The organism is Shewanella sp. NIFS-20-20 (genome assembly GCF_019209865.1).
Lineage (GTDB): Bacteria > Pseudomonadota > Gammaproteobacteria > Enterobacterales > Shewanellaceae > Shewanella.
Genome location: NZ_JAHUTT010000006.1, coordinates 1 through 57,671 on the forward strand (window position 1 = coordinate 1; position 57,671 = coordinate 57,671).

The 57,671-nt window shown below is 48.8% G+C and carries 52 protein-coding genes (1 of these 52 running past the window's edge); 25 read left to right on the top strand and 27 right to left on the bottom strand.

Translation table 11 applies throughout. From position 1 onward, the window contains the following. Positions 1-169: 169 nt before the first annotated feature. From KU855_RS03020 to KU855_RS03055, 8 genes are all read right to left on the bottom strand, one after another. A complete protein-coding gene (locus KU855_RS03020) occupies positions 170-1,105 on the bottom strand; it encodes a Dyp-type peroxidase (protein WP_218528876.1) in 936 nt (311 codons plus the stop codon). Positions 1,106-1,212: 107 nt separating this feature from the next. Then, positions 1,213-2,895 carry a gamma-glutamyltransferase gene (gene ggt / locus KU855_RS03025; RefSeq protein WP_218528877.1) on the bottom strand — a complete coding sequence of 561 codons (1,683 nt, stop codon included), beginning with the start codon at positions 2,893-2,895 and terminating at the stop codon, positions 1,213-1,215. Between the two features lie 142 nt (positions 2,896-3,037). Beyond that, complete coding sequence (locus KU855_RS03030; RefSeq protein ID WP_218528878.1) at positions 3,038-4,111, bottom strand: ABC transporter ATP-binding protein; 1,074 nt, start codon at positions 4,109-4,111, stop codon at positions 3,038-3,040. After that, positions 4,108-5,736 (bottom strand): iron ABC transporter permease, encoded by a 1,629-nt coding sequence (locus KU855_RS03035; protein ID WP_218528879.1) that lies wholly within the window; start codon positions 5,734-5,736, stop codon positions 4,108-4,110. Before KU855_RS03035 ends, KU855_RS03030 begins: the two co-directional genes overlap by 4 nt. 51 nt (positions 5,737-5,787) lie before the next feature. Further along, positions 5,788-6,771: a Fe(3+) ABC transporter substrate-binding protein gene (locus KU855_RS03040; protein ID WP_371316317.1), complete on the bottom strand. Its 984-nt coding sequence runs from the start codon at positions 6,769-6,771 to the stop codon at positions 5,788-5,790. A gap of 213 nt (positions 6,772-6,984) precedes the next feature. Continuing rightward, on the bottom strand, positions 6,985-7,584 hold the full coding sequence (locus tag KU855_RS03045) for a glutathione S-transferase N-terminal domain-containing protein (RefSeq protein WP_218528881.1): 600 nt from the start codon (positions 7,582-7,584) through the stop codon (positions 6,985-6,987). 4 nt (positions 7,585-7,588) lie between these two features. Next, entirely contained in the window at positions 7,589-8,329 is a 741-nt protein-coding gene (locus KU855_RS03050) for a ferredoxin--NADP reductase (protein WP_218528973.1), read from the bottom strand. 87 nt (positions 8,330-8,416) lie between these two features. Beyond that, on the bottom strand, positions 8,417-8,965 hold the full coding sequence (locus tag KU855_RS03055) for a DUF5610 domain-containing protein (protein ID WP_218528882.1): 549 nt from the start codon (positions 8,963-8,965) through the stop codon (positions 8,417-8,419). Between the two features lie 282 nt (positions 8,966-9,247). Here KU855_RS03055 and KU855_RS03060 point away from each other — a divergent pair, with 282 nt between their 5' ends. Further along, entirely contained in the window at positions 9,248-9,442 is a 195-nt protein-coding gene (locus KU855_RS03060; RefSeq protein ID WP_256260851.1) for a hypothetical protein, read from the top strand. Between the two features lie 64 nt (positions 9,443-9,506). Here the strand turns inward: KU855_RS03060 and KU855_RS03065 are convergent, their stop codons facing one another. Beyond that, positions 9,507-11,303, bottom strand: a complete 1,797-nt coding sequence (locus KU855_RS03065) for an ABC transporter ATP-binding protein/permease (protein WP_218528883.1) — start codon at positions 11,301-11,303, stop codon at positions 9,507-9,509. A 182-nt stretch (positions 11,304-11,485) separates the two neighbouring features. On the opposite strand from KU855_RS03065, the gene KU855_RS03070 reads away from it, so the two are divergent. Then, positions 11,486-11,659 carry a hypothetical protein gene (locus KU855_RS03070; RefSeq protein ID WP_218528884.1) on the top strand — a complete coding sequence of 58 codons (174 nt, stop codon included), beginning with the start codon at positions 11,486-11,488 and terminating at the stop codon, positions 11,657-11,659. 40 nt (positions 11,660-11,699) lie between these two features. Here KU855_RS03070 and aroG read toward each other — a convergent pair whose 3' ends face one another. The 5 genes from aroG to KU855_RS03095 all read right to left on the bottom strand — a co-directional run bounded on the left by aroG (position 11,700) and on the right by KU855_RS03095 (position 16,181). Then, complete coding sequence (aroG, locus tag KU855_RS03075) at positions 11,700-12,764, bottom strand: 3-deoxy-7-phosphoheptulonate synthase AroG (RefSeq protein ID WP_218528885.1); 1,065 nt, start codon at positions 12,762-12,764, stop codon at positions 11,700-11,702. 166 nt (positions 12,765-12,930) lie between these two features. Beyond that, positions 12,931-14,085, bottom strand: a complete 1,155-nt coding sequence (locus KU855_RS03080) for a tetratricopeptide repeat protein (RefSeq protein WP_218528886.1) — start codon at positions 14,083-14,085, stop codon at positions 12,931-12,933. A 48-nt stretch (positions 14,086-14,133) separates the two neighbouring features. Next, entirely contained in the window at positions 14,134-14,481 is a 348-nt protein-coding gene (locus KU855_RS03085; RefSeq protein WP_218528887.1) for a hypothetical protein, read from the bottom strand. A 100-nt stretch (positions 14,482-14,581) separates the two neighbouring features. Further along, positions 14,582-15,832, bottom strand: coding sequence for an ammonium transporter (locus KU855_RS03090; protein WP_218528975.1), 1,251 nt, complete (start codon positions 15,830-15,832; stop codon positions 14,582-14,584). Between the two features lie 10 nt (positions 15,833-15,842). After that, positions 15,843-16,181, bottom strand: a complete 339-nt coding sequence (locus tag KU855_RS03095; RefSeq protein ID WP_218528888.1) for a P-II family nitrogen regulator — start codon at positions 16,179-16,181, stop codon at positions 15,843-15,845. A gap of 207 nt (positions 16,182-16,388) precedes the next feature. Between KU855_RS03095 and KU855_RS03100 the strand changes: the two genes are divergently transcribed. After that, complete coding sequence (locus tag KU855_RS03100) at positions 16,389-16,931, top strand: isochorismatase family protein (protein WP_218528889.1); 543 nt, start codon at positions 16,389-16,391, stop codon at positions 16,929-16,931. A 53-nt stretch (positions 16,932-16,984) separates the two neighbouring features. Here the strand turns inward: KU855_RS03100 and nrfA are convergent, their stop codons facing one another. Beyond that, positions 16,985-18,379 (bottom strand): ammonia-forming nitrite reductase cytochrome c552 subunit, encoded by a 1,395-nt coding sequence (gene nrfA, locus KU855_RS03105; protein ID WP_218528890.1) that lies wholly within the window; start codon positions 18,377-18,379, stop codon positions 16,985-16,987. 176 nt (positions 18,380-18,555) lie between these two features. On the opposite strand from nrfA, the gene narQ reads away from it, so the two are divergent. Together narQ and KU855_RS03115 are read left to right on the top strand one after the other, a co-directional pair. Further along, positions 18,556-20,370, top strand: coding sequence for a nitrate/nitrite two-component system sensor histidine kinase NarQ (gene narQ / locus KU855_RS03110; RefSeq protein WP_371316316.1), 1,815 nt, complete (start codon positions 18,556-18,558; stop codon positions 20,368-20,370). After that, positions 20,370-20,996 carry a response regulator gene (locus KU855_RS03115; RefSeq protein ID WP_218528891.1) on the top strand — a complete coding sequence of 209 codons (627 nt, stop codon included), beginning with the start codon at positions 20,370-20,372 and terminating at the stop codon, positions 20,994-20,996. Before narQ ends, KU855_RS03115 begins: the two co-directional genes overlap by 1 nt. Before the next feature lie 107 nt (positions 20,997-21,103). Here the strand turns inward: KU855_RS03115 and KU855_RS03120 are convergent, their stop codons facing one another. From KU855_RS03120 to KU855_RS03135, 4 genes are all read right to left on the bottom strand, one after another. Continuing rightward, positions 21,104-22,702 (bottom strand): AMP-binding protein, encoded by a 1,599-nt coding sequence (locus KU855_RS03120; RefSeq protein WP_218528892.1) that lies wholly within the window; start codon positions 22,700-22,702, stop codon positions 21,104-21,106. A gap of 504 nt (positions 22,703-23,206) precedes the next feature. After that, the gene (locus KU855_RS03125) at positions 23,207-23,962 is read right to left on the bottom strand and encodes a phosphoadenylyl-sulfate reductase (protein WP_256260852.1); all 756 of its coding nucleotides are present in this window, start codon (positions 23,960-23,962) and stop codon (positions 23,207-23,209) included. After that, the gene (gene cysI, locus KU855_RS03130) at positions 23,955-25,655 is read right to left on the bottom strand and encodes an assimilatory sulfite reductase (NADPH) hemoprotein subunit (protein WP_218528894.1); all 1,701 of its coding nucleotides are present in this window, start codon (positions 25,653-25,655) and stop codon (positions 23,955-23,957) included. The genes KU855_RS03125 and cysI overlap by 8 nt, the downstream gene beginning before the upstream one ends. Positions 25,656-25,666: 11 nt before the next feature. Continuing rightward, positions 25,667-27,457, bottom strand: a complete 1,791-nt coding sequence (locus KU855_RS03135; protein ID WP_218528895.1) for an assimilatory sulfite reductase (NADPH) flavoprotein subunit — start codon at positions 27,455-27,457, stop codon at positions 25,667-25,669. Between the two features lie 262 nt (positions 27,458-27,719). Here KU855_RS03135 and KU855_RS03140 point away from each other — a divergent pair, with 262 nt between their 5' ends. From KU855_RS03140 to KU855_RS03150, 3 genes are read left to right on the top strand one after another with little or no spacing between them, the layout of a single operon-like run. Further along, positions 27,720-28,877 carry a Re/Si-specific NAD(P)(+) transhydrogenase subunit alpha gene (locus tag KU855_RS03140; protein WP_218528896.1) on the top strand — a complete coding sequence of 386 codons (1,158 nt, stop codon included), beginning with the start codon at positions 27,720-27,722 and terminating at the stop codon, positions 28,875-28,877. A 1-nt stretch (position 28,878) separates the two neighbouring features. Beyond that, entirely contained in the window at positions 28,879-29,154 is a 276-nt protein-coding gene (locus KU855_RS03145; RefSeq protein ID WP_218528897.1) for an NAD(P) transhydrogenase subunit alpha, read from the top strand. A gap of 5 nt (positions 29,155-29,159) precedes the next feature. Next, a complete protein-coding gene (locus KU855_RS03150; RefSeq protein ID WP_218528898.1) occupies positions 29,160-30,542 on the top strand; it encodes an NAD(P)(+) transhydrogenase (Re/Si-specific) subunit beta in 1,383 nt (460 codons plus the stop codon). A 53-nt stretch (positions 30,543-30,595) separates the two neighbouring features. Here the strand turns inward: KU855_RS03150 and KU855_RS03155 are convergent, their stop codons facing one another. Together KU855_RS03155 and hldE are read right to left on the bottom strand one after the other, a co-directional pair. Next, positions 30,596-31,489, bottom strand: a complete 894-nt coding sequence (locus KU855_RS03155; protein WP_218528899.1) for a hypothetical protein — start codon at positions 31,487-31,489, stop codon at positions 30,596-30,598. Between the two features lie 100 nt (positions 31,490-31,589). Beyond that, on the bottom strand, positions 31,590-33,017 hold the full coding sequence (hldE, locus tag KU855_RS03160; protein ID WP_218528900.1) for a bifunctional D-glycero-beta-D-manno-heptose-7-phosphate kinase/D-glycero-beta-D-manno-heptose 1-phosphate adenylyltransferase HldE: 1,428 nt from the start codon (positions 33,015-33,017) through the stop codon (positions 31,590-31,592). A gap of 103 nt (positions 33,018-33,120) precedes the next feature. On the opposite strand from hldE, the gene lpxL reads away from it, so the two are divergent. From lpxL to KU855_RS03175, 3 genes are all read left to right on the top strand, one after another. After that, complete coding sequence (gene lpxL / locus KU855_RS03165) at positions 33,121-34,059, top strand: LpxL/LpxP family Kdo(2)-lipid IV(A) lauroyl/palmitoleoyl acyltransferase (RefSeq protein WP_218528901.1); 939 nt, start codon at positions 33,121-33,123, stop codon at positions 34,057-34,059. Positions 34,060-34,074: 15 nt separating this feature from the next. Beyond that, positions 34,075-34,989 (top strand): L,D-transpeptidase family protein, encoded by a 915-nt coding sequence (locus KU855_RS03170; RefSeq protein ID WP_218528902.1) that lies wholly within the window; start codon positions 34,075-34,077, stop codon positions 34,987-34,989. Between the two features lie 272 nt (positions 34,990-35,261). Then, positions 35,262-37,973, top strand: coding sequence for a beta-N-acetylhexosaminidase (locus tag KU855_RS03175; RefSeq protein WP_218528903.1), 2,712 nt, complete (start codon positions 35,262-35,264; stop codon positions 37,971-37,973). Between the two features lie 208 nt (positions 37,974-38,181). Here KU855_RS03175 and KU855_RS03180 read toward each other — a convergent pair whose 3' ends face one another. Together KU855_RS03180 and KU855_RS03185 are read right to left on the bottom strand one after the other, a co-directional pair. Next, positions 38,182-39,132 (bottom strand): hypothetical protein, encoded by a 951-nt coding sequence (locus KU855_RS03180; RefSeq protein WP_218528904.1) that lies wholly within the window; start codon positions 39,130-39,132, stop codon positions 38,182-38,184. Between the two features lie 337 nt (positions 39,133-39,469). Further along, positions 39,470-40,150, bottom strand: a complete 681-nt coding sequence (locus KU855_RS03185) for a haloacid dehalogenase type II (RefSeq protein ID WP_218528905.1) — start codon at positions 40,148-40,150, stop codon at positions 39,470-39,472. A 172-nt stretch (positions 40,151-40,322) separates the two neighbouring features. Here KU855_RS03185 and KU855_RS03190 point away from each other — a divergent pair, with 172 nt between their 5' ends. Then, the gene (locus KU855_RS03190; RefSeq protein WP_218528906.1) at positions 40,323-40,790 is read left to right on the top strand and encodes a CreA family protein; all 468 of its coding nucleotides are present in this window, start codon (positions 40,323-40,325) and stop codon (positions 40,788-40,790) included. Between the two features lie 71 nt (positions 40,791-40,861). Here the strand turns inward: KU855_RS03190 and KU855_RS03195 are convergent, their stop codons facing one another. After that, entirely contained in the window at positions 40,862-41,143 is a 282-nt protein-coding gene (locus tag KU855_RS03195; RefSeq protein WP_218528907.1) for a DUF3081 family protein, read from the bottom strand. A 77-nt stretch (positions 41,144-41,220) separates the two neighbouring features. Then, entirely contained in the window at positions 41,221-42,177 is a 957-nt protein-coding gene (locus KU855_RS03200; RefSeq protein WP_218528908.1) for a LysR family transcriptional regulator, read from the bottom strand. A 146-nt stretch (positions 42,178-42,323) separates the two neighbouring features. Between KU855_RS03200 and KU855_RS03205 the strand changes: the two genes are divergently transcribed. After that, positions 42,324-43,292, top strand: a complete 969-nt coding sequence (locus KU855_RS03205; RefSeq protein WP_218528909.1) for a sodium-dependent bicarbonate transport family permease — start codon at positions 42,324-42,326, stop codon at positions 43,290-43,292. Here KU855_RS03205 and glnE read toward each other — a convergent pair. After that, positions 43,245-46,133 (bottom strand): bifunctional [glutamate--ammonia ligase]-adenylyl-L-tyrosine phosphorylase/[glutamate--ammonia-ligase] adenylyltransferase, encoded by a 2,889-nt coding sequence (gene glnE, locus KU855_RS03210; RefSeq protein WP_218528910.1) that lies wholly within the window; start codon positions 46,131-46,133, stop codon positions 43,245-43,247. The two genes, KU855_RS03205 and glnE, sit on opposite strands and share 48 nt — an antisense overlap. Before the next feature lie 232 nt (positions 46,134-46,365). Between glnE and KU855_RS03215 the strand changes: the two genes are divergently transcribed. From KU855_RS03215 to KU855_RS03250, 8 genes are all read left to right on the top strand, one after another. Beyond that, positions 46,366-47,301, top strand: coding sequence for a hypothetical protein (locus KU855_RS03215; RefSeq protein ID WP_218528911.1), 936 nt, complete (start codon positions 46,366-46,368; stop codon positions 47,299-47,301). 12 nt (positions 47,302-47,313) lie between these two features. Beyond that, on the top strand, positions 47,314-48,213 hold the full coding sequence (locus tag KU855_RS03220; protein WP_218528912.1) for a DUF350 domain-containing protein: 900 nt from the start codon (positions 47,314-47,316) through the stop codon (positions 48,211-48,213). Positions 48,214-48,219: 6 nt separating this feature from the next. Beyond that, complete coding sequence (locus tag KU855_RS03225; RefSeq protein WP_218528913.1) at positions 48,220-49,941, top strand: polyamine aminopropyltransferase; 1,722 nt, start codon at positions 48,220-48,222, stop codon at positions 49,939-49,941. A 90-nt stretch (positions 49,942-50,031) separates the two neighbouring features. Next, positions 50,032-50,445, top strand: coding sequence for a YjfI family protein (locus tag KU855_RS03230; RefSeq protein WP_218528914.1), 414 nt, complete (start codon positions 50,032-50,034; stop codon positions 50,443-50,445). Positions 50,446-50,455: 10 nt separating this feature from the next. Then, a complete protein-coding gene (locus KU855_RS03235; protein WP_218528915.1) occupies positions 50,456-51,142 on the top strand; it encodes a PspA/IM30 family protein in 687 nt (228 codons plus the stop codon). Between the two features lie 46 nt (positions 51,143-51,188). Beyond that, a complete protein-coding gene (locus KU855_RS03240; RefSeq protein WP_218528916.1) occupies positions 51,189-51,836 on the top strand; it encodes a hypothetical protein in 648 nt (215 codons plus the stop codon). After that, positions 51,833-52,168: a hypothetical protein gene (locus KU855_RS03245; RefSeq protein WP_218528917.1), complete on the top strand. Its 336-nt coding sequence runs from the start codon at positions 51,833-51,835 to the stop codon at positions 52,166-52,168. The genes KU855_RS03240 and KU855_RS03245 overlap by 4 nt, the downstream gene beginning before the upstream one ends. 48 nt (positions 52,169-52,216) lie before the next feature. Then, the gene (locus tag KU855_RS03250) at positions 52,217-53,089 is read left to right on the top strand and encodes an ion transporter (protein ID WP_218528918.1); all 873 of its coding nucleotides are present in this window, start codon (positions 52,217-52,219) and stop codon (positions 53,087-53,089) included. Between the two features lie 21 nt (positions 53,090-53,110). On the opposite strand, the gene KU855_RS03255 is transcribed toward KU855_RS03250, so the two are convergent. Continuing rightward, positions 53,111-54,217 (bottom strand): inorganic triphosphatase, encoded by a 1,107-nt coding sequence (locus tag KU855_RS03255; RefSeq protein ID WP_256260853.1) that lies wholly within the window; start codon positions 54,215-54,217, stop codon positions 53,111-53,113. A gap of 207 nt (positions 54,218-54,424) precedes the next feature. On the opposite strand from KU855_RS03255, the gene KU855_RS03260 reads away from it, so the two are divergent. From KU855_RS03260 to putA, 4 genes are all read left to right on the top strand, one after another. After that, positions 54,425-55,105 (top strand): TIGR00153 family protein, encoded by a 681-nt coding sequence (locus KU855_RS03260; RefSeq protein WP_218528919.1) that lies wholly within the window; start codon positions 54,425-54,427, stop codon positions 55,103-55,105. Between the two features lie 24 nt (positions 55,106-55,129). After that, positions 55,130-56,401: an inorganic phosphate transporter gene (locus tag KU855_RS03265; protein WP_218528920.1), complete on the top strand. Its 1,272-nt coding sequence runs from the start codon at positions 55,130-55,132 to the stop codon at positions 56,399-56,401. Between the two features lie 115 nt (positions 56,402-56,516). Next, a complete protein-coding gene (locus KU855_RS03270) occupies positions 56,517-57,095 on the top strand; it encodes a TIGR04211 family SH3 domain-containing protein (RefSeq protein WP_218528921.1) in 579 nt (192 codons plus the stop codon). Between the two features lie 251 nt (positions 57,096-57,346). After that, positions 57,347-57,671, top strand: the 5' end (the start) of a protein-coding gene (gene putA / locus KU855_RS03275) for a bifunctional proline dehydrogenase/L-glutamate gamma-semialdehyde dehydrogenase PutA (protein ID WP_218528922.1). The gene runs 2,852 nt beyond the window's last position; only the first 325 of its 3,177 coding nucleotides appear in the window; it begins with the start codon at positions 57,347-57,349; its stop codon lies off the right edge, out of view.

Below are 57,671 nucleotides of genomic sequence, written 5' to 3' on the forward strand. Positions count from 1 at the left end.
GACGATTGATATGAGTACGCGCCAAAGCTTCTGAAAGTTGCATAAAAAAATCCGATGACAAGGGGTCATCGGATTTTGATCCTTTCAGTGAGATCGTCAAGCGATCTGTCTTAACTGATCGGCATTACCCACTGGGTGCGTTTTTTGTTAATGCCAGCGCCCGGTAAGATCAGTCAGCGTCTCGTAACAACAGATCTAACGAGGGAGCAAAAAACGACGATCCCGTGACCGCACGAGTAAAGTGCAATAAATGGTCGTGATGCCCCTGTTCATCGCCATGGATCATACTGCGCAGCATTAATTCAAAATGACTCGGCTCACGGCACACAGAAATAAACATCAAGCCTTGGTGCTTCATCGAACCATAAGGCATGCTTTGACGTAATATTTCAAGGCTATTGCCTTGGGCATCTTTTAAGTTGACCCGCTTAATATGGCTGGTTAATGGTTTGTCTTCGCTAGCGTATTCAATATTATCCTGCTTGGTTCGACCAATAATATCTTCTTGCTTCTTTAGCGCCAGGCGTTGCCATTTTGGCAACATATGCGCATATTTTTGCACATGAATATAGCTGCCGCCTTTAAAGGCTTTATCTTCATCGCCCACTAACGCGACGGCCTGTCGGTGCTGACCTTTCGGGTTTTCAGTGCCATCAACAAAACCGGTTAGATCTCGGCTATCTTGATACCTAAAGCCCCGCTCTTCATCCACCAACTCGACCAAGCCATCGAGCATTTGACAGCATTCATTGCCAATTTGATGCAAGATATCGTAGCGATCGCAACGCAAGTGCACAAAGACATCATATTCCAATGCCGGCGCCTCAGTATGGGCGGCGGTCATGGCGGGAAATGCCTGTAACTTAGCTGGGCGCGAGTTAGGATATAAGGTATCCCAGTAATTGGCACCGATGGCAATAAAGCCATTAAAGGCACAATCGCTATGGGTATCAGCACTTTCAAATATATGCTGGGCGACTGAGGCTAAGGTGCTTCTTAACGCTTTTTCTGCACCATCATTGGCACTCAACATCAAATAGATGCTATGAAGGTTACCTTCAGCACATATCCCAAGTTGCTCACGAGGCATAAGCTGGTTATCCATAATCATTGCATTCCTATCAAAGTCATTTTTCCATATTATCAATAACTTTGACTATGCACGCAGTATAAAGATCAAAACAACTAAGAGAAGTGTGAGCCTGACCACACTCAGTATCCCGCTGCCTGACCATCCTTACGGCTTTCTGAGGCCGCCATATACGCCTTTGACACTGGGTGAATCGCAATCGCTTGATAACCGCCAAATACCCCAGTGTCATCCCTGAGTTGATGACCTTTGGCTTGCAGCGCTCGTCGAGTGGCAAAGGGGAATCCCGATTCGAGGCTAACCACCCCGCCATCTGACATCTGCTCCCCCGTCGGCTGACTCGATCCTGAGTGTACAATCCGCGGCGCATCTCCAGCTTCTTGAATATTCATGCCAAAATCTATCATGTTAATCACAATTTGCGCATGCATTTGTGGTTGAGTCGCCCCGCCCATCACCCCAAAACTCATAAAAGGAGCGCCATCTTTAGTAATAAACGCAGGAATAATAGTATGAAACGGACGTTTGCCAGGGGCATAACTGTTCGCTCTGCCCGGCGTTAAATCAAACAATTGACCACGGTCTTGTAACACAAATCCCAGCCCTGTCGGAGTCATACCTGAGCCCATTCCGCGATAATTACTTTGGATTAAGGACACCATATTGCCTTCACTGTCGGCCGTGGTCAGATAGACAGTATCGCCATGTTCCAGCCCCGGATGACCGGCATCGACAGATTTGGCCGCCTTATTTGGCTGAATAAGACGACTGCGGGCTTGGTTATAGTGCGCCGAAATTAATTCGCTCACAGGCACCTTGGCGAAATCCATGTCAGCATAAAATTTAGCCCTATCGGCGAATGCCAGCTTTTTGGCTTCCACAAATAGGTGCACATATTCGGGGCTTGTTTGGCCTAAGCCTGCGATATCAAAAGGCTCTAAGGTTTTCAAAATTTGCAGGGCGGCAATGCCTTGGCCGTTAGGTGGCAGTTCCCACACATCATAGCCCCGGTAATTGGCCGAGACTGGGGTCACCCACTCACTGCGATGATTGGCGAGGTCTGCTAACGATAAATAGCCACCATGTTGCTGTAGATAGGACACAATACCCTTGGCGATTTCCCCTTGATAAAAGCTGTCACGGCCCTGTTGCGCTAATAACTTGTAGGTCGATGCTAAGTCGGGGTTACTAAACATCTCCCCCTCTGCCGGCATCTGACCATTAACCATATATGTTTCGCTAAAACCGGGATACTTCGAGAGTTTAGGCGCACTTAGCGCTAAATAATGGGCCACCACTTGGCTGACAGGGAATCCCTTGTCGGCATAGTGAATGGCGGGGGCTAAAATGTCTGTCATTGGCAGTTGGCCAAAGCGCTGATGCAAGCTAAACCAAGCATCGACAGCTCCGGGGACGCTAATAGGTAACACGCCATAGGGCGGGATCTGACGGATCCCGAGCCGCTCGAACTCTGCAGCCGTGAGCGCCATCGGACTTCGCCCTGAGCCATTAAGTCCATACAAACGCTTATCTTTAGCGCTCCACACCATGGCATATAAATCGCCACCGATACCGGCACCGGTCGGTTCAACAAGTCCAAGCATGGCATTGGCGGCAATGGCGGCATCGATGGCATTACCGCCTCGACGCATCACATCTAAGGCGGCTTGGGTGGCAAGTGGCTGACTGGTGGCCGCCATTGCGTCACTGGCGTAGATCACTGAACGAGTGGCAAAGGAGGCGCCACTAATTCTATCGACTGCGGTAGCGGCAGCTGACCACAGCGTCAGTAGCGCCACCAGCATAGCGCGCCTGCAATTTAATCGACAATGTGTCTGCATAACACCCCCGCTGTTCAAAATAACACCAGAGATACTATGACGCCAAGTGATTAATAAATCACGAATTGATTGTTATAAATAACAAAAAATATCGAAAAGCCAGACATTATTGCGAAGGAAATATGATTAAGGGATGACGAAGCACCTCAATGTCGACCCGCGCCCCCAGTTCAAACGGCTGTGTGGATCTCACCTGCCACTGCAACTCACCCAGCGCCACTAAGTAATCACAACCATAGCCTAAAAACTGCCGCTGGATCACTTGCCCGGCGCCTTGTTCATTCGCCGTCAAACGCAATGACTCAGGGCGCACAAGCAACTGCCCTTGTGTGCCAATGGCTTGAGCCAAAGGCTCGCTGCTGACGACAACTCCTAAAGGAGAATCAACCTGATGCTCTGTCATCACAGTGACATGGGCGTAATTCGCTTGGCCAAGATAATTGGCCACATAAGGCGATGATGGCCGCGCGTACAGCGACTGAGCTGGGCCTTGTTGCAAGATACTGCCTTGCGCCAAAATAGCCAGCTGATCGGCAAAGGCAAACGCCTCCTCTTTACTGTGAGTCACAAATACTGCACTCACTTGTCTTGCCTTGAGAATATCCCTGATCTCGCTCATTAGCGCTTGGCGAACTTGTGCATCGATATTGGAAAAGGGTTCATCCAGTAACAGTAATCGTGGTTGGTAGGCTAAGGCTCTCGCAATGGCGACCCGTTGCTGCTGGCCGCCAGACAATTCATGGGGATAACGATGACCCAGCCCCTCTAACCTCACTAACGCCAACATATCATCGACGATGGCCTGATAATGAGCTTTCGGGGTGTTGCTTAAACCAAAGACGATATTGTCGGCGACATTGAGGTGAGGAAATAATGCATAATCTTGAAAAATCATCCCCATACCGCGCTGCTCAGCGGGGACAAACTGCTCAGGGCTACACAAGGTTTTGCCTGATAATATCAAGGTACCGGCACTCATCGGCTGCAAACCGGCAATGGCTCGTAACAGCGTAGATTTTCCACAACCACTGGGACCGAGCAATGCCAAAATTTGTCCCTGCTCGAGCACTAAGCTCAATTCATGTAACACCGAGACCCCTTGATAGTGACTGCTAAGCTTATCAATCATCAGCTCTACGGAAGGCGAATGGATCACTGTGGGTGGAATAAGGGCACTCATTTTTGCTCCATCGAACGATTCAAAATAAATAACGGGAGTAACCCAACTAATACAATCACAACGGCCCCTAAGGCGGCATGTTCTAGCTGTTCATCGGACACATACTGGAACACATAGGTCGCCAAATTTTCATAACCTATGGGACGCAATAATAAGGCGGCGGGAAGCTCTTTCATGCTTTCAATAAACACCAGTAACATGCCAGCCAAAATGCCTTTTTTCAGCAAGGGCAAGTGCACCTTCAAGAATAACCCTAATGGCTTAGCGCCCATGGTCAGCGCCGCCATATCAAGGCTGGGGCTTATACGCTTGTAGCTGCCTTCAACACTGCCAATGGCAATCGCGGCAAAACGAATGCAAAACGCCAACACTAGCGCAATTAAAGAGCCCGTGAGCAGTAATCCCGGTTGAGCTAAGCCTAGGTATCTCAAGCTGTCATTGATGGCAAAGTCGAGCCAAGTTAATGGGATAAGTACCGCAATGGCCAGAACCGTGCCGGGCAAGGTATAACCTAAGGTTGACACTCGCGCCGGCAAAGCATCCAACGGGCGTGGGCTAACACGACTGACAAATTGCAAGCATAATGCCAGCAAAATACATAACAGGCTGACAACGATGGCGAGCGATAAACTGTTAAGGCTATAACGCCAAAAATCACTGTGCCAGCTGACCTCGAAATAATCGATACTGTAGTGCAGCAACACCAACATAGGCACAATAAACGCGAACAACAATAGCGTCAGGCAATATGCGCTGATCAACCAGCCCTGAAGCCTTGGCAAGGTCTGTAGCGCCATACTGGCGCCTTGGCCTGATTTTTGAAATAACTGTTGTTTGCGGCGAGCAAAACGTTCACTGCCCACCAACACCAACACCAATAATAAGATCATCATCGACAACCGCGCGGCGGTGGTCATACTGCCATAACCTAACCAAGCATCATAAACGCCGGTGGTTAAGGTGGGGACAGCAAAGTAACTGACGGTGGCAAAATCGGCGGCGGTTTCCATCGCCACCAAGGACACGCCGACAGCTAAGGCAGGTCTTGCCAGAGGCAATGACACTCGCCAAAAAATTTGCCAGCTACTGGCTCCCATCACTTTGGCCGCTTGCGGCAAACTAATGGATTGTTCGGTAAAGGCGGTACGACCCAGCAAATAAATATAGGGAAATAATACTAGTGCCAACATCACTGCGGCGCCGCTTAGCGAACGCACCTGCCAAAAGCTGTAATCTTGCGGTCCTTGCCACTCAAACAACCACCTTAACCCGCGCTGAACCGGGCCAGCATAGTCGAGTAAGTCGGTGTAAATATAGGCGACGATATAGGCAGGCATAGATAAGGGCAGTAATAGCGCCCACTGCAGCCAGCTGCGGCCAGGGAATTGGCAACGGGCCACCCAAAATGCGGCAGGCAAAGCCAAGACTAATGCCCCAACCGCGACTAACCCCACCAACATCAGCGTGTTGATCACATAATCAGAGAGGACAGTATTCGCCAAATGCCGAAACACATCATGGCTCGGTGCTAAAGATTGGACCGCGAGCGCCACCAGAGGTGCGCAAATAATAAAGGCAATCACCATGGCGCTGAAAGACCAGCGCCGCGACAGGGTAAGAATCATGAATCTTCCAAATACAACAGCTAAATCAGATGATTAAGCTTTTTTGGCAGTTTACATATCAAACTTAACTTCATCCAGTAGTTTCACCGCTGCACTGTGATTGTCGGCCAATGCCTGAATAGGCAATGCATCTTCGGTAAATTGACCCCAAGATGCCACCATCTCGGACGGTTGCACTTTAGGATTGACCGGATACTCAAAATTCACTTCGGCATACTTGGTTTGCGCCTCGGCGGAAGCTAAGTATTCCATCAAGGCTTGCGCGCCAGCACGGTTAGGCGCATGTTTGGCCATGGCCATACCAGAGACATTAATATGGGCACCGCGATTGCTTTGATTGGGGAAGTTAATGGCAACGGCTTGCGCCCAAGCTTGCTGATTCGGGTCCATCATCATGCTGCCGAGGTAATAGCTATTGCCGATAGCAATATCACATAACCCTTCTTTTACCGCCTTCACTTGAGCGCGATCATTGCCTTGCGGACGCTGCGCTAAGTTGGCTTTTAGGCCTTCTAACCAAGCTTTGGTATCCGCTTCACCATGGTGAGCAAGCATCGATGCCACTAAGGCCACGTTATACGGATGCTTACCACTGCGCGTACAGATTTTACCTTTAAACTGTGGCGATGCTAAATCTTCATAATTAATATCAATCGCCCCTAAACGCGCTTTTGACGAGTAGATATTGCGCACCCGCTTGGTTAACGAAAACCATAAATCATCAGGTGAGCGAAATTGCGCTGGAATGGCGGCATCGATAATAGTGCTGTCCAGCGGCTGCACTAAGTGCTTATCCACTAACTCCATTAAGCGCGAGAAGTCAGAGGTCAGTACGAGATCCGCCGGAGATAATCGACCTTCACGCGTTAAGCGCTCGGCGATACCATCTTTGGCAAACACCACGTCCACCTCAATGCCCGTCTTAGCGGTAAAATCTTGCAATATTGGGTCAATCAGAAACGGTTGACGATAAGAATATACAGTCACACTGTCTGCTGCCAGCGCAGGAGCCGACGACATCATGACCGCAGCCATCACCACCCCAGATAGTACTCTCATTATGAACAACTCCTTGTAATCTCACTCAAGCTTAATGCGTATGTGAATGATAATAATTATCAATTGTGACTGATAGTAAACTAAACCCTTCAGCCTTGTAAACACATCTCGGCAGATTTTTATGGTCAAAAAAAGCTTCGGGCCGTTGCCGACCCGAAGCTTTTCAGTGCTGCCGTCACCGAGGCGGTGTTAACTCGGACGCGTATCTGCAAATACCGGTAACGGGCTCAATGCTTGATGCCACTTAGCAACCGCAGGCACCACTTTATGCCAGTCTAAATTTCTGTGGCGAAAATCGAGATAATCGAGCAAGCACACCAAGGCGATACGCTCGGCGTTCAGTTCGCAGGCGGCAATGATGCCGGAATGTTCAATTTGCCTGAGGCTTCGCAGCAAGCTTTGCTCATAACGACCGCGCCAAAAATCCGAAGCTAACCCTTCGGCGGCGCGCATTTGCTCCTGCCTTAACGCCACTGCGGCATCTAACATGCCGATCACTAATGCATATTGACATTGACGCTGCCACTCAGCCCCAGGCGCTGCAAATAAACTGGCATGATTAGCCGAGTGATCGATAAAGCGTGCAATCACTTCACTATCAAATAACGCACTGCCATCACTGAGCAATAAACAGGGGACCTTGCCCAAAGGATTGGCTTCTAACAGACGCTGACTATTATCAAACGGATTGACTAACTCAAGTTGCATGTCGGTGATATTTAACACGCCCGCCATCACTCGGATCATACGAGCATAGGGTGATGCCTGAGAATAAAGTAATGTCTTCATAGTATTACCAATATTTTTCCAGAGTAATATTACCGGGGACGCGACGAAGATTTTTGGTTAAGCCTCGGCTCAGTAAATAGTTATTCGCATCCGCCACCATCTCGGGGTTACCACACAGCATCACCTGAGAATCTTCTGCATTTAAGCTCACTCCCGCAGCCGCCTCAATGGCGCCAGAGGATAAGCCCTCAGGAATGCGGCAATTTAAGCCACCCGCGTAGGACTCCCGAGTCACACTGATCACTAACTTAAACTGCTGCGGGTATCGTTGTTCCAGTGCGCGTAATTGCGTTAAATATGCTAAATCTTGGACTTGCCTCACCCCATACACCAGCACAAGCTTTTCAAACTTGTGCCAAGGTTCATCGGTCAGCATCATTGAGATAAAGGGACCCACGGCGGTGCCAGTAGAGAGCAACCACAAGTGTTTGAATCCTGCAGGCACCTCTTGCAACGTCATAAAACCTGCGGCGCTGGCGGTGATGTCTATTTCATCTCCCACCGCCATCGCGCGTAAATGTGGAGAGAGCTCACCGCCCTCTACCGCCACGGCCAGTACTTCACAATAATCTTTACCCGGTGGGTTCACCAGAGAATAGGCTCTGGCAATGCGTTTATCATCGCGCACTCGGCTCAGCTTAATAAACTGGCCAGCAGTAAAGTCCGTGATCCCTGGAGTCAATTTCAGCGAAAATAATTTGTCATTCCAATCAATACGTTCAAGCACTTTTGCCGTGACCCACATACTGTTTCCCAACTCATCAATGATGTTGTCAGCATAAGACACATTTTGAGCTGACCACAAGCGCAAAATTTCATCATTCATTTATTATTATTGGTCAAACTCGCTAAGCACTCGGCTGATGTCATGCTGAATAGATTCATACGCTTGAGTCATCGCCTCAAGTTGTGCCTGATCCAAGACGCCCATTTCTTGCAGGCTCTTTTTCGCTTGGTTCATTCCCCGCTCAATGGCATTGAGTAATTGCTGACCATACTGTTGCAGTGGCTCTCCTGATGTGTCTTGCGCCGCATGATACAGCGATGAATGAGCTAACTGCTGTAATTTATCCGTGGTTGATTGCCATGATGATTGACTAACGTCCTGCGCTTGAGAATACGCGGCCATTTGGCCATGCGATTGTTGCAGTTTCCCGACTTGCTCAGCTATCGATTGCGCGACCGAGGCAAAAAATAAGGCACTGGGATCTTGCTGACTCTCTAACTGCACTGCCATGGCCACCGCAATGTCGGCCTGCAGTAACTGGCGACTGAGCAGTTTGCTGCTGGTGCGATAATCGGCAATGGTGACAGGGTCGCCAGGACTGCGACGAACCGCAGTGTCACTAACGGCGGTTGATTGGGGCAATGAAGTGTCCATAGTGCCTGCCTAAGCTAATGCCTTTATGTTCTTATCGGCCAGCCTAAAAAAATCTACACCCCCATTTACACAACACTAGCAACACAGCAAAAACACCCAAACTCAAACCAAAAAATACAAATCAAAAACAACTAGATAACTTAAATAATTAACCAGCAATTTGATTTGTATTTATACAAAAATGTTTATATCATGCCCCACGAAAGGTGCGCAAAGTCACATTGATGCGCATTTTTGCGAGCAGGAGTTATCTGCCGAATTATCAAAGGACATTGAAACCACATGAATACCGAACCCATGATTTCTGTTAATAAAACTGCTAGCGTGAGTTGCCGAAACTGCCGCCGTCTGACAGAGCTCGAAGGTCAAATGCTGTGTTTACGCCAAGGTCAGATTTTTCATTTAACCAAACTCAATAACGATGCTCATCCACTCATTTGTGACGGTTGGCAGCAACATGGCGACCAGCACGGTTAAGTGGATGATACGCTGACTGACCGCGCATCATCGCCCCTAGCGTTTTGCTTGGCTGTTCTATGACTTATTGCTTCCCCTTCCCTTGTGCTTGTTGATGCTGGATGTGCCAAAGTTTGGCGTAATACCCATTTTTGCTCAATAAGTCATAATGATGACCACTTTCGACAATCCGGCCACCGTGCATAACTAAGATAGTGTCGGCATCAACTATGGTGGATAATCGATGTGCAACCACCAAGGACGTTCGCTTGTGCGCAACCGCATTAATCGCCTGTAAGATGGCTTGTTCGGCGCCACTATCCAACGATGATGTCGCTTCATCAAACACTAACATTGGCGCGCCTTTTAAAATCGCTCTGGCAATCGCCACCCGCTGCTTCTCTCCGCCTGATAACTTCATGCCACGCTCGCCAACTTTAGTGGCCATACCTTGAGGTAAACGCTGAATAAAGTCGGCTAAATAGGCCATCTCTGCCGCCGCGCTCACCTCACGGTCGCTGGCTGTCGGTCGACCGTAACGGATATTTTCTAAAATCGTGTCATTAAACAGGACGGTATCTTGCGGCACGATAGCCAATGCTTGCCTAAGGCTTTGTTGGCTCAAGTCACGAATATCCACGCCATCGAGACTTATTCGCCCGTGGCTAACATCGTAGAAACGGAATAATAGTTTGATTAAGGTCGACTTACCCGCCCCCGAATCCCCAACCACGGCCACCTTAGTGCCAGGGGCGATATCAAAACTAATATCGCACAATATCTGTTGCTCGCCATAGCCAAAACCCACATGCTCAAAGCGAACATGACCAGGGCCGGCAATGGCGTTAATGGCATGCTCGCTATCCACTACTTTCGGCTTAAGGGCTAATAACGCAAACATACGCTCAATGTTCGCCAGTGCCCCGCGAATCTCTCGGTAGACAAACCCCAAGAAGTTCAGCGGTAAGAACAGTTGCAGCATAAAAGCATTCACCAACACAAAATCACCAATTGTCATATCGCCTACGGTCACCTGCTTGGCGGCCATATACATCATGATGGTCATGGCGGCGGCAATAATTAATGCTTGGCCGGCATTGAGCACCAATAAGGATAAACGATTATTGCGCTTGGCACGCTCCCAGCCGGCTAAGGCATTATCATATTGAGTGGATTCGTATTGCTCATTATTAAAATACTTAACTGTCTCATAATTCAGCAAGCTATCGATAGCGCGAGTATTGGTATTCGAGTCGGCAATCGCCGCATCACGGACATAGTCGGTACGCCACTCAGTCACCACCACAGAAAAGGCACCATAGGCCACCACCGCCAATAAAATTAACAAGGCAAATGGCCAACCGTATTGATCCCAAAAAATACCGATGACCACCGCAATTTCAAACAGCGTCGGCACGATATTGAAAATCATAAATCGCATCAAGAATGAGACTCCACTGGTGCCGCGTTCAATATCGCGGGACAAGCCCCCCGTCTGCCGATCGAGGTGAAAACTGAGATCTAAGCGATGCAAATGATCAAACACTGCTCGCCCTAAGCGCCTGATCGCTCTTTCGGTGACCCGACCAAACAAGGTATCGCGGATCTCTCCAATAATCACCGAAATAAATCGCAGCGCCCCATAACTCAGCACTAAGGCGAGCGGCACCATGAGGGTGCCTATTACAGGCTTATCACTTAAGGCATTGACCAAGTCTTTTAACACAAACGGCATGGCGATAGTGGCTAACTTGGCCGCGACCAGGCATGCCAGTGCTAATAATACCCGCCCTTTAAACTCCAATAAGTAGGGCCACAACAAGCTAATAACTGACCAATGTAATTTCGCAGGGCGCGGATCGGTGGAGGTGACAGAACGCATATGACCCCTTGGCATAAATGATTAATAATCGCGCAAACACAGGGAATACAACCCGTTTTTGACTAGCTTTTGATTTTACAACACACAATAATTTGATACGATTTACCTACCTAGCGTAAACTAATTTGATACAAAAATATCGCTAGATAATGCAAACAATAATAATGAGTTGAAGGAAAGCTATGTTGGACAATGCAAAAGCCATGCATCCACCCTTACCCCTGATTAAAACATGGGTATGGATGATGCTCGAATCAGGTAACCCAGAAATTGAAGATAAAGGACGCAACAATTTAATCGCTTCATTTGGCAGCCTCGCTGAAGCGAATCGTTATTTAAGCGAACACACCCAATAACTCCCCAAGCATTTACCCTCAGGGAGTGAGGGGATGCTAATTATGACTGATGAGCCGCTCGTCTCATTTGAATCCCCTGCGCTAATCTAGCTAACACCTGCTCAGTTGCTTGCCAGCCAATACAAGCATCGGTAATGCTTTGGCCGTAAGTCATCTCTTCAAGGCATGTCAGTGGCTGATTACCTTCAACTAAATTACTTTCGATCATCACCCCAACGATAGCGTCTTCGCCCGCGGCTAATTGCGCGCAGACATCTTCTGCCACCACCAATTGGCGGCGATAATCTTTTTGGCTATTGGCATGGCTGCAATCAATCATAATCTTGGCGGGCAATTGCGCTTTGACTAACTGCGTTTTGATATCTTGAACATCCGCCGCACTATAGTTAGGCGTCCGTCCTCCACGCAAAATAATATGGCAATCAGGGTTGCCCTTGGTCGATACAATCGCCGAATGACCAAACTTAGTCACCGATAAAAAGTGATGGGGGGCCGCCGCCGCACCGATGGCATCGATAGCGACTTTAATGGTGCCATCAGTCCCATTTTTAAACCCCACCGGACACGACAATCCCGAGGCCAACTCGCGATGCACTTGTGATTCGGTCGTGCGAGCGCCAATCGCACCCCAACACATGAGATCGGCCACGTATTGCGGGGTGATCATATCCAAAAACTCCCCAGCGGTCGGCATGCCACTGTGATTCAGTTGCTGCAGCAACTGCCTTGCCGTACGCAAACCATCGTTCAGCTTAAAGCTGTTATCTAGATACGGATCATTGATTAAGCCTTTCCAGCCAACCGTGGTACGAGGTTTTTCAAAATACACTCGCATCACGATATTCAAATCCGCTTGATACTGTTGGCGCAAGGCCAACAAACGCTCACCATATTCCAGCGCCGCTGCGGGATCGTGAATCGAGCATGGTCCTATCACTACGAGCAACCTATCATCATGCCCTTGTAAGGATGATGCGATCGCAGCTCGAGCCGAAAATACCGTCGCAGAGGCCGCTTCGCTAGCAGGAAATCGCTCAAGCACCGCAATCGGGGGCAGTAATTCTTTAACTTCGTTGATGCGTACATCATCATTTTGAAAGTGCATGGCTAATCTCCGTTACGGGCAGCAGATATTGGCGACCTAGATAATCTAGGCCGACCTAGCAATTTAACCAGCAGGAGATCTATTTGCAACCAAACGGGCAAACATCAATAGATATTTTCACAATCACAGTGAACTGATAAAGTTACTCGCAGTTGTTTATCAGTTTCTAACTGGCAATATTGGCCAAACTGAGTAACTTACCTTGATAAAGATGCCGCTGTTTCTCATCGGCGCTGAGGGCAAGGGCTTTTTGTAAAAACTTTTGAGCCAAACCGGCTTTGCCCTGACTGTGATAACTCTTGGCCAAACCATGATAAAACTCGGGACGATAGTCGGCTTTAGCGAGCGCTTTTTGATACCAATCAATCGCCGCGTTATAACGCCCTTCAGCAAACGCTATTTCGCCCATGTCATAGTAATAAAATGGATTAGCAATCCGAGCTAACTCAATCTTCTTATGGACTTGTGCCCATTCTTCCAGCCGCCCTTGCGAGGCCAACAATATCGATAAATTATGCAAGACACTCATGTCATCAGGCTCAAGCCTAATACCATAGCGATAGGCTTTTTCCGCCTGGGTATCTAATCCTTTTTGCCGATAAATGAGCGCCAAGGTATTCACAGCCATACTCAAATGCGGATCGTGGCGTAAACTCTGTTTGATGAGGCCATAGGCGTTAGCGGTCTGACCGTCAATCAAGGCCTCCGCCGCCAAATTATTATAAAACATGGCTAAGGCGGTAGCTTCACTGACATCGTATTCGCGATAACGACGTATCGAGCGTTCCGGCAAGAAATCCAACACCACGCCACGAGAAAAATTGACCACATTGGCATCTCGCGGCGGGTGTAAACGCACATTAATATGGCCATTGATTAAATAGAACTGCCCCTGTCTATCCCAATGCGGAAGAACTTCTACGACTTGATATGACACTGGAATAGATAAGACCTTGGCCATGCTCGACGCCAAAATCACTAATGACATGCAATTGCCTTGGCGGTTGCTATAGGTTTGCGCGGCGGTTTGGGTCAAATTGCCATTGTATGAAAAATGCCCTTGACTACTGTCGAGTTCATTGGCCAGCCAACGATGCGCCTGGAATCGACTCCCTTGAGTCCGTTGATCACTGCGAAGTTTTTGGCTTAACTCCTGGGTTACTTGGCTATTGAGGGCAAACACCTCGGCCGGGCTCGGCCCGTTATCAACCGTAGGAAACGCCTCATCGGCTAACAAACTGTGCCAAGAGGGCAATGGCGGCTGGCTAGCACACCCAGATAAACCTATGAGTATCCAAGGTAGAAGCAGCAGGTATCTCATGGCAATGTCCTCCATAGTTACTCTTATGACTATAGAGGAAAAAAGCCATTATTGAGAGCCGGAGCTTGGCGGCGAAATCCCGATATATAGCTCTCGTCCTTGGTATTGAAAAGGCCGATAGTAGTGCTGACCACATTGATAATCACGGCCGCCATGACCTTGGTGCCTTGGCTCTGGCCGAGGCGATGGCACTAAAATACAACTGACAGGCAACGCCTGTAATATGCGAATTTGCTGCTCGTTGGCTAAGGTTTGTTGCCACGCTTTTTGCTCTTTAAATGCATCCCGCACGGCAAACGCATCAAAAGGCTCACGGCTATCTCTAACGATGACAGTACCAGCCATGCCTTGAGGCGCGGCCACCAGCACTAACATTAAGGCCCATAATCTTGCCATCGCCACCACTCCCTACGTTTAACAGACATATGTTTAACAGACCAAAAAGCAGCCATTTGGCTGCCTTTTACGTTAACAAAACCCTCTGCTTGAGTGTAGGTTAATTTGCATTTCTCACCGAGACAAATTCAGGATAGGCATCGATACCACAATCGGAAACATCCATACCATTATATTCTTCTTCCTCTGTCACCCGGATCCCTAAGGTCAATTTCAGCACCAACCACACCACCAATGAGCAGCCAAACACCCAGGCAAAAATGATGCCCGCACCAAATAACTGTTTCACTAAGCTGGCATCAGGATTGGAGAGCGGGACTAACATCAAGCCTAAAATACCGGCGGAACCGTGGACAGAAATCGCGCCAACGGGATCATCAATTTTAAGGCGGTCGAGTCCCACAATCGAGAATACGACTAAACCGCCACTGACAGCACCGATGCACGCGGCCAACACTAACGAAGGTGACAGAGGATCAGCCGTTATCGCCACCAGGCCAGCTAAAGCACCATTTAAGATCATGGTTAAATCCGCCTTGCCCCACACCATCTTGCACACTAATAAGGCCGCGATAGCACCACTGGCGGCAGCAGAGTTAGTATTGACGAAGATGGTCGCCACTGCCGATGCATTTTCGACATCACTAATGGCCAGCTGAGAGCCACCGTTAAAGCCAAACCAGCCCATCCATAAAATAAACGTTCCTAAGGTCGCTAACGGTAAATTAGAGCCCGGAATAGGATTGACTTGACCATTGGCCCCGTATTTCCCCTTGCGAGCACCGAGCAATAATACCCCGGCTAATGCGGCTGAAGCCCCGGCCATATGGACGATACCACTGCCAGCAAAATCCACAAATCCTGCCTCAGCTAAAAAGCCCTTGCCCCAAGTCCAATAGCCTTCAACCGGATAGATAAAGCCGGTTAGCACCACGCAAAACGCTAAGAATGACCACAGCTTCATGCGCTCAGCCACTGCGCCAGACACGATTGACATGGCGGTGGCCACAAACACTACCTGAAAGAAAAAGTCAGACTCCAATGAATGGCCTAAGTCACCGCTATCTTCGCCAATCAAATGACCCAGTGTGGGCAGCCAACCACCGACACTATTATCGACATACATGATGTTATATCCCACCAACAAAAACATGATGCATGAAATTGAATAGAGACATAAATTCTTAGTTAAAATTTCGGTGGTATTTTTAGAGCGCACTAAACCCGCTTCTAACATGGCAAATCCAGCAGCCATCCACATGACTAACGCGCCTGAGATCAAAAAGTAAAAGGTGTCGAGCGCAAATTTAACTTGAGTAACGCTTAAGTCTAGTTGTGCTAATTCTTCCATCATATCCCCCTTATAAGGCGTCACTGTCAGTTTCACTGGTGCGGATCCGGATCACTTGCTCTAACGAGCTGACAAAGATTTTGCCATCACCAATCTTGCCGGTATGAGCGGCGGCAATGATGGCTTCAATTAAGTGATCGACATTGTCACTACGAGTCGCGACTTCCAGTTTCACTTTGGGTAAAAAATCCACTTGGTATTCAGCGCCACGATAAAGCTCAGTATGTCCTTTTTGACGACCAAAGCCTTTAACCTCAGTCACTGTCATGCCCTCGATGCCAAGGCCTGCAATCGCCTCCCGTACATCATCTAACTTAAACGGCTTAATAATTGCGGTTACCAGCTTCATCCTCATCTCCAATATGATTTTTGATTTGTGATAACCATGCATTTCAATGTTCAGGCCACATCTGCATCCATTTGATTTTTAAAGAAATAGCTTTTTCATGCCCGCAGAAAGTGCGAATATACGCACCAAATACGTGCATTTATTAATCACTTGCACCGACATCGAGCAGAGTGCACACTCACACTAAGTCACTCAAGGAGCAAGGTTATGTTAGAACGAGATAAGTGCGTGTTTGCCTTAATTGATGTTCAGGGAAAATTGGCACAAAGTGTGCGACATTCAAAAGAACTGCATCGGCAATTACATAAATTGATCAGTGCCTGGCCCTTATTTGAGCGCCCGCTACTGTGGGTCGAACAATTACCTGACAAACTCGGACAGACCAGCGAGTCACTCCAAGCTTTATTGAGCGACTATGGACCGGCGATCGCCAAGGGCCACTTCAGCGCCATGGCCAATGAGCAATTTGTACAAGCGTTAAGCGACAGTCATTGTCAGCAGGTTGTGTTGGCGGGGATCGAAACGCATATCTGTGTCTACCAAACTTGCCGAGACTTACTGCAAGCAGGCTTTGAAGTCTTTATTGTGGTGGATGCTATGTCATCACGCAGCAAACAAGATTATCTCGTGGGCATTCAAATGATGCAGGCCATGGGTGCTCAGATCCATACGGTCGAATCGTTACTGTTTGAGCTCCAACATGAAGCCAGCGGTGAACGATTTAAGCAGCTGCTTAACCTGATTAAATAAAAAAACGCCCAGCATCAGCTGGGCGTTTTTAACCTCACTCAATCAGGAGTTGATTAGTAAGTTGCTTCACGCGCCTTAGCTTCAGCATCCCACTTAGGCAACACTTGCTGCTTGAAGGCTTCTTTGTCAGCACGCATCTTGTCCATATCCATTCCCAGCACAGCTTGCGCCTTAGCTTTGGTAGAGATATCTGGGATCGCGATTGGCTGCTTCACCCCTTTGCTTGCTAACAGTTGCGCTAATTTAACCCGAGCATCCGCCGCCTTATCAACCGCCGAGCCTAATACTCGCAGTGCTTCATCTGGGGCATGAGCCGCAACACCGTGCGAAGCAATGGCGTAGTCCCAACGCCATTGGGCGTGACGGATATCTTTCAGGATCGGTGCCATTTCAGCTTCGCTAGCTCCGGCTTCCCAAGCTGCTGCCGCTTCAAAGTGAGCTTGAACTAATTGCTTTTCGGCTTTCAGTTGTAACTCTTTCACATTGTGTTGACGCTCTTTCGTCAGATTTTCCATAAAGGCCTTGTCTTGAGTATGACAAGTACCACAAGTTTCCTCATAACGATCAAACGGGTTACCCACTTTATGGTCGGTAAATTTACGGCCATTTTCAGCGGTCACTCTCGGCATGTGACAGTCGGTACAACTCACATTGTTTTTACCGTGCACACCGGCCATCCAAGTTTCATAACCTGGGTGCTGAGCTTTTAGCATGGGCGTTTTCGATAATGCATGAGTCCAGTCACTGAATTCAATCGCATCGTAATAGGCTTCCATGTCTTCAACCGAGGTGCCTTGATCCCATGGGAACTTCACCCAACCTTTTTTGTCGGCTGTGTTCTCAAAGTAGTATTCAACGTGACACTGAGCACAAACCATTGACTGCTTGTCTTTACGAGAGGCTTCATCAAATGGCATGTCGATAGCGTCTAAGCCACGCTCAGCGAAAGGACGTGATATGCGTAACTTTGGCGAACCTTTTTCATGGCAATCACTACAGCCGATAGAATTAACGATTTCAGCACCGCCACTACCTAGCTTACCTTTGAAGTAACCATCTTCACCTTGCTCTTCTATCATTCTAGGTACATCGGGGCTCTTACAGCTCCAACATGCCATTGGCATTGGACCATCGGTATCTGTCATTGGAGCGCCAGTACGCAAGGTATTGCGTACGTCGGTGACGGCATAAATATGGCCACGGGCTTTGTTGTAATCTTTCGCAAAGCCATAACCGGCCCACAGGATAACTAGATTAGGATCTTGGGCTAAGGCATCGACAATTTCTTCGCTTTCGCTGGTTTGGTGCCAAGTTTCGTACTGATTTTTAAACTTATCTTTGTAAACTTCATTACGAGGTTCGGTTTGGTCGCTTGCCATGGCGCTGGCGGCCATAAAGCAACCAGCCACGAAGGCGTTTAGCGCTCTGGTGTTACCTAATTTCATCATCTTTTGCTCCCGTGCTTTTTTAGTCCACCCTCAAGGTGTCATCTAAGGCAAAAAATAGAGGGAATTACGGAGTAAAAATATACCCCTTAGGGGGTATCCGGAGCTAAACATGCGCTGGATCAAGATCCTAATGTGTCATTGATCACATTTTTTACATTTAATTAACTTGCTTAGCAATGGCTAATATAATCAAAGAGCTAGCTCATAGATTCGCCAACGACTGCTGTGGCCAGTTTTCGCGACTTGCCGTGATTGCCGCCAATGCCTATCCTAGGGCGATATTTATAAAACCTGCGGCCTCAATGAAACAACACAGTCTGACCTCAACCATTGTCAATTTAATGATGGTGCTTATTTTGCTCTCCAGTGGCTTAGCTTGTTTTGCTATTGTCAGCTTGAGTTATAGCCTTGGCGATGCCAAAGCCATTAACGCCTCCGGCTCGTTGCGAATGCAAAGCTACCGCTTGTTATTTTATGCCAATGCCGGCAGTGACAAGGTCCAGTCAAGTATTGATGACTTTGAACAAACCTTACACTCGAAAGAATTACAACAATTAATCGACTGGTCATCGACCAAAGCCCTCGGTGACCAATATGGGTTAGTCATCGACAAGTGGCAAAAAATGAAGCACTTTGCCGCCAATGAGGATTCCAGAAAATACAGTCAATCCTTGCGCAACTTTGTCGACAGCATTGATTTGCTGGTGCTTGAAATGGAGCACCATGCCGAATTTAAACTCAAGGTTTTGGCCATTAGCCAAGTGGTCGGTCTTGGCATGATGTTATTATTGGCCCTATTGGCGGTTCGCTATACCCGCAAGAAAGTTGTCAGGCCCTTACAAGGCATGATGGAGGCTGCTAATGCCATTTCTAAGGGGCAATTTAATGTGCCCATGCCCCAATCTGATTTCATCGAATTAAGCTCACTGGGTCAGGCCCTCTCCAGTACGGCCACCGAATTGTCGGCATTATATCAAGATCTAGAACGACAAGTCGTCGATAAAACCTTGGCGTTAAGTCGCGCCAATAATGAACTGGGTTTTTTGTACGATACCCTTTGGATGTTGCATACCCATAAATTTGATTCTCAAGCCATTGAGCAAGCATTATTTCAGCTCAAAGGGTATGAAGATTTTATCGCCGTGAGCCTCACCATTGATGAAGGCGATCATGTCATTTCCTTGGGCGATGATACCAATGCCAACCAACAGCCGAATTATGACTTTTCGCTGGATTACGAAGGCGTGCAACTTGGCTACCTGCGAGCCACCAGCGAACATCAACCCAACAGCGCTCTACTGACCAACTTTGCCATGATGCTGGCCCGCACCCTGATTTTAAAACGTCTCGACGATAAGCAACAACAATTGGCCTTGCTTGAAGAGCGTGGCACCATCGCCCGTGAGTTACATGATTCCCTAGGGCAATTGTTGGCATTTCTGAAAATACAAATTAGCCTCTTAAGTAAATCTCTTAAGAAAGAAGTGCATAGCGATAAAATCGATATGCAATTGCAGGAAATTAATGAGGGAATTAACACGGCGTATGCGCAGCTGAGGGAGTTACTGTCGACCTTTAGATTAACCATCAGCGATCCTCATTTAGGGAACGCCATTAAAGATATGATTGAGCAACTTCGAACACAAACCGAGGTGAGTATTCAACTCGATTACCAGCTGAAATCTCACCAAATCAATGCCAATCAGCACATTCATATTATTCAGATCACCCGCGAAGCGGTACTCAACGCCATTAAGCATTCGGGGGCTAAACACATTAACGTGACAGCCAGACTCATGGCCAAGCAGGTTAATATCAGCATCGATGACGATGGCATTGGCATAGCGCATGTTCGCGAGCGCGATCACCATTTTGGCCTCGGAATTATGCAAGAACGCGCCGCGAAGTTAATTGGTGTGGTAGAATTTACCACTAATACTTCTGGCGGCACCTGCGTCAGTTTGCGCTTTCCATCTCGGGAGTTTGCTTAATGAGTAAGCCTTATTCAGTCTTAGTGGTTGATGACCATCCCCTATTTCGCCGCGGCATCTGCCAATTGCTGGCGTCGGATGACGATTTTACATTATTTGGTGAAGCGACTGGCGGCTTGGATGCCCTCAATCTATTGCAATCCCAAGAGCCTGAGATCATCTTGCTCGATTTAAACATGAAGGGCATGACCGGACTCGACACGTTAAATGCCATGCGCCAAGAAGGGGTAACTTCCCGGATTGTGATTCTAACGGTATCAGATGCCAAGACTGACGTGGTTAAATTACTGCGCGCTGGCGCTGATGGCTATTTGCTCAAAGACACTGAGCCTGATTTATTGCTGGAACAACTCAAACAGATCATGCAAGGCCATCGAGTGATTAGTGCCTCGGTCAGCGATTATCAATTTGAGCCACTCGCCCCCAATGAAGAAGATTGGATCGCGCAATTAACGCCAAGGGAGTTGCAAATTCTGCAAGAATTGGCCGAAGGGAAAAGCAATCGCGATATCTCTGAGAAGCTACATATCAGCGAGGGCACAGTTAAAGTGCATGTCAAAAATCTATTGCGTAAAGCGAATGCGAAATCGCGCACTGAGATGGCCGTCAGGTACTTGCACCACTAAAGCCATAATCGAAGCGGCCTGATGGACACATAAAAAATGGCAGTAGAGTCGTATAACTCTCTGCCATTGTTAGTGGTTTAGCCCGTTAATACCAGCTCAATCACCGACTAACTTCTAAGCTGGCGCCGCAAAATCTTACCGACGGTACTCTTAGGTAATTGCTCAACAAAGTCGAGAGTCTTCGGCAATTTATAGGCGGTTAACTGGGTCGCACAATATTGTTTGATTTCCGTAGCCAAGGCATCACTGGCCACAACCTCTGGCGTTAATACAATCACGGCTCGCACCGTTTCACCGCTTTTATCGTCACTCACCCCCACCACGGCACATTCTAAAATGCTGGGATGTGAAGACAAAACATCTTCAACTTCATTCGGATACACATTGAAACCAGACACGATAATCATGTCTTTTTTACGATCGACAATTTTATACATACCATTTTCGAGTGCAATCGCGATGTCTCCGGTCTTAAAAAAGCCATTGTCGGTCATCACCGCGGCGGTATCTTCGGGTCGTTGCCAATAGCCTTGCATCACTTGCGGCCCTTTAACCGCGAGCTCACCAGCCTCCCCCATCGCCACTTCATTGTCGTCAAGATCGAGGATTTTCACTTGGGTGTCTAACACCGGCCGACCTATGGTGCCTAACATTTCTTGACCCGGACAGTTAAGTGAGACCACGGGTGACGTTTCAGATAAGCCATAGCCCTCACTGATGGTGCACCCCGTCGTATTAAGCCACAGATCCGATGCCGCCTGTGTTAAGGCTGTCCCCCCTGAAATGGTCACTTTTAAATGACTAAAATCCAACGCTTTAAAATTAGGCTGATGACATAACCCCACAAATAAGGTGTTCAACCCGGCAAATCCTGTGAACGGATACTTTGCCATGGTGTTGATTAAGGCTGGTATATCTCGCGGATTCGGGATCAGCACCGAGCAACCGCCTTGCTCAAAATACACGACCAAATTCAATAAGAAGGCATAAATGTGGTAAATGGGCAGCGGCGCAACAAATACTTCCTCGCCCTTGATAATGCGGTTACCTAAGCGGGCCTCACACTGCAAGGCGTTAGCCAGCAAATTAGCATGACTCAACATCGCACCTTTAGATAGCCCCGTGGTACCACCGGTATATTGCAGCGCCGCTAAGTCAGACTGACCAGTATTGACGGCCTGATATTCAAGCTTAGCGCCTTCGGCAAGCAAGGCCATAAAGGCAATATTTTTCAGCCCAGTTTTTGGCTGAACCTGCTCATCGATTAAATCTAATGGATGAGTCGAAATCACATAAGATATCTCGGTACTGCTGACCACTTTGGCTAAAGTGGGCAACAAATCGGACAGCACCACCAATGCCTTCGCCCCAGAGTTATTAAATTGATGGATCAGTTCGCGCTCAGTGTACAGCGGATTGGTGTTCACCAACACTAACCCGGCACGCAAAGCGCCAAAGGCGGCGATGGCAAATTGGGTAATGTTCGGTAATTGAATCGCGATGCGATCGCCCACGTTAAGATCCGTCTTATGTTGTAAGTAAGCGGCAAAATAACGCGAGTCACGCTCGATTTCACTAAAACTGGTGGATTTCCCAAGGCAAGCAAAGGCAGGTTTATCGGCGTATTTCTGACAAGTTTGTTCGATTAAATCGACTAACGAGCGATAACGGCTGAGTTCCAAAGTTTCGCAGATATCAAAGGGCATAGTGCAATCCATGATGTAGTTATTTTTTAAACAGCATAGGGGGGAAAACAAGATGAGGTCAATGGATTTCCGAGACATTCCCCCGATTGGCATCCACGGCTACCAATCGGGGGGGAAGGATTGACTGCGCCAGCAAGTCAATCAATTCCTTGCAGAGCAAGGAGGGTCTCAGTTAGCACTTGATTTCGAATTAAATTATTGATTAACAAGGCAAATCAAAACGAGTCGCAACTTAATATTTCAACGCATTAATTCACAGCAATCATCCTTGATTGCGATAAAGTGCATCCCAAAACCATCTACGGGAACTTCAGAGTCTATACACACTCATAACCGTGTGCATAACTTTGTGGAAAAAAGTGTACAAAAGTTGTACCAGCGTTAGAGTAACTAATCTAACGTTGTGAATCTATAAGATTAAAGGACTTTAATGTCAGATTAATGACAGTACAAAACTTATCCACATTTAGTACTTTTGTACCACTTAGAAACACAAGAGCATGATTAAATATCAAAGTGCAAACCGCATTCCCGCCCCAAACCATTGAATCGAGTATCTTCTTCTGACATTCCGAGAGTTAATGGCTGACTAGAGTGCCAATCGCCAACCGAGACATAACCTTGCTCCCAAAGCGGATGATAAGGCAAATCATTTAGCTTTAGGTACTCATAAACATCTTTATTGCTCCAATCAACAATGGGCAAAAATTTATAGCGACCCGCTTGCATCGATAATACCGGCAGCTTGGCACGGGTGCTCGCCTGGCTACGACGCAATCCCGCATACCACGTCTGTACTTGATGCTCAGCTAATGCGCGCTCCATCGGCTCAATTTTATTGATCCGATTATAACGATTGAGCCCGTCAGAGCCTTGCTCCCACAACCGGCCAAAACGTGCCTCTTGCCATGCCGGAGACATGCTCGCCCTCACCACACTCAAATTGAGCGACAAGCGCGCTTTAAGCTCATCAATAAATCGATAAGTGTCGGCAAACAAATAACCGGTATCAGTCAGCAATACCGGAATATTTGGCTGTGCTTGTGTCATCATATGCAGCATCACCGCCGCCTGAATGCCAAAACTAGATGACAGCGCCTGATTACCAGGCAAATGAGTTTGCGCCCATCGCACTCTTGCGCTCGCCTCCATTTGCGCCAGCTCTTGGTTGATAGCTTGCAACTCAAGCGCTTGTACATTGGGCGCTTGCGCTGCCAACCATGCTTGTTTTTCAGCATCGTCCCATACTAGATTATTCATGATGAAAATCCCTCGCCGCATCAACCACAGCGTTAACCACTCGACTTCTTACACAGAAATCCCCAAAGCCTTCGTTAGCGTCGGCATTCGCGGCGTACGCGGCAAACAAGCCATCTATAATCGTGAGTATTTGAGTTTCATCAATATTTTCTTGATATAACTTGTTTAACCGAGTGCCACTAAAGTTAGCCCCCAAGTATAAGTTGTAGCGGCCCGGCGCTTTGCCGACTAAACCTATCTCAGCCGCAAATGGCCGCGCGCAACCATTGGGGCAACCCGTCATTCTCACGACAATGGGCAGGGCCGCTAACCCATGCGCTTGCTGCAGCCCGTCTATCTTATCCATAAATTCCGGGAAATAACGTTCGGCCTCAGCCATTGCCAGCGGGCAAGTCGGTAAAGCCACACACGCAATCGAGCGCGCTCGGCTCAGGCTTAATTCATCACGCCATAAACCGTGGACGCGCGCCAATTGCTCTATCCGTGGCTTATCTTGGCTGGCGACCCCGGCAATCATGATGTTTTGATTTGCCGTCATTCTAAAATCACCCTGATGGCAACGGGCAATTTCGCGCATCCCAGTCATCAAGTGGGCTTGATCATTATCAATAATCCGCCCACCCTCAATAAATAAGGTTAAGTGCCATTGACCATCGACGCCCTCAACCCATCCATAGCGATCGCCACGATCCCCAAGCGTGACCTCTCGCGCTGGCGTGAAGGCTTTGCCAGCTCGGCGTTCAACTTCGGCTTTAAAGGTATCAAAACCATATTTATCTATGGTGTATTTCAACCGTGATAATTTTCGGTCCTCACGATTACCCCAATCTCGCTGCACTGTCATTACGGCTTTGGCAAAGGCAAGGGTATCTTCGGCCTCAATAAAACCAAAGTCATCAGCCAAACGCGGATAGGTACGACTGTCCCCGTGAGTGGTACCCATGCCTCCCCCAGCCACTAAGTTAAATCCCACCAAGCGATCGTTATCGGCGACCGCGATAAAGCCCAAATCGTTGGTGTAAACATCGACGTCATTATCTGGCGGCACAGCCACCGCCATTTTAAATTTACGTGGCAGATATGTGCTGCCATACACAGGTTCGACATTGACGTCTTGGTTGGATACCAGTAACTCTTTATCGAGCCAAATTTCTGCATAAGCCTGGGTGTGGGGCAAGAGTTCGTCGGAAAGTTGCTTGGCCCAGTAATACGCTTGTTGATGCAGGCGTGATTGCAACGGATTAGGATTACACATCACGTTACGGTTAACATCGCCGCAGGCGGCAATCGAGTCTAGGGCTTGGCGATCTAATCCTTGGATTAAGGTTTTTAAATTGCGCTTAGGAATACCGTGATACTGAAAGGTTTGGCGCGTCGTTAACCGAATACTGCCAGACTGCGTCAGCTCAGAAGCAATGCGATCCACGGCGAGCCATTGTGCGGGAGTGCACACCCCGCCGGCAACTCGGGCGCGCAACATAAAGCTATACAAGGGCTCCAGCTTTTGCGCCTTACGCTCTAATCTTAAGTCCCTATCGTCTTGCTGATAAAAGCCATGAAATTTGATTAGCTGTTGGTCGCCGTCACTGAAAGCCCCAGTCAGTTGACTCGACAAGCCTTGCTTAATCGTGCCGCGCAAATAATCACTGTCGGCTTTTAAGTATTCATTGATGGCTAATTTAGGTTCGCTCATAACAGGTTTCCTTAGTAAACGTCTTTTTGATAACGTTTTTGACTACGCAAATTATCGACATATTGCTGGGCTTGTTCGGCTGACAAGCCGCCATGGCGTTCCACCAAGGTTAGTAAGGCTTGGTGGACATCTTTAGCCATCCGCTTTTCATCGCCACACACATAAAAATGTGCTCCTTGCTGCAGCCATTGCCACACTTGTTCACCTTGCTCGAGCAGTCGATGCTGCACATAAATTTTGTCGGCCTGATCCCGTGAGAACGCGGCGTCTAAACGAGCCAATACCCCCGATTTGAGATAAGACTGCCACTCGGTTTGGTATAAAAAGTCTTGTTCAAAATGGGGGTTGCCAAAGAATAACCATGCTGTATCAGTGCAACCGGCATTGGCACGTTCCTGCAAGAAGGCGCGAAACGGGGCAATACCTGTGCCTGGACCGACCATGATGATCTTGGTGTGATCATCCGCTGGTAAACGAAAGTTGTGGTTAGGTTCGACATAAACATTGATCGCTTGGCCATGAATGCCACTGGCTAAGAAGTGAGAGGCGCCGCCAAAACGCAACTTGCCTTCACGCTCATCCGCCACCACCCCGACCGTCAAGTGCACTTCAGACTCGACCTCGGCCTGACTCGATGCGATGGAGTAGAGTCGCGGGGTAATATTGCGCAGTGCATCCACCAAGCCTTGTGCACTCGGCTGCACTTGGTAGCGCACTAACACATCGGCCAATTGATGAGAGAGTATAAATGCCCGCATCTGCTGTTTATCTGTGGTCAATGCCATGAGTTCAGCGGCATGACTCAGTTCGGCCAAATAGTGGATAGTGGCTGGCGTGAGTTGAGTCAGCTCTTTGTGCTGCAGCAAGGCCGTCGCTAACGGCAATGATTGACCGTCAATGACCACGGTGTCATCGGCTTTCAAGCCGGTTAATGCGACAATTTCATCGACCAACTCAGGGGCATTATTGAACCACACACCTAAGGCATCACCCGCTTGATAGCTGATTCCTGACTCACCTAAGTCAATTTCGATATGACGAATATCTTTGCTGGAGTGACGCCCGGTAATTTTCTGATTTAACAGCAATTCGGCCTGATAGGGTTGTTGTTTGCTATAGCCAGCAGCGATTGCGGCCATCGGCGTTCGACTGCCTTGGCTTGGCGCGGTGCTGTCATGGGCAAGCGCCGCCAATTGTTCCAGCAGGCCATCTTGCCAACGACGGATGTCATTGTGGTAATCCAGATCGCAATCGAGTCGCGCCATGATTGGCTTGGCACCTAGCGCTTGTAAGCGCTCGTCAAAATCTTTACCTGTTTGGCAAAAGAATTCATAACTGGAATCCCCAAGTGCGATCACCCCGTAATTGAGTTTCTCGAGTTTGGGGGCGCGCTTGGAGGCTAAGTATTGGTGTAATTCGATGGCATCGTCTGGCGCTTCACCTTCACCATGAGTACTGACCACCACCACTAACCAGTGCTCATTTTTTAATTGTCGCACCGAGTAGTCGGCCATCGACACTAATGACACGTCAATCCCTTGCTCCCTAATAGCGGCGGCAAGTTCGGTGGCGACACCGCGACCATTTCCGGTTTGACTGCCATATAACAAGGTTAGCTGCGGGCGCTCAACGCCAACAGCTCCAGGTTCGGTGGTCGCTGGTGCCTGTTGACAGCTGGCGGCAAGATATCCGCTTAACCACGCTTGCTGCAGAGGCGATAACTGCGCCGTCAGCTGACTGACTTGCTCTCTTTGTTTCTCTGACAATAACGGCGTCGGTAGATCTTTTTCTGTTAACAACATAAGCGAACTCGCAACATGAATAATGCGCTAAGCTTATCGGGTCAATAAAAAAGCAAAAAGAATAAAACCTTAAACCTTATTCTATTTTGGAATATACCTAGCGCAAAAACTGCGCTACAAAAGTGTGACCAACTGCAAAGGTTTACTACCACTGTAGGATTAAAACTCAAGTTGCATCATTTTGCGCTTGCCCTAACAGTTAGGCTTGCCACAATAAGTGAATTTTTGTGATGACATCCACAACCTAGATAGAGGTGGTCCTTTGATTATTGGAATAGTGAGAGAAACCCTCGCCACTGAGCGGCGGGTGGCGATGATCCCAGCACAGGTGGCACGACTTGTTAAAAAACAGTGGCTAGTTATTGTAACCAAAGATGCGGGTCAAGCTGCGGGTTTCAGTGACGCTGACTATCTGGCGGTCGGTGCCGAAGTGCGCCCAAGCAACGCCGACGTCAGCCAACATGCCGACATTATTGCCGCCGTGAATGTCCATGGCGATGATCTTATCCGTCTCAGTCAGGAAGCAAAATCTGGCCAAGTCGTTATCGGTATGATGGATCCCTTAGTCAATGCTCAGTCACTCAGCAATATTGCCGCCAGTGGCATTACCACCTTGGCCCTCGAATTAATCCCACGCATTACCCGCGCCCAAAGCATGGATGTGTTGTCGTCAATGGCAACGGTGGCCGGTTATAAAGCCGTGATCTTAGCGGCGCATCGCGCCCCGCGCTTATTCCCGATGTTGATGACTGCCGCGGGAACCTTAAAACCTAGCCGCGTCTTTATCATGGGGGTTGGGGTGGCCGGTTTACAAGCGTGCGCCACCGCTAAACGTCTCGGTGGTGTGGTTGAGGCCTATGACATTCGTCCGGCAGCCCGTGAACAGATTTTATCTGTGGGCGCGAAACCGGTCGAACTCGATCTTGAAGCCGAAAATACTGAAACCGCCGGTGGCTACGCTAAGGAACAAAGCCAAGAGTTTATTGCCAGACAGCAACAAGCAATGAGCAAGGTCCTCGCGGCACAAGACGTCGTGATTACCACGGCCGCTATTCCTGGTCGCAAAGCCCCGGTACTGATCACCAAGGCCATGGTCGAAGCCATGAAACCCGGGACGGTTATCGTCGATTTAGCCGCAGAAACCGGTGGTAACTGTGAGCTGACCCAGGCGGGCGAAGAGGTATTACATCACGGCGTATTGATTTTAGGCCCACGCAATATCGCCTCTAGCGCCGCCAATCACGCCAGCCAGATGTATGGCACTAACCTGTCAAACTTATTGGACTTATTGATCAATAAAGACGGCGAGCTGCAATTAAATCGTGAAGACGAAATTATTCGCGATACTTTAGTGACTCATCAAGGCGCGCTTGTTAACGAGCGTCTTCAAGGGCTATTAACCCCAGCAGGAGAGCAATAACATGGAACTGCTATTACTGATCACCTTATTTGTGGTGGCTGTATTTCTTGGTGTCGAACTGATCACCAAAGTGCCACCCACCCTGCACACACCATTGATGTCGGGCTCCAACGCCATCTCAGGCATTGCCTTAGTCGGGGCGATTTTAGCCGCCGGCAGTGAACAAGGCATTTGGGTTAACGTACTTGGTTTTTTCGCGGTGACCTTGGCCACCATCAATGTGGTCGGCGGCTATATGGTCACTAACCGCATGCTGGCGATGTTTAAGAGGAAGTAAGTTAGATGAATACCACTATTATTTACCTCGCCTATTTAGTCGCGGCCAGTTTATTCATATTAGGCATCAAGGGATTAACTAAACCAAGAACCGCAGTGCGCGGCAACCAATTGTCTGCCATCGGTATGTTGATTGCGGTCGTGGTGACCTTGCTTGATAAGAGCATTATTGATTATCAATGGATCATTGCCGGCCTAGTGGTGGGGAGTGCCATCGGTGCCACTATGGCCACCCGGATTCAAGTCACTTCCATGCCGCAAATGGTCGCCTTGCTCAATGGCTTTGGTGGCGGAGCCTCGTTATTTGTGGCCTTGGCTAATTTTGTTGATCCTACCGCCGCTAACCATATGGTAGCGTTAATCTCAATCAGCGCCACCGTGATTATCGGTGCCGTTACCTTATCAGGCTCGTTTATCGCCTTTGGCAAGTTGCAAGAATTATTGTCCGGCAATCCGATTCGCATCCCGGGCAATAGCGTCATTAATGCCGCCTTGCTCATAGCCAGTGTGGTGTTGTCGGTCATGGTGGTGATCGAACCCAGCAATCATGTGCTGATCTATAGCCTGATGGCGGTCGCCTTGCTGTTAGGGATCTTCTTAGTGCTGCCTATCGGTGGTGCCGATATGCCAGTGGTCATTGCTCTGCTGAACTCCTATTCAGGTATTGCCGCGGCCACCACCGGCTTTATCACAGGCAACACTGTGTTGATTGTGTCGGGTGCCTTGGTCGGTGCATCGGGCATTATTCTGACGCAAATCATGTGTAAAGCCATGAACCGTAGTCTGTTTAACGTCTTGTTTGGGGTGATGGCAGAAGGCGGCGAAACCATAGACGCCGATGAAGTTTATGCGGGTAAAGTGAAATCGACTTCAGCAGAAGAAGTCGCCATGATGCTTGAAACCGCCACCAAGGTCATTATTGTTCCAGGTTATGGTTTAGCCCAGGCCCAAGCACAACATGCTGTTCGCGAATTGGCCAGCGTACTGCAAAAGCGAGGCACTGAAGTGACGTATGCTATCCACCCAGTTGCCGGACGCATGCCAGGTCATATGAACGTGTTATTGGCGGAAGCCGAAGTCCCCTATGAGCAACTGCTCGAAATGGATGAAGCTAATCCTCTGTTTGAACAAACAGATGTCGCCATTGTTATTGGTGCTAACGATGTGACTAACCCGATGGCACGCGAAGATAAAGGCAGCCCCATTTATGGCATGCCAATTCTCAATGTTGATAAAGCGCGCAATGTGATTGTGGTCAAACGCTCATTAAGCCCTGGCTTTGCCGGTTTACCAAATCCACTGTTTGCCATGGATCATTCCTTGATGTTATTTGGTGATGGTAAAAAAGCCATCGTTGAATTGACTCAGAGCCTCAATGAAGCCGACTAATGGTCGGTGATCTTTATCAAAAAGCCGCTCATCCTAGCGGCTTTTTTTATCTATTAATCAATGAATTCTTGTTGTAACTGCGCCAATTCATCCACAGTCAAGAACTGCGCCAAGGTGGGTGATAATAACTGCCAGAGTTGCTCCCGCCGCCAATATAAGTAGCGCGCGAGTTTGGGGCCGCTATGCTCACCAAAACTCTGTTGGGTTAAACTGGCTAATTCATTGAGCTCTCGATGCTTTGGTAAACGCCAACGCAAAGGACTGACACCAATAAAGTCAGCAAAGTCTTGAGCTTGCAGCCATTGCTCTAGCGGCAATTGCGCCAATAGTGGCTGCAATACCGGCACACTCCAATGGGAAACATTGTCAACCGAATCAATCAAGGCGAGATTGCGGCGATGGTATTGCTGCCAGCCAAGAGCCAGATCTCCAAAATGGTGAGCACTGCGCCAAATACTGTAAATATCAGCCAAGGTTTCTTGCTGAGGCTTAGACAACTGGGAAGGTAATACGGCTTGATCTTGCAGATGGGCTATCACTAAATGGCCGGCTTCATGCCACTGACTCATTAAGGCTTGTTGCGCTAATGGCAGTTGCCAATATTGCCCACGACTATAAGCGCTGGCATAGGTTGGCAAGTTCGCAGTGGCCAATAAGATCAGGCCGTAACTTGCCACCGAGTGGTTTGGAAGGGCGTCACCCGCCTCAGCCCCAAGCGTCACCCTCACACTCATGGCACCGTGTTGCCCCAGACTCACCAACAGGCGTGGCGCTGAAGGCAGCGCCTGCTGCCACTGTGCTGGTAATCGCGCTAAACACTCGGCTAATTCACCGGCCTGGCACACCCGCACTTGCTGCTCGAGAAAGGTCGCGCTAGCCAGCGATGGCGTCTGACTGCTGTGGTGAGTCAATGTTAGGTGATTTACCGCCAAACTGGGCCCACTCATGAGCACAGCGGCTAGCACTAGTGTCCATGAGCGGCGCACGCAAAATGCGCTTGCTGGCATCACCAAATGGTGCATCGGGCTCTGGCGGTAAGGCATAGCATTATTGGCGCGCCATAATGCTTTCGATGATTTTGGTGGTCGACACTCCCTCTTCGAAGCACAAGACTTGCACTTGACCACCCGCGGCAATCACTTCGGCCCCTCCGGCAATGTCTTCGACCTTGTAATCGCCGCCTTTAACCAATAAATCAGGCAGTAAACGGGCAATTAATCGCTGTGGTGTATCTTCAGTGAAAGGCACAACCCAATCGACTGAGGCCAAGCCCGCCAAGACCGCCATCCGTCTTTCGGTAGGGTTGACCGGACGGCCTTCGCCTTTCAAGCGTTTCACTGAGGCATCATCATTGACCGCCACGATTAAGCGATCCCCAAGCGCCCGAGCTTGCTGCAAATAGCTGACATGGCCAGCATGCAAAATATCAAAACAGCCATTGGTTAACACCACCCGCTCGCCCCGCAAGCGCGCTTGTTCTAAGGCGTACATCAGCTGATCTTCACTGATCACCCCAAGGCCAGACTCTTGCACCACGGCTAAGGCATTAATCAGCTCAATCCGAGTCACACTCGATGTTCCTAACTTGCCTACGACTATGCCAGCGGCCGTGTTAGCAAGCGCACACGCTTTAGCTAAATCACTGCCGGCGCCTAATGCACAGGCTAAGGTTGAAATCACAGTATCGCCAGCGCCGGTGACGTCATAAACTTCTTTGGCAACCGTAGGAATATGCAGCTCAGGGCCATTGCGAGTGATTAAGGTCATGCCCTTTTCAGAGCGAGTCACCAGCAAGGCGGTAATATCAAAGGCCGTCAGCAAACTTTGCGCTTTAGCGACTAAATCAGCCTCATTGGTCACCTGACCAACCACGGCCTCAAACTCAGACATGTTTGGCGTCAGTAAATACGCGCCACGATAACGACCAAAATCACTCCCTTTAGGATCGACTAATACCTTGACCCCTTGGCTAATAGCTTTGGCAATCAATGCCACGGGATCGTCAATCGCGCCTTTGGCGTAATCGGATAACAACATCACCTGGCAATTTGCCAAATGAGTTTCGGCATGCGCCATCAAGCGCTCGCTATCGGTCTGACTGAACTTTTGCTCAAAGTCCAAACGCAACAACTGTTGATTGCGAGATAACACCCGCAGCTTAGTAATAGTTGGTTTATCAGCAACTTGCTGCCACTGACTGTCGACGCCGACCGTGGCTAATGCGCGCGTTAATATCTCGGCATTATCATCATTACCGGTTAAGCCACACAACACGGCTTGACCACCTAAAGTAGCAATATTCAGCGCGACGTTAGCGGCGCCGCCGGGCCTATCTTCAATCTGCTCGACTTGAACCACAGGCACCGGCGCTTCAGGGGAAATGCGGCCTGTCGGTCCCACCCAATATCTATCTAACATCACATCACCCACGACCAGCACGCGGGCTTGCTCAAACGCTGGTAAGGAATGCTTCATAAGGCTCAATATCTAATTCATAATTAATGCGTAATTGTACCTAATTTTCTCAATAAAATGCGTTAGAATAACGGCTAATTTTTGCCTAACTTGAGAGAATGCTGTGGTCGAACAAGCTCAATTCTCCGCCAAACTCCTACACCCGCGCTTTTGGATCGTGTGGCTTGGGGTTGGTATTGCGAGATTAATCCTGCTCCTTCCCCTACGAATACAGATGAGAATAGGTGCCGCCATCGGCCGCTTTGCCATGAAATTCGTCAAGAGTCGGGTACGGATCGCGCAGCGCAATATTGAGTTATGTTTTCCAGATCTTAGCCCCGCAGCACAAGCCGAATTACTCACACGTAATTTTGAAGAAACCGGCAAAGCCATCTTTGACACGATTAACGCTTGGTGGTGGCCAGACCGTAAAATTCACGCCCATATGCAGATCAAAGGCCAAGAGTATGTGGAAGCAACTCGCGCTGAAGGCCATGGTGTGATTTTATTTGCCGTCCACTGTTTGCCCTTAGAAATGGGCGCTCGTATTTTTGGGCAATTTCAACCCGGCGTCGGCGTTTATCGTCCCCATAACAATGCCGTGATCGAATACCTGCAAGTCAAAGGCCGCCTCCGCTCTAACAAGGGCTTGGTACCCAAGCGCGATATGCGCCAAATGGTACGCTGTCTCAGGGCTACTGAGGTTATTTGGTACACCGCCGACCAAGATTTTGGCCGCTCAAGCGCCGTGTTTATTCCCTTTTTTGCCGTCAAAGATGCCGCGACTATCACCGGTGCCACCACCCTAGCCAAATTGGGACGCGCTAAAGTCCTGCCCTTCTTTGTAGAACGCAATCAGGATGATAGTGGCTATAACATCGAAATAATGGCACCATTAACCGACTTCCCCGGCGACAATGAAGTGAGCGATGCCGACCGCGGGAATCGCATTATCGAGCAAATTATTAGTCGTAATCCGGCCCAATATATGTGGCTTCATCGGCGCTTTAAAACCCGCCCGGATCCCGACTCGCCTTCGCTTTACCGTCAGCACTCAATATAGGATTTACCATAACCCATGTTTAAACATCTTGGTGCCATCTGCAGTCTGTGGCTAGCAATGTCCAGTGCGCAAGTGCTGGCTGTCGACTATGTATTACCCGTCAATGGCGGTAGCTTAGTGGGTGAAAACATCTATTACACTGTGCCTGACGATAAACGCTCGCTCGAAAGCATCGCGGCCGAGTTTCAATTAGGCCTGACTAATATACTGGAAGCCAATCCGGGCCTTGACCCCTATTTGCCAAAACCTGGCAGCACCATCATCATTCCTCACCAGTTAATTTTGCCGAACACCAAGCGCGAAGGCATCGTTATCAACACCGCTGAAATGCGCCTGTATTATTACCCTAAAGGTAAAAACATGGTGCAAGTGCTGCCCATTGGCATTGGCCAAATCGGCCGCGACACCCCGGAAAACTGGACTACTAAGGTCTATCGCAAACGTGCCAATCCCACTTGGACACCGACCGCAAGAATGCGCAAAGAATATGCCGAGCGCGGCGTGATCTTGCCCGATGTTTGGCCCGCAGGCCCAGATAATCCGATGGGATTATTTGCCCTGTATGTCGGCAACCTCTACGCCATTCATGGCACCAATGCCGACTTTGGTATTGGCCTGCGAGTGAGTCAGGGCTGCGTTCGTTTGCGTAATGACGATATCGCCAACTTGTTTGCCGAGGTGCCAGTGGGCACCCGCGTACAATTTATCAATCAGCCGATTAAAGCCAGTATTGAAGCTGGTGATACCCGCTATATCGAAGTGCACCAACCGCTATCGCGCTCAGAAGCCGAGTTTGCCTCTGATGCCGATATTCCCTTGGACATCCCCGCTACGATTAGCGGCATTATTGCCCATAAAAATACTGATTCATTTGCCTTAAAGCGAGCATTAGAAAACCGGACAGGGATACCAATGCGGATCACTCAGTAACCATCGGCCTTGGCTGCTTTTTTAGCAGCCAAGGCATAATTCAAACGCTCCAAGTAAATGCCAGCTCCCAAAACTGCGCCCAAACCATTGGCCAATCATACTGTTACCGACGAGACCACACTGTAAAGCAAACGGTTTTGACGTTAAAACATTGGAAATGAACACCGCAATAATTTAACATCAACCCTTCAGATTGTGGTCGCAATGGAAAATTCGGTCACTGCTTTTCTCGTGGATGCTCATGCCATCAGTGAGATCAACAATGGAGTGTAATGATGCGAAATAGCCTAGTGGCATTGGCGCTGGTGTCGGTGCTAACAGCCTGTTCAAAGGAACCCCCAACTCATCAAGCCGAGCAGCTTGAACCCGCCGCACTCGATAACCAAGCCGCGACCGATGCGCTCGCGCAAGGGCTAAACCTTCAGTATCAAGTGTTCACCAAGCAAGGTAATCATCAGGGACTTAAGTGTCAGCAACTCGGCGCCGAATGGGCCAGTTGCCACACCATTCATCTCAACCTTAGCAGTCAAACGGCCCTGCCCGCCACGCAAGATTGGAGCTTATACTTCCATAGTGTGCGCTTAATCTTGGCGGTGGATCATCCCGACTTTACCGTCACGCGCCTCACCGGTGATTTACACAAGCTCACGCCGACAGCAAGCTTTGCTGGCTTTAATAAAGGGGAAACCATAGCGATCCCCCTCGTGGCTGAGTTCTGGTCATTATTTGAATCGGACTTTATGCCCAGAGCCTACGTGATTGTCGGCGATGCCGAGCCTAGAGTCTTGGCTTCGATGGATACCGAAGTGCTCAGCGATTTTGTTAGCCCTATCACCGCAGATGCTCAGTTACGCACCGCCGATGATGCCAATGTGCCCGCCACAGCACTTAGCCGCTACCACAACAATCTCGATACACAGTTACTGGCAAGCTCGACCATGCGCGGCAAAATTATCCCCACGCCACAATCACAAACATTAGGCCGTGATGACATTCGTCTGACGGCGGGGGTGAACTGGCAAAATCATGCGCTGCCTGCCGAGATGATGGCCGCGGTCACCGCCCAAGCCACAACCTTAGGATTAAGCCAAGGGGAATTCCCTGTCACCATCAAGGTCGATGCCACCGCATTGGCGCCATCAGCGCAAACGGCCGGGGCCTATCAACTCGAAGTCAGTCCGCAAGGCATTGACGTGGTTGGGTTTGATAACGTTGGTGCTTATTATGGCGTGCAGTCGCTATTGAGTGCGATCACCCTCGACGATATGAGCATTGCCACCATGCAAGTGCTTGATGCGCCGCGTTACCCGTATCGCGGCTTTATGGTGGATGTGGCGCGTAACTTCCATTCTAAAGAGGCTATTTTAGGCACCATAGAACAAATGGCTGCCGTTAAGCTCAATAAGTTACATTTGCACCTCACCGACGATGAAGGTTGGCGCCTCGCCATTGACGGCTTACCTGAGCTGACCGACATTGGCGCCAATCGCTGTCACGATTTAAGTGAGCGCCACTGCTTGTTACCTCAGCTAGGTTCAGGCCCCACTAGTGATAATTTTGGCAGCGGTTTTTATAGTCGCGCCGATTACATCGACATTCTGCGCTTTGCCGCTGCCCGCGGCATTGAAGTGATCCCTGAAATCGATATGCCCGCCCACTCACGGGCAGCGGTCATGTCAATGGAAGCCAGATACCAACGCCTGATGGCTGAAGGACAGCCTGAGGCGGCCGATGAGTATCGCTTAATTGACCCACAAGACAGCTCCAATGTCACCACGGTCCAATTTTATGATAAACACAGTTTTATCAATCCTTGCTTAGCATCTTCATCACGCTTTGCCGCCAAAGTCATGACCGAAGTCAAGGCCATGCATCTGGCTGCAGGCGTGCCGTTAACCACCTGGCATTTTGGCGGTGATGAAGCCAAAAACATCAAATTGGGGAATGGCTTCCAAGATAGCAATGCTAAAGATTCTGTCGCCTGGCGCGGCAATCTTGATCTCAGCAAGCAAGACTATCCCTTTGCTAAATCGCCGGTATGCCAACAATTAATTGCCAGCGGCAAGGTCAGTGATGCCGCCCACTTGCCCAGTTATTTTGCTGAAACGATTTCGGCCATGGCCACCGAGCAGGGTATTCCGCAGTTTCAGGCGTGGCAAGATGGCCTAAAATATTCAACGGATGCCAGCGCCTATGACAGCGATGTCATTAAAGTGAACTTTTGGGATTTACTCTACTTTGATGGCGCAAACTCAGCGTATGAATGGGCCCAAAAAGGGTATCAGGTCATTATCTCCAGCCCAGACTATGTTTACTTAGATATGCCCTATGAAGTGGATCCAAAAGAGCGGGGCTATTACTGGGCGACACGCGCCAGTGATGAACGCAAAATGTTTAGCTTTGCGCCAGACAACTTACCCCAGAATGCCGAGACCTCCAGCGATCGTGATGGCAAGGGATTCGATGCTAAAGGCCTAGTGCAAGCGCCAAGTTTCCACGGTCTGTCCGCCCAACTATGGAGCGAAACAGTCAGAACCGACGAGCAATACGAATACATGGTATTTCCACGATTACTCGCTGTAGCCGAGCGTGCGTGGCATCAGGCCAGCTGGGAGTTGCCTTACCAAGTGGGTGTCGAGTTTAACCAAGACAGCCAACGAGTTGATAAGCAGGCGCTCGTGCAGGACTGGACCCAATTTGCCAACCAGCTGGGTCAAAAGCAGCTCCACAAACTCGATAAACATCAAGTGCAATATCGCATCCCCATCCCTGGGGCCATTATCACACAAGGTCAATTACTGATGAACATCAACCTGCCGGGATTACCCCTGCAATACTCACTTAACCACAGTGACTGGCAGGACTATGACGCGCTTACGCCACCAGTCGTGACCGGAAGTGTCTGGGTACGAGCCTTGAGTGCCGATGGCGCTAGGGCTGGGCGCGCGATAACCGTCCACCCGACAGGCAATAACACCCCTTGATGAGCGAGTCACTGCCAGCCTGCTGCCAGTGGCTCACTTGACGCAGGCCTTGGCTTAACGCGGCTTTAGTGTCGACAGCGAGGTTCGCGCTATATGGGTCAAGATAATGGCCACCACCGCTCGGGTGGTGGTGGCCATGCGGGTGCAACATGAGTGGTTACCCAGCACTCAACCCGGATATTGGTGAATGTTGGCGCCAGTGAATGTGCTATTCTGTGGCATAAAAGCTGGGGGGGTAGCAAGTATCTTGCTGACTATCGACGCGGGCCATGCCATCGACTCTAACAGGAAACAAACCCAAGTATTTCTGCACCGGCAGGTAGTTATATTCAGCCTCAGGATTGAGTCGCCATAAATGAGAGCTATTAACTTCGCCGGTGACATTTTGATTTTTAGCAGCAATCAAGATTTCATTGTTTTGATCTAGGCTCGCCCCAGTCACAAAATCAATATTGTGGAAAAACTTTACACTAACCTCAGCATTGGCAGTATTCACAGTAAATACCCGAGTATTAGTCACTAATAGCAATTCATTATCTCTAAAGATAAAGTCGCCCCACGAGGTAAACCCAGAGGAACTGACATTATTGCTCCAGGCCGCCACCACCGTCTGTGTGCCCGTGTTGGGATCTATGGTATAAAAACGGCCACCGTCTGATCCATACAGCACGCCAGTATTAGGATCAAAGGCCATTCTAAAAATCGGGAAGCGAGTATTTCCAACCCAATGATGCGATTGAGTTGCCACATCAAAGTAAGCTAATTGATAAGGCTCATTGGTTTTGGAATGTAAGCCTAATTGCGACAACGCCTCAGGGCTTAAGCCAAGTGAATCTAGATTCTCAAGGTGAAAACTATTGGGGGTGGGCGTGCTGGCGTAATATATACGATCATTCACCTTGTCATAGTCCATCGCCGCTGAACTAAACAATGCCTGCGAATGCAAACTGGCACGGTTGCTAGCGTCAGAGAAGTAACGGGTATTGGTTAAATCTCGTCCTTCATGAATATCAACCAGCAAACCCACGGCTCCTCGGCCAGAATTCATGGTGTAGAGATTACCATCACACAGCTCAATCACCGGTGGGGACTCAGCTTGAAGAGTAAAACTAATCCCAAGCGTGATCATAGCGATTGATAATGACAGAGATGTTCTCATGTGTTCCCCTATATATTAGCAATACTCGCTCAGACACCCCTTCGAGTTAAGGCTGGCATTGATGATGACCAAGTAAATGAATTGATGGTTGATAAAGCAGAAACCGAGTAAATCACATCATCCGTTGACGTTAGCGGTGGCCGAACAGCCCCACTGAAACACCATAAAACTCAACACCTGCGCAAACAAAAACTAACATTACCGACAGTTAACAGTCAAGCACATCCTCGCTGGAATCGTTAAATATCAAGAGGAAAATAACAAAGTAAGCATAAAGGTTAGCGTTTTACACTGGGCGCGACCGCAGAGTTAAAATAACCAATGGTTGGAAGGGCGCTCATGAGCGGCAATCACAGTCAATGATCATTGCCACTAACCTTGCCATGTCCTTGGCCGTCACATCGGTGGGTCTATACAAGGGATGATATGGCGCCCTAGAACGGTCAATGTAGGCCGCGTGCATCCCCGCCGTAAGCGCGCCATGAGTATCCCAATCATGACACGCTACCAAACGTAACTGTTCAATCGGTTGTTGCAGTTGTTGCGCTGCAAACTGATAGACTAAGAGATCCGGCTTAAAACTCCCAGTTGGTTCTACCGAAATAATCTCGTCAAAATAAGAGGTTAAGCCAGCATTTACGATTTGCGCGTTCATTAATGCTAACGACGAATTACTAAAGGCAATCGTCCGATAGCCGGCCGCTTGCAGTTGTACCAATGCGGGTATCACATCGCGATGTGCCGGTATTTGAGCAAAACCTGCGAGCAGTTGCGCCTTGTCGATAGGGTCCAATGTGCGGCCGAGTCTCGCCGCCAGCGCATCGAGGGCAATGCTCGCAAGCGCCGCAAAATCACTCTTAACCCCGGTCAAAGCGCAGACGGTGGAACTGTGGAGCAAATTAGAAAACCAGCCTGGCATTAAGGCGCTATCACCAAAAACACTGGCAAAGTGGGAGCTTAATCCCCCCAAATCGAGCACGGTTTCATTGATATCAAACAAAATGGTATGTCGCTTCATGCCCTTTCCTTATGCTCTGTTTGACTCTAGCGCCTTGAGCCATCACGGCGGCGACTAGATTCACTGTGATACCCAAGCTCAACCACCTGCAAGGCAATCAAGGTTTGCAACCACAGATATCATGATAGACTGACTTAATGCATTAGCGCTGACATTATCACTGGGATTATCGATGAACAAATTACTCCTCGCCGCCAGCTTATCCTTAGCCTTACTTGGCTGCTCCGACAATGAAGTTGGCGATGTGTCCTTAGGCATGTTTACTCTAAAAGACATCAAACTGAATAGTTTAGTCGATCCCGATGTGCCCGGCGTCACCTGTCATATTGCCTCCATTGAAGCCAACTTTAGCTTGTCGGATCCGAGCGATAGCTCAATTTCATGCCGCCAGACCGGCGAGATCACGCCAGAGATGATAGCCAATATTGGCAAAGGAAGTGATGGGGATGTGGTGTTTAGAAAATCGAAAAGCATTTTCTTTAAATCGATGAAAATAAGAAGAATTTACGATGCAGAGCATCAAAGCTTACTGTATTTATCTTATGCCACCAAAGAAACCTCAGGCAGTTTCAAACACAGTTTATCGACCGTCCCCTTATGGGGCACCCAAGCTTATATTCAACCGTCAGTTACACCATAGCCCATTGTCAGTCATGAGCACGCCGACCGAAGGTTGGCGCGCTCACGGCCAGTCAGTCTCACGGGCAAAGCTTACTGTGGCAAGGTGTTATCGAGTTCATGCAACTTAGCCATAAAACTGTCCAACGCGCTGGCGTCAGGATAATCCAGCTCATACTTATGGTGAAAGAATAAGGTTAAATCAACGCGGCCGTCGGTGAGCTTAATCGTGTAACCATCGCTATCCGTTTCTAGGGTGATAGCCGCCAACCGATACACTAATGCCGCCTCGTCGTTGCCACTGACTAATTCGCCCTTGTCGCGAATTTTACCTGCGAGAGATAATGCCCAGCGGAGATCCAGTTCATTGTGCATATGCAATCCTTGTTTTGAGCCTGTGTGATTATCTTAGCTAAATTTTCAGCAGATAAATGCCAACGGCGATCACAAAGTTAAACATTTGTTACCCCATTTTTCATGGGTTGTTGAGGCAGCAACCAAACGGGAGCAATACACTCATGCAGATTGGCAGCAATAAAACCCAATAATTGTTGCAACGCGGCACTCGGGCGCTTATCGGCTTGAGTCACCAAATACCAGTGGCTGTGTAACGGAAACTGAGCCACATCAAGGACAGCAACACGCTCGCGCCCCGCTTCTAACGTGTGCGCCGAAGTGACGGCTAGCCCCAGCCCAGAGGCCACGCTGAGTCGAATCGCTTCGTTGCTTTCAATTTGCATGCTCTGCTCAAGCTGCCAGCCTTGGGCGCTTAACCAAGATTCAAACATCATTCGTGTCGCCGATCCCGGTTCGCGCATAAGAAAGCGTTCTTGACGAATATCGTCAAAGCTAATTTGCCGATTTAGCCCAGCGGCCCAATGATCTGGCGGGGCAATTAATTGCAATGGATTACGTAAGATGCGCTTGGCGTCGACATGCTCACCACTGGGAGGGTGGCTAAATAAGTACAAGTCGTCTTGCATCGACTCGAATCGAGACACAATATGAGCGCGATTACCTATGTGTAAGGTCACCTGAATATTGGGGAATTGTCGGTAAAAGGCCCCCAGTATCTTAGGCATCACGTATTTAGCGGTCGTCACTAAACCGATACTGATATGGCCGCTGACCCCTAAGTGTAAGTCATTGAGCTGATGGGCGAGCTCATCGAAACGTTGAGTAACTTCGAGCGCCGCTAAATACAAGGCTTGGCCGGCATCGGTCGGAGTCAAGATGCCGTCCCGACTGCTCAGTAACGGTTGCCCCATGGCCTCGGTTAATTTACGCATTTGCACCGAAACCGTCGGTTGGGTTAAATGCAATTGCCGAGCCGCCGCCGACATACTGCCGCTGCGAACCACCTGTAAATAGACCTGCAATAATCTGAAGCTCAGCTTACGAATATCCATGTTCACCTTTTCTTGCGGCCGCAATATCTACTCAGCATTCATCCTATTTGCGCTATAGATAATAATCTATACCAAATGGTTAAATTTTTTATTTTTAATTATAGGTTTTGTTAGGCAAAATGAGCGCAATTTAAAAAGGAGGAATCATGCCCGATATCGTTATTGCTTTTTTTGCCCTCGGCTTGCTCGCTGGCTGGGTGAAATCAGATCTAAAAGTTCCTGAGTCAATCTACGAAACATTATCGATATTGTTAATGCTGACCTTAGGCGTAAAAGGCGGCATGGCACTCCATGGCCACACTGACAACCTCAATCTCATGGCGTTAGCACTGATAGCGGCGCTGGGCATCATTATTCCCTTAGGTATTTATCCGTTACTGCGCCGAGTCATCCGCTTAAGTCAGGCCGATGCCGTCAGTATTGCCGCCCACTATGGTTCAGTCAGTGCCGGTACCTTTGCCGTGGTGATTGCCATGGCGGCTCATATCGGTTGGCCACTGGCACCAGAGACCACCTTATACTTAGTCTTATTAGAACTGCCGGCCATTATTGTGATGCTGTGGTGGCACCGTTTTTTACTAGCAAAACGCGTGCAAACCCGCGGCCAAAATGTCAGCAGTGGTAGCATTCTACATGAAGCCCTCACCAGCCGCGGCGTGGTGTTATTAGTCGGGGGCGTGATTATCGGCTGGGCTTATGGCCCACAAGGCCTCGCGGATATTACCCCAGTGTTACTCGGCGGCTTTAAAACCTTGCTGGCGCTGTTTCTGTTAGAAATGGGATTATCGACCGCGAAGGTGTGCCGTCCATTACCCGTAAAGCATTGGCGCTTAATGGTCTTTGCCGCGCTGGCTCCCTTTGCCTTAGCTTGGGTTGGTATCGGAGTCGGTCTGTATTTAGCCTTACCCGCCGGCAGTATTTTAGTGTTAGCCGCCCTCACCGCCAGTAGTTCATACATTGCTGCGCCAGCAGCCATTAAGGCGGCGATCCCAGAGGCCAATATTGGTCTGGCGATGTTAGCCGCCCTTGGGATCACCTTCCCTGTGAATGTGCTTATCGGCTTGCCTTTATATCACCGCTGGATCAGCGCGCTCTTGCCCAGCGGGATGGGCTAAAATTAACTGATAAATATTGGCGCTATGCTCAACATGATCTGCCACATCTAAGGCGGGAAGAAGGCCGGGTAATCCTAATAAGGTGAGTCGATGGCTTTCATCCCGCAGTAAACAATAGCTAGTGACTAATTGCTCGGCGGTGATTTGCGGCAATAACCCTAACTGAGCTAGCAGCTCAAAGATCCTCACATTATCCGACCAGATGGCCAATTCCGGAAACTGATGTCCGTGCAACAAAACTAAATATTGAGCAATAAACTCGATATCGGCGATACCACCAGCACTCTGCTTTAAGTCAAATTCCCCCTCAGCAACCTTGAGTAAATGCTGACGCATTTTGAGCCGCATTTGATGAACCTCGCTGGCCAAATTGTCCGCAGAGCGTGGCAGCGCGATGACTTGAGCACGGACAGCCTTAAAACGCTGGCACAAGTCATCATCACCAACAATGCACCGAGCCCGGACGAGGGCCTGATGCTCCCATGTCCAAGCCTCTTGGCAATGATATTCCCCGAAACGCTCAATTTGGCTCACCATTAAGCCTGACGAGCCGGAAGGTCGCAGTCGCATATCGACTTCGTACAACTCGCCGGAATTGGTGCGAGTTGAAAACAAATGTAAAATTCGCTGGGCCAATTTTAGATAAAAATGACCGCATTCAATTGCTTTCTCGCCATTGGTCATGGCTTGCAGATCAGCATTATGCAAAAACACTAAGTCCAAATCCGAGCCATAGCCGAGCTCTATCCCCCCAAGCTTGCCATACGCTATCACCGCAAACCCCATATCACCGTCGTTAAGCCCCGGCGGCTGACCATAGCGCGCTGTGATCTGCTGCCAGGCTTGCCGCGCCACTTGGCTGACAATGGCTTCGGCTAAATAGGTCAAGTGATCACTGACTTTCATGACCGGCAGCACGCCGGTGACATCCGCGGCAGCAATTTTTAGCTGTTGCGCCAACTTAAATTGGCGCAAGTATTCCATTTGTTGCTCCATATCATCTTCAGCAACCCGCAATAAGCTTTGACGCAGTAAGGCGCCATACTCGCTAAGCTCACCGATATCATATAAATGACTGGGCTCAATTAACTCATCGAGCAACATCGGGAAACGTGACAATTGTTTGGCAATCCAAGGGCTGGCGCTACACAAGGTCACTAATTGCGAGCGAGCGCCGGGATTTTCACATAAGAGTTCTAAATAGGTGGTGCGGGTTAAGATACTATCGAGCACCTTGCTGATACTCTTAAACACTGTGGTTGGGCTGCTTATGGTCAACACCTCATCGAGCAATTTTGGCATTAACTTATCTAAAGTTTCGACCCCTCGCGGCCCCATGGGTTTTTGCTGAGCTTGTTGCCGCCAAGAGTGCAGCCGGGTCAAAAAATCATCATCGTCATTATGATGAAGCGTCATCAGCTCTTGTGCCACGGCCACATCGCGCTCCTGCCACAAAGCTTGAGTCCAATGCTCTGACTCTTCGACACTTTCACCACCGACGGTATCACGAAAGTGTTGATGGATTTTATTCATGGCCGCTTCAAGATGGGTACGAAAATCCATCACATTAACGCGCGCTAAGATCACGCACAATCGCTGCCAATCGAGGGGGTTATCCGGTAAGGTTTGGGTCTGCTGATCGGCAATGGCTTGCAGGATATTCTCAACTCGGCGCAACATGATATAGCTGCTTTTCAACTCATCATAATTGGCAAAGCTTAATTGCTCACATTGATGCAGGGCTTTAAGCGCAGCAAATATACTCTGTTGGCGTAAACTCGGTTCGCGGCCGCCTCGAATTAATTGCAAGCTTTGCACCACAAACTCGACCTCGCGGATCCCGCCGGCACCGAGCTTAATATTGTCGGTCAATTGGCGCCGCCGCACTTCACGGGCAATCATGGCCTTCATCTTACGCAAGGCATCAATGGCCGAATAATCAATGTAGCGCCGATACACAAATGGACGCAGCAACTGATGCAGTTCGTCACTGTATCCACTCCAAGGCCCTAACGCGCGCGCTTTGACCATGGCATAACGCTCCCAGTCTCGGCCTTGTTCTTGGTAGTAGTCTTCCAGCGCACTGTAACTCACCACCAAAGGGCCACTCTCGCCATAAGGGCGCAGCCGCATATCCACCCGATATACAAAGCCATCGACCGTGGTATCGTGCAATAAATCCACCAGCCGTTGTCCCATACGAATAAAGAACTGCTGATTGTCGAGCGGACGTCGCCCGCCCTCGGTTTCGCCGTGCTCCGGGAAGGTGAAAATGAGATCGATATCCGAGGAGAAATTAAGTTCACGGCCACCCAATTTACCCATGCCTAAGATCATCAGCGGCTGCACGGCCCCCGCGCTATTGGTCGGGGTGCCATATTGCTGGCAAAGCTGGCTAAACGCCCAATCCCGAGCCGCGATAATCAAGGACTCTGCTAACACACTCAAATCGACTAACTGTTCTTCAATATCCAGCTGATTAGCAAAATCGAGCCAAGCCAAACGCACCATATGAAGATTGCGGTACTGGCGCATGATCCGTTTGGCCGCCACATCATCGTCTGCATTGGCAAGTTGCCGGGCTAATGCTTCGGCATGGGATTGTCGAGGGAGTGATCCCAGCCCCCCTTGATGTAACCAGAGTAGCCATTCAGGGTGGCGCATGATTTGGGTGTGAATGAAGTCACTCAGGGCGAGCATTAAGCGAGTTTGAGCCTGCGCTGAGACATCCAGTAGCGCCACCGTTGCTGGTGCGCTTGCCAGCAGTTGCTGCCAGCGTTCGTCCGCTAATTGCGATAACGCTTCAGGCAGAGAATCATTGCACAAAGTTTGGCCAGCCATAATAATCCCTGTTATGGTGTAATGACTTAGCTGCCTTGCTCTAATGGATTTGACCCACAGAGCAGCCACAGCCGATGAATTTATTCACGGTACTGATAGTTAAGATGCTTGCCTTAATCATGAGTGTGTCAATGGCACCCAGCTATTGATACACAGAGAGTAGCAAGCCGTAAGTAAATATTAACTCATTCCTAATCTTGGCGTATCGAAACATCATCGCAAAGGGGAGCTTATGCTAATAAAATGGTTTCGACTCTATCTGCCAATATTGCTGCTGATAGCGTTGCAGGCTTGCTCAGATAATCAGGCAGCCCAAATTGCCAAGTATGAGCAATTGGCTCAGCAGCAACTCACTCAATTGTCACAGCTATTGGACTCAGGGCAAATCCGCAATGCCACAGTGCTCAGTCAATACGCCCAGCTATTAGAAAAAAAAGATCCGCAATATCAACAACTCCTCAGTCAACTTAGCCAAGATGCCACACCAGCAGGCCCCCAGTACCAAGCCCTAGTTCGCCGCCTGAATGCCGCGAACAACCCGGCTAATTTTGCCGATAGCGACGCACAACTGCAAGAATTACAGAATATCTACGAAGCGGCTAACCCAGCGATTTTCAATGACTTACTCTCTGATCCCATCAATGTTATCGCCGATCTTTCTCAAGGCCAGCTGCCAAGAGTCAATGCCATGAGCAAAGAGGCCGAAATGCTGGCAAATCAAGCCGATGATTTTGGCCCTGGCAGCCAACTGGTGGGCAACCCCAGTTATGGCCAATGGCAAACCGGCAGCAATGGCATGTCATTTTGGGCTTGGTATGGCATGTATTCGATGTTTTCTAATCTCACCCGCCCCATCAGTTACGATCGCTGGGCTGGGCGACGGGGCTACAGTTATTACAATGATGTCGGTCGCTATCGCTATTCTTCACCGCAACAAATGAAAAACCAAGAAGGCCTTAGTAGTCAGCGACAAAAGCAATTTTCATCACAAGGTAAAACCTTTACCAGCCCTTATGCAAAAAACCGCAGTGGCTCGACTGGCCTGTCTGCCGCTAGCCGCAAAGCCCCTGCTGCCAGCCAGCCACAATTTCGCTCTAATTACAGTAAAAACAGCAGTATGCGTACATCAAGCAGCCGAACCAATCGTAGCCTTAGGCGTGGAAAATAACGGAGTCATTCGATGAACTTTTTTAACGAATACGGCCTAAGCCAAGATTTAATAATTATGTTGAGCATAGATATCACCATCGCCATTTTATTACTGGTGCTGATGCGCTACTTATCGGGCTGGAGCATCAAAGTTAACAGCACCAATGAGCTGGCCGAACGTGATAACTTCGCTTTTGGTATCAGTACCGCCGGCTCCATTGCCGCCATGGGTATCGTCCTAACAGGCGCCATTACTGGGGCAGCGGGGTCCTCATATCTTATCGAAGCCATTGGCATGAGTGCCTACGGCATTGCCGGACTGGTGCTGATCCGAACCGGCCGTTTTATTCACGATAAATTGGCGCTCAATGAGGTGGATAAAAATGCCCAAATTCTTGATGGCAATGTATCAATCGCTCTGGTCGACGCCAGCGCGAGCATTGCCACCGCGTTAATTATTCGCTCAGTGTTGCTTTGGGCGGAGGGCCTCACCATAGATACCTTAGTGGCGGTGGTCAGCGTTTTCTTTATTTCGCAAATGCTGTTTGTCTTACTGACTCGCATGCGTGAGTATACTTATCGGCGTGGTAATCAAGGCGATTCACTGCAAGAGGCTTTAGGCCAAGACAGCTTAGCCTTGGCTATCCGGCATAGCGGCTACCTGATCTCATTAGGACTCACCTTTAAAGCCGCCAGTTATTTTCTCATTTATGATCCCAAGGCTTATGCGATGAACTTGTTTGGCTGGCTGACATTTTCGGTGGTTATGCTGATCATTTTGAACCTACTGTTAGCCTTAGTAAAACGCTTAGTCTTAGCCAATATTGAGGTCAACACTGAAGTAGAGCAACAGCACAACATCGGGATTGCGACGGTGGAAATGGCGATTAGTATTGCCGTCGCATTATTACTCACCTCGTTAATGGTGTAAGACCTGATGGACGCCAGTTCTGCTTCTCGACCAGCCAAACTGGCGCTCATTGACGATATCTTGTTACTGCTGATCATGGCGGTTTTGGCCGCTTGTGGTTTGATCTACGAATACCTACTGTCTCATTACGCCGGCCGTATTCTCGGCGCAATGGAAGCCGCCATTTATACCATGATTGGCCTAATGATAGTGTTTATGGGCATAGGAGCATTCGCCGCTCGCGGCATTCGCGATCCATTTAGCCGCTTTGCCGAACTCGAACTGGCGTTGGCCTTTATCGGCTCGACCTCTGTGTTGATGATTGCTGCGGCCATCGGTCTGACTCAATCTTTGCCCGCTTACTTGGCCGATGTGTTATTCCTGCCCACCGATATGCTACCCAATGGCTCCCCCATCAAAGAGCTGCAAGCGTTAACCAGTTATTTACCTTATGTCTTTGGCGCGATATTAGGCTTGATGATTGGCATGGAAATCCCCCTGATTGCGCGAGTACGCCAAGCCTTATGTGAACAACATTTACTCCATAATGCCGGCACGATTTATGGCGCCGATTATATCGGGGCAGGCCTTGGGGCGGCGGTGTGGGTCAGCGTGATGTTGAGTATGGATATTCAGCTGGCTGCAGCCCTGACCGCCAGCATTAATTTATTGGCCGGATTAATTTTCCTGATACGTTTTTGGCACAAAATCTGCTACCCCATGGCGCTGGCCATTGGCCATGGCATCTTGGCCGTGTTGGTAGTGGTCTTAATTCGCTTAGGGCCGGGATGGCAGCAAGACTTTAATAATCTCATCTATCGTGATCAGGTGGTGTTTAATCAAGCGAGTCGATTTGCACAACATACAATTACCGAACGCCTGCGCGGCAGCGGCTTGCCTCCCGTTTACAGCCTATACCTTAATGGTCGACTGCAATTTGCCAGTGATGATGAGCATATTTATCACAGCTTCTTAGTCCAACCCGCCATGCATGCCAGTGCCCGCCAACAAGAAGTGCTCATCATAGGTGGTGGCGATGGCTTAGCCCTCAGAGACATTCTTAACTGGCAACCAAACCGCGTCACCCTCATCGATTTAGATCAACAATTAGTCGAACTGTTTCGTCAGCCCCACGTTCAATCAAGCTTACCGACTCGGGTCGCCTCAGCCCTAAGCCAACTCAATCAAAATGCCCTTAACGACCCCCGGGTTGAGCTAATGTTTGACGATGCTTTTAATGGTGTCGATACATTACTGGCCGCTGGACGCCATTATGATGTGATTATTGTTGATTTACCCGATCCCAGTCATCCGGATCTGAATAAATTGTATAGCGATGCCTTTTATTTAAAATTGCGCTATTTGCTCAATGCCGATGGGGCCATGGCGGTGCAGTCTACCTCGCCATTTCATGCGCGCAAGGCGTTTGTATCCATTGGCTTAACCCTGGCCGAGGCCGGCTTTAGGGTCGATCAATATCAATACAATGTCCCCAGTTTTGGCCAGTGGGGTTGGACATTGGCCACTCTTTCTGGCGCCAGTGGTCGTGAGCGACTCAGTCAACAGCATCAATTACAACACGGCAACGATTGGTTGTCTCTTGAGCTAATGCAAGCCAGTTTTGCGGCGCCAGCGAGTTTGTACTCTGATATTGAACAGGTAAAAATCAACCACTTAGGTTCGATGACTTTATACCAATACCATCAAGAAGCTTGGCAGGAACAGACCTCTGGCTTAGGTCTGTTTTAGAATAACCTGATTAAATAACACTCAACACCTTGACATAATATGTCGCGGTGTTATCTTGTTTATAGACATATTATGTCAGAGAGGACACAAATGAATCTTCACACCATTGCAAATAAACTCAATGCACTGCCTGCCGAACAAGCTGGTTCGATGCAGTTTGATTGCTACCCCATTGCCGGCGATGTTGAAGTCTTACAGGTCAATATTATCGGCCGCGAAGAACTGCCGATTTTCTTGTCAGTTACTGACAACCAAATCCTGTGCATTACCTATCTTTGGGGCAAAGATGAAGTTATCGCTGACAAACAATTTGAGATGATGGCGGCCATGTTGGAACTCAACATCCCGATGCCCTTATCTGCATTTGCCAGCATTGATAACAAATACGTGTTGTACGGGGCTTTATCGACGCATGCAGATATCGATCAAATCGCGCAAGAACTCACCGTGTTATCTGATAACTGTCTAGAAGTGATAGACGAAATGACAGACTACCTCATCTAAGGAGACGCTCATGGGCATTCTCAACAAAATACTGACGGCTTTTCGTGGTGGTGCCAGCGAAGTGGGACAATCCATCGTGGATGCCAACTCTACCCGTATTTTCGAACAAGAAATTCGCGACGCTGAACGTCACCTTAATAACGCCAAGCGCGAATTAACCGACGTGATGGCCAAAGAGATGCAGGGTCACCGTGAAATCGACCGTCTTAAGCGCGGTATTAGTGAGCATGAAGGTTATGCTACCCAAGCGTTATCCCAAGGTAACGAAGGATTAGCGCTTGAAGTCGCAGAGAAAATTGCCTCGCTTGAGCAATCTCTCACGGAACAACAAACCGCCAATGATAGTTTTAGCAACCATGCCACACGCCTCAAAGATTTGGTCAAGCAAACCGAGCGTCAATTGGCCGATTATCAACGCCAGTTATCCATGGTCAAGACCACTGAGAGCGTGCAAAAAGCCTCGGCGTCTATCTCCAGCTCTTTTGCCAACAGCAATTCCAAGCTGATGAATGCCAAAGATTCGCTCGAACGCATCAAGGCCCGCCAACAAGCCTTTGATGACAGGTTAAAAGCCGCCGAATCATTAGAAGCCGAAGGCAGTGATGCGTCGCTACAAGCCAAACTGCAAGCCGCCGGCATTGGTGAATCGAAGCAATCCGCTCAATCGGTACTGGATAGACTGAAAGCCAAAAACTAACCATGCCTAGCGCCGAGCAGATGACTCGGCGTGTGGCTTTGGAGCCATGATGGGATTTTTGAGTAAATGGTTTAAAAAGCGTGAACCTGAGCTACGCCAAATCCACAGTCTTAAGCAACTGCAACTCGGTGATATGATCACCTTAGACGACAGTTTTGGTTTACCGCCCCCCCTTCGCAGTCAAACCTTAGTGCTGGAACACGTTTATTGTGATGAATATCAACACACTATCGATGCCATCTATTGGTTTAAAAACCAACAAGGACACGCCTTCAGGCTAGTCGAGCATAAGGATCACCTGCTATTGTGGCTATCACTCACCCGAGCTCAGGTCGAGCAAGTGTTTGCAATGGATGACTTTAGCGAGATTTTTGAGCCACAAGGCGCCATGCCTTTAACACCGCAAAGTCTAAGCAATTTGCCACAATTAACGCCGTGGATTGGCCAGCAATATCACCGCATTAGTTTTGCTGAATTTGGCTATTTGCATCACCAAGATTATCGCCAGCAGCGACCGCCTCAATCCGATGATCACCAAGGTGGCCAACCGTTTGAGCGCTATTTCCTTGAATCTAGTGATGAACAGCATGCGCTGTTAGTCCAAGTGATGTCATCGGGAGAGACTGAAGTTTACTTAGGCATTGTACGCCCGCAAACTGACATTCAAGAATTTTGGCCAAGAGGCAATCCATGAGTCGAAACAAAACTGAATTACCCCAAAGTTGGCAACAAAACCAACAAGCGGCCCGCGCCTCACAATTGGCATTCGATTTAGATGAGCAGTTTCAATACGCCATTCGTAAAGCCGCGCTGGAAGCGGGCGTGAGTCCGTCAGATCAAATCCGCGCCATCTTAGGCCTCGATGGCCCCAAGCGCCCCAAACGCCCTCGATTAACTGTGTCGCTGACTGGGCTTGACTATCAAGCCTTGGCCGTCAAGTACGGCATTGATGCACAGGATCAACTTGAAATAAAAAAACGCGTGCTCGACGACTTGGTCAACTTTGTTCACAATTCTACCAAATAACAGGCTATATTGACCGCTTGCGTTAAGAGTCAATAGATAGGAAGTCTCATGCCCAATTCGTCTTCGCCAGACACGGCTGGCCCAAACCGCCCGAGCAAAATTCGCACTATTAATACGCCAACGCCATTTGAGTTGGCCATGATGGTGTTATCACTGGTCTCAGTGATCTTGGTGTTGAGTATTACCTTCGCACCATTAGCGCAGCAGACGCACGACTTACTGCTAATGATTGATACTGGCATTTGTTTTATTTTCTTGGCCAACTTCTTTTTTGGGCTAGTTAAGGCGCGCAATAAACGGTTTTACTTGCGCCATCATTGGATCGACTTTTTAGCCAGTATTCCCACCATTGAAGCCTTGCGAATGATGCGCTTATTCCAAGTGCTCAGAGTGATCAGGCTGATACGTACCACCCGCCATATTTTGGTGCCCTTGCTTAAACAAAAGCGGCAAACCACGCTCGCCAGCCTCATGCTGGCCATGCTCACCATTTTGACCTTGTCATCATTGTTAATCCTCGTCATGGAAAGCGGTGAGCCCGGCGCCAATATCATCACAGCGCAAGACGCCCTATGGTGGTCATTAGTCACAGTCTCCACCGTCGGCTACGGCGACTTCTACCCCGTCACGAGCGGTGGTCATGTTATTGGCGCTATCGTGATTATTTGTGGTGTCAGCTTTTTTGGGGTGATTTCGGGTTATATGGCCTCGGTCTTTGTCAGCTCTAACGATAGCGACAAGGAAGATTTTCAGCAGGACATTCGCCAAGAACTGTATGCCACGATTGCCAGATTAGAGCAAAACCAAACCGCCATGATGGAGCAATTAGCTAAGCTCAACCACACCGTAAGTCAACGCTCGGCGGCGCCAAGCCCAGCGGCTCAGGACTCAAGCGACAGCCAAGCACCACCTGCAGATTAGCGGGGCTCACCTTAAAGGCCGTTACCTTTGCGCCTGCAACAATTGGCCTAACAAGGCTAATTGTATTTGGCCGATGCAAGGCAATTGCTGCAACGCGGCTAACTGTTGCGCCCAAGGGTGATTGACTAACGTGTGCTGCGCCCTTGTGTCTGTGTGTTGCCAATGCAACTCAGTCCCGTTAACCACGCCGCATTGGCGTAATACCTCCGCCGTGGCCGCTAAGTGTTGCTTTAGCAACGAAAAATGAGCTTGCTGCGGCGCGCCGTGCGCTAACGCATCTTGAGCGAGTAACTCAATCACATTGATCAAGGCCAGCCAGCCGCGACTCGCTTGCATGACGGCAGTATGCGCAGCCCTTGGCGGCGCAGACCAATCGATTGCGGCCAAATTTTCCATTAACATGGGCCAGGCATCTAAGCCATATTCCAGCAGCACGATATGCGCTTGGCGCTCCGTCATCCCCAATAACGCAGGCGAGCTGACCACCGTAGGCAATGGACTTAATCCGGCTAATTGGTAGCCGCGCTGCGCTTTACTCGCCCGCGCAATCGCGACCGGCACCTTTACGGCCAGCCCTTGAGCCAACACCAGTAAGGCATGACTGTCACCACTGAGTAACTCAAATTCGATTTCACAGATTGGCTCTTGACGGCCATCATCGGTGCGGATCATGCCCCGATCTAATGCCACCTCTACCAAGCTAGTATCAACACAGATATGCCAGCTGCGCCGCTCAAAATCGGTATGAAACAAGCAATACAACTGAGGTTGCCATTGGGCTGCCATTGCCGGTTGTGGCCAAATATGGGCTGGGAATAGTGACAAATCCGGAAAATCGTTTTCAATATCAACATTGTATTCTGGCCGGCTGTGAATGCCGCCCACCACCTTGCCGGCGGTTTTAATGGTCTGTTCACGCACATGCTCCCCCACGCGTACACGCAGCCCCATATCTAAGCAACGTAAGTCCTGATGATGAGTATCAAAATAGGCATTACTTAAATGCGGCGGTGCCTTTATTTCAACCTCTGCTAAGCTGCTAAAGTGAGATATAATTTCAGCGTAAGTGTGGGATGGGAAAAACAACTTTAATTCAATTTCAGCGGGCATAAGTTCGTCATACGTCATATAATTTTCATCAAAAGTTCATCTGATGAACATATTGTAATATTGTTGTAATAAAGCCACCCTAGGATGCATCCCAAGAGTGCTTTATCACTCGTAAATGATAAAACTGTGGCCAAGAAAGAAAAACACAGTTTCAATACGCGGACGCTTGAGTTAACATGCGCCCGCTTTTTCCAAAAAATGGAATAACCTAAATAGGTAACGGCTATGCCAGTAAACTCTATTTTAGGCGTGTTTGCAAAATCGCCAATCAAACCGCTGCAAGACCACATAGATAAAGTATATGACTGCGCGTCAGTACTTGTCCCCTTTTTCGAAGCCTCGATGTCCGGTAATTGGGATCGAGCGGTTGAGTTAAGAAAACAAATCAGCCAATTAGAAAGAGAAGCCGATCTCCTCAAGCGAGAAATTCGTCTGACTCTGCCTAGTGGACTATTTATGCCAGTAGAACGTACCGATCTACTGGAACTTCTAACTCAGCAAGACAAAATAGCCAACAAAGCGAAAGACATCTCTGGTCGTGTGATAGGTCGTCAATTACAAGTGCCTGCCTCTATGCAAGCGCCGTTTTTGGCCTATTTGACCCGTTGTGTTGACGCTGCACACTTGGCTAAAAATGCCATCAATGAATTAGATGAGTTATTAGAAACCGGTTTTCGCGGCCGCGAAGTTGATTTAGTGGCTAAAATGATCGCCGAACTCGATCTGATTGAGGAAGATACCGACGACTTACAAATCCAAGTACGTCGTCAGCTATTTGCCATGGAAGCTGAACTAAACCCTGTCGATGTAATGTTCCTTTATAAAATTATTGAATGGGTAGGCGACCTGGCGGACTTGTCAGAGCGCGTAGGTTCCCGTTTAGAGCTGCTGTTGGCTCGCGTCTGATAACTTGATTTTCAAGGTAATAACATGGTTGAAGTATTAGTAGCTAATGGACCAATGCTGATTGGTATCGCGGCGCTGTTTGGTTTTTTAATGGCTTGGGGTATTGGTGCCAACGACGTGGCTAACGCCATGGGTACCTCTGTAGGCTCTAACGCCATCACGATTAAACAAGCGATTATCATTGCGATGATCTTCGAATTTGCCGGTGCGTATTTGGCCGGTGGCGAAGTCACAAGCACCATTCGTAATGGCATCATTGACTCATCCTATTTTACCGCCCAACCAGAATTACTGGTGTACGGTATGATTGCAGCCCTCCTGGCCGCAGGTATTTGGTTAGTGGTGGCTTCTGCATTGGGCTGGCCAGTCTCTACCACCCACTCCATTGTCGGTGCCATCATTGGTTTCGCCTCGGTTGGTGTGGGTATGGAAGCTGTCGCCTGGGGCAAAGTGGGGGGAATCGTTGGCTCATGGATCGTGACCCCGGCAATCTCAGGCTTTATCGCATTTGTTATTTTCCAAAGCGTACAAAAGCTTATCTTTAATACCGATGACCCACTGGGTAATGCCAAGCGCTATGTTCCATTTTACATGGCATTAGCGGGCTTCATCATGTCATTAGTGACCATCACTAAAGGCTTGAAGCATGTTGGCTTGCACTTATCGACTGCCGAAGCGTATATGGCATCTGTCGCCATTGCCGTTACGGTAGGTGTTTTTGGTAAGGTAATGATCTCCCGCTTAAAAATGGATCCAAATGCCAACCGTGCAACCTTGTTTGCTAACGTTGAAAAAGTGTTTGCGATTTTAATGGTCGTGACCGCTTGTTGTATGGCATTTGCTCACGGGTCTAACGACGTTGCTAACGCCATTGGCCCATTAGCTGCAGTAGTTTCTGTGGTTCAAAGTGGTGGTGAAATTTCATCAAAAGCGACGCTGGTGTGGTGGATTTTACCTCTGGGTGCCTTCGGTATTGTGTTAGGTCTGGCTATCTTTGGTAAGCGCGTGATGCAAACCATTGGTAAAAACATCACTCACCTGACCCCAAGTCGTGGTTTTGCTGCGGAATTAGCCGCCGCGTCAACCGTGGTTCTGGCGTCTGGTACCGGCTTGCCTATCTCGACCACGCAAACCTTAGTGGGTGCAGTGTTAGGTGTGGGTATGGCCCGCGGCATCGCAGCGATTAACTTAGGTGTGGTTCGCAATATCGTGGTGTCTTGGGTAGTGACTCTGCCGGCAGGTGCTGGTTTGTCCATCATCTTCTTCTACATCATCAAAGGTGTTTTTGGTAGCTAATGTCCGCTGCGCCACAAAAACTCGCTGATAAGAGGGAAGTCTAATGACTTCCCTCTTGCATTGGTGCCAGACAATCCCTAGCATGTGTGCAACTTTATGACTGTGAGACAAAAAAGTGTTTAGACTGCTTTCATTGATATGTGTATTACTCGCCAGCCCTGTAGCTTTGGCAAACTCACAAACCCGCTATGTTTCCGAAGATGTCTATACCTTCATTCATGGGGGTCCTGGTAATCAGTTCCGCATTCTTGGTAGTGTCGAAGCCGGCCAACAAGTCACCTCTTTGGGCCAAACTGAAGGCGATTACAGTAAAATCATCGACCACAAAGATCGCGAAGGTTGGATTAAGACATCCGAGCTCGATACTCAGCCGAGCTTTAGAGTGCGTATTCCGTTATTAGAAAAGCAGTTGGCCGATAGCCAAGCTCGCGTCAAAGCGCTTAGCGAAGCCAATAGCGCCACCGAATCTAACAACAGTAGCATGACGGCTGAAATTGCTTCGTTAAATCAAACCTTGAATGTCACCACTCAAGAGCGTGATCGACTAGCCTCTGAATTAAAACAGATTAAAGACAATCAAGAATATAAGTTATGGCAAGAAGGAGCGCTGATCGCCTTTGTCGGTCTGCTCTTAGGTATCTTCTTGGTCTATCTGCCAAAGCCACAACGCAAAAAGAAAGATCGCTGGATGTAATTACCCCTCATCTTTTCAGCTATTCTTGCCGAATAAAAGCCGTCGTTTCATACGACGGCTTTTATTAACTTTTTAAAAACAACAAGATAAAACAAAAAACCAACACAACACCAAGAAATTCACACTTGAGTGTCCAAGCTCACATTTTCAGGTTATAATCGCCGCGCCTCGATACATTTTGTATACAAAACACATAATAATTTTTACGAAAGAACGCATATTATCGACTTTCAGGCCAAAGGATCATGACTATGTTCAATGCGAGTGCAGTACTGGCAGGGCAATATGCTCACGCTACTCTCGATGAGCTGTTTAACGCGATTAGCGACAACTATATCGTAGATGAAGAAACATATCTTAATCAATTAATTACACTGGTTCCCAGTGACGATCAGGACATTACAACGATTAGCCGTAATGCCAGCCACATGGTCCAGCAAGTCAGGCAGTTTGAAAAAAAAGGCATGATGATTGGGGTCGATGCATTTTTGCAACAATATACCCTAGAAACAGATGAAGGCATCATCTTGATGTGCCTTGCCGAAGCCTTATTGCGCATCCCTGATACTGCAACCG

Excerpts from the sequence above, each read along its gene's own strand:
- KU855_RS03020 (WP_218528876.1), bottom strand. The coding sequence starts at position 1,105 with ATGGATAACCAGCTTATGCCTCGTGAGCAACTTGGGATATGTGCTGAA.
- ggt (WP_218528877.1), bottom strand. The coding sequence starts at position 2,895 with ATGCTGGTGGCGCTACTGACGCTGTGGTCAGCTGCCGCTACCGCAGTC.
- KU855_RS03030 (WP_218528878.1), bottom strand. The coding sequence starts at position 4,111 with ATGAGTGCCCTTATTCCACCCACAGTGATCCATTCGCCTTCCGTAGAG.
- KU855_RS03035 (WP_218528879.1), bottom strand. The coding sequence starts at position 5,736 with ATGATTCTTACCCTGTCGCGGCGCTGGTCTTTCAGCGCCATGGTGATT.
- KU855_RS03040 (WP_371316317.1), bottom strand. The coding sequence starts at position 6,771 with ATGGCTGCGGTCATGATGTCGTCGGCTCCTGCGCTGGCAGCAGACAGT.
- KU855_RS03045 (WP_218528881.1), bottom strand. The coding sequence starts at position 7,584 with ATGAAGACATTACTTTATTCTCAGGCATCACCCTATGCTCGTATGATC.
- KU855_RS03050 (WP_218528973.1), bottom strand. The coding sequence starts at position 8,329 with ATGTGGGTCACGGCAAAAGTGCTTGAACGTATTGATTGGAATGACAAA.
- KU855_RS03055 (WP_218528882.1), bottom strand. The coding sequence starts at position 8,965 with ATGGACACTTCATTGCCCCAATCAACCGCCGTTAGTGACACTGCGGTT.
- KU855_RS03060 (WP_256260851.1), top strand. The coding sequence starts at position 9,248 with ATGAATACCGAACCCATGATTTCTGTTAATAAAACTGCTAGCGTGAGT.
- KU855_RS03065 (WP_218528883.1), bottom strand. The coding sequence starts at position 11,303 with ATGCGTTCTGTCACCTCCACCGATCCGCGCCCTGCGAAATTACATTGG.
- KU855_RS03070 (WP_218528884.1), top strand. The coding sequence starts at position 11,486 with ATGTTGGACAATGCAAAAGCCATGCATCCACCCTTACCCCTGATTAAA.
- aroG (WP_218528885.1), bottom strand. The coding sequence starts at position 12,764 with ATGCACTTTCAAAATGATGATGTACGCATCAACGAAGTTAAAGAATTA.
- KU855_RS03080 (WP_218528886.1), bottom strand. The coding sequence starts at position 14,085 with ATGAGATACCTGCTGCTTCTACCTTGGATACTCATAGGTTTATCTGGG.
- KU855_RS03085 (WP_218528887.1), bottom strand. The coding sequence starts at position 14,481 with ATGGCAAGATTATGGGCCTTAATGTTAGTGCTGGTGGCCGCGCCTCAA.
- KU855_RS03090 (WP_218528975.1), bottom strand. The coding sequence starts at position 15,832 with ATGGAAGAATTAGCACAACTAGACTTAAGCGTTACTCAAGTTAAATTT.
- KU855_RS03095 (WP_218528888.1), bottom strand. The coding sequence starts at position 16,181 with ATGAAGCTGGTAACCGCAATTATTAAGCCGTTTAAGTTAGATGATGTA.
- KU855_RS03100 (WP_218528889.1), top strand. The coding sequence starts at position 16,389 with ATGTTAGAACGAGATAAGTGCGTGTTTGCCTTAATTGATGTTCAGGGA.
- nrfA (WP_218528890.1), bottom strand. The coding sequence starts at position 18,379 with ATGATGAAATTAGGTAACACCAGAGCGCTAAACGCCTTCGTGGCTGGT.
- narQ (WP_371316316.1), top strand. The coding sequence starts at position 18,556 with ATGGCTAATATAATCAAAGAGCTAGCTCATAGATTCGCCAACGACTGC.
- KU855_RS03115 (WP_218528891.1), top strand. The coding sequence starts at position 20,370 with ATGAGTAAGCCTTATTCAGTCTTAGTGGTTGATGACCATCCCCTATTT.
- KU855_RS03120 (WP_218528892.1), bottom strand. The coding sequence starts at position 22,702 with ATGCCCTTTGATATCTGCGAAACTTTGGAACTCAGCCGTTATCGCTCG.
- KU855_RS03125 (WP_256260852.1), bottom strand. The coding sequence starts at position 23,962 with ATGAATAATCTAGTATGGGACGATGCTGAAAAACAAGCATGGTTGGCA.
- cysI (WP_218528894.1), bottom strand. The coding sequence starts at position 25,655 with ATGAGCGAACCTAAATTAGCCATCAATGAATACTTAAAAGCCGACAGT.
- KU855_RS03135 (WP_218528895.1), bottom strand. The coding sequence starts at position 27,457 with ATGTTGTTAACAGAAAAAGATCTACCGACGCCGTTATTGTCAGAGAAA.
- KU855_RS03145 (WP_218528897.1), top strand. The coding sequence starts at position 28,879 with ATGGAACTGCTATTACTGATCACCTTATTTGTGGTGGCTGTATTTCTT.
- KU855_RS03150 (WP_218528898.1), top strand. The coding sequence starts at position 29,160 with ATGAATACCACTATTATTTACCTCGCCTATTTAGTCGCGGCCAGTTTA.
- KU855_RS03155 (WP_218528899.1), bottom strand. The coding sequence starts at position 31,489 with ATGAGTGGGCCCAGTTTGGCGGTAAATCACCTAACATTGACTCACCAC.
- hldE (WP_218528900.1), bottom strand. The coding sequence starts at position 33,017 with ATGAAGCATTCCTTACCAGCGTTTGAGCAAGCCCGCGTGCTGGTCGTG.
- KU855_RS03170 (WP_218528902.1), top strand. The coding sequence starts at position 34,075 with ATGTTTAAACATCTTGGTGCCATCTGCAGTCTGTGGCTAGCAATGTCC.
- KU855_RS03175 (WP_218528903.1), top strand. The coding sequence starts at position 35,262 with ATGATGCGAAATAGCCTAGTGGCATTGGCGCTGGTGTCGGTGCTAACA.
- KU855_RS03180 (WP_218528904.1), bottom strand. The coding sequence starts at position 39,132 with ATGAGAACATCTCTGTCATTATCAATCGCTATGATCACGCTTGGGATT.
- KU855_RS03185 (WP_218528905.1), bottom strand. The coding sequence starts at position 40,150 with ATGAAGCGACATACCATTTTGTTTGATATCAATGAAACCGTGCTCGAT.
- KU855_RS03190 (WP_218528906.1), top strand. The coding sequence starts at position 40,323 with ATGAACAAATTACTCCTCGCCGCCAGCTTATCCTTAGCCTTACTTGGC.
- KU855_RS03195 (WP_218528907.1), bottom strand. The coding sequence starts at position 41,143 with ATGCACAATGAACTGGATCTCCGCTGGGCATTATCTCTCGCAGGTAAA.
- KU855_RS03200 (WP_218528908.1), bottom strand. The coding sequence starts at position 42,177 with ATGGATATTCGTAAGCTGAGCTTCAGATTATTGCAGGTCTATTTACAG.
- KU855_RS03205 (WP_218528909.1), top strand. The coding sequence starts at position 42,324 with ATGCCCGATATCGTTATTGCTTTTTTTGCCCTCGGCTTGCTCGCTGGC.
- glnE (WP_218528910.1), bottom strand. The coding sequence starts at position 46,133 with ATGGCTGGCCAAACTTTGTGCAATGATTCTCTGCCTGAAGCGTTATCG.
- KU855_RS03215 (WP_218528911.1), top strand. The coding sequence starts at position 46,366 with ATGCTAATAAAATGGTTTCGACTCTATCTGCCAATATTGCTGCTGATA.
- KU855_RS03220 (WP_218528912.1), top strand. The coding sequence starts at position 47,314 with ATGAACTTTTTTAACGAATACGGCCTAAGCCAAGATTTAATAATTATG.
- KU855_RS03225 (WP_218528913.1), top strand. The coding sequence starts at position 48,220 with ATGGACGCCAGTTCTGCTTCTCGACCAGCCAAACTGGCGCTCATTGAC.
- KU855_RS03230 (WP_218528914.1), top strand. The coding sequence starts at position 50,032 with ATGAATCTTCACACCATTGCAAATAAACTCAATGCACTGCCTGCCGAA.
- KU855_RS03235 (WP_218528915.1), top strand. The coding sequence starts at position 50,456 with ATGGGCATTCTCAACAAAATACTGACGGCTTTTCGTGGTGGTGCCAGC.
- KU855_RS03240 (WP_218528916.1), top strand. The coding sequence starts at position 51,189 with ATGATGGGATTTTTGAGTAAATGGTTTAAAAAGCGTGAACCTGAGCTA.
- KU855_RS03245 (WP_218528917.1), top strand. The coding sequence starts at position 51,833 with ATGAGTCGAAACAAAACTGAATTACCCCAAAGTTGGCAACAAAACCAA.
- KU855_RS03250 (WP_218528918.1), top strand. The coding sequence starts at position 52,217 with ATGCCCAATTCGTCTTCGCCAGACACGGCTGGCCCAAACCGCCCGAGC.
- KU855_RS03255 (WP_256260853.1), bottom strand. The coding sequence starts at position 54,217 with ATGACGTATGACGAACTTATGCCCGCTGAAATTGAATTAAAGTTGTTT.
- KU855_RS03260 (WP_218528919.1), top strand. The coding sequence starts at position 54,425 with ATGCCAGTAAACTCTATTTTAGGCGTGTTTGCAAAATCGCCAATCAAA.
- KU855_RS03265 (WP_218528920.1), top strand. The coding sequence starts at position 55,130 with ATGGTTGAAGTATTAGTAGCTAATGGACCAATGCTGATTGGTATCGCG.